Annotated in this window: 48 protein-coding genes; 25 read left to right on the top strand and 23 right to left on the bottom strand. The window is 69.2% G+C overall.

Annotated elements, in window-relative coordinates; all coding sequences use genetic code 11:
* Window positions 1–493 precede the first annotated feature (493 nt).
* Complete coding sequence (locus tag ITJ56_RS16155) at window positions 494–1,951, top strand: hypothetical protein (RefSeq protein ID WP_194631650.1); 1,458 nt, start codon at window positions 494–496, stop codon at window positions 1,949–1,951.
* 253 nt (window positions 1,952–2,204) lie between these two features.
* Here ITJ56_RS16155 and ITJ56_RS16150 read toward each other — a convergent pair whose 3' ends face one another.
* On the bottom strand, window positions 2,205–2,993 hold the full coding sequence (locus ITJ56_RS16150) for a DUF5677 domain-containing protein (RefSeq protein ID WP_194631649.1): 789 nt from the start codon (window positions 2,991–2,993) through the stop codon (window positions 2,205–2,207).
* A 482-nt stretch (window positions 2,994–3,475) separates the two neighbouring features.
* Between ITJ56_RS16150 and ITJ56_RS19050 the strand changes: the two genes are divergently transcribed.
* Window positions 3,476–4,903 carry a restriction endonuclease gene (locus ITJ56_RS19050; RefSeq protein WP_194631648.1) on the top strand — a complete coding sequence of 476 codons (1,428 nt, stop codon included), beginning with the start codon at window positions 3,476–3,478 and terminating at the stop codon, window positions 4,901–4,903.
* A 266-nt stretch (window positions 4,904–5,169) separates the two neighbouring features.
* Here ITJ56_RS19050 and ITJ56_RS16140 read toward each other — a convergent pair whose 3' ends face one another.
* Together ITJ56_RS16140 and ITJ56_RS16135 are read right to left on the bottom strand one after the other, a co-directional pair.
* Complete coding sequence (locus ITJ56_RS16140; protein ID WP_194631647.1) at window positions 5,170–5,937, bottom strand: hypothetical protein; 768 nt, start codon at window positions 5,935–5,937, stop codon at window positions 5,170–5,172.
* Complete coding sequence (locus ITJ56_RS16135; protein WP_194631646.1) at window positions 5,924–6,115, bottom strand: hypothetical protein; 192 nt, start codon at window positions 6,113–6,115, stop codon at window positions 5,924–5,926. The genes ITJ56_RS16140 and ITJ56_RS16135 overlap by 14 nt, the downstream gene beginning before the upstream one ends.
* A gap of 408 nt (window positions 6,116–6,523) precedes the next feature.
* Between ITJ56_RS16135 and ITJ56_RS16130 the strand changes: the two genes are divergently transcribed.
* Window positions 6,524–6,742, top strand: coding sequence for a hypothetical protein (locus ITJ56_RS16130; protein WP_194631645.1), 219 nt, complete (start codon window positions 6,524–6,526; stop codon window positions 6,740–6,742).
* 26 nt (window positions 6,743–6,768) lie between these two features.
* Here ITJ56_RS16130 and ITJ56_RS16125 read toward each other — a convergent pair whose 3' ends face one another.
* A complete protein-coding gene (locus tag ITJ56_RS16125; protein WP_194631644.1) occupies window positions 6,769–7,041 on the bottom strand; it encodes a hypothetical protein in 273 nt (90 codons plus the stop codon).
* 406 nt (window positions 7,042–7,447) lie between these two features.
* On the opposite strand from ITJ56_RS16125, the gene ITJ56_RS16120 reads away from it, so the two are divergent.
* Both ITJ56_RS16120 and ITJ56_RS16115 read left to right on the top strand, forming a co-directional pair.
* A complete protein-coding gene (locus ITJ56_RS16120; protein WP_194631643.1) occupies window positions 7,448–8,014 on the top strand; it encodes a hypothetical protein in 567 nt (188 codons plus the stop codon).
* Between the two features lie 215 nt (window positions 8,015–8,229).
* A complete protein-coding gene (locus ITJ56_RS16115; protein WP_228518078.1) occupies window positions 8,230–8,613 on the top strand; it encodes a hypothetical protein in 384 nt (127 codons plus the stop codon).
* Window positions 8,614–8,683: 70 nt separating this feature from the next.
* On the opposite strand, the gene ITJ56_RS16110 is transcribed toward ITJ56_RS16115, so the two are convergent.
* From ITJ56_RS16110 to ITJ56_RS16095, 4 genes are all read right to left on the bottom strand, one after another.
* The gene (locus tag ITJ56_RS16110) at window positions 8,684–9,346 is read right to left on the bottom strand and encodes an ABC transporter ATP-binding protein (protein WP_194631641.1); all 663 of its coding nucleotides are present in this window, start codon (window positions 9,344–9,346) and stop codon (window positions 8,684–8,686) included.
* Window positions 9,343–10,635, bottom strand: a complete 1,293-nt coding sequence (locus ITJ56_RS16105; RefSeq protein WP_194631640.1) for a hypothetical protein — start codon at window positions 10,633–10,635, stop codon at window positions 9,343–9,345. Before ITJ56_RS16105 ends, ITJ56_RS16110 begins: the two co-directional genes overlap by 4 nt.
* Entirely contained in the window at window positions 10,623–11,528 is a 906-nt protein-coding gene (locus ITJ56_RS16100; RefSeq protein WP_194631639.1) for a hypothetical protein, read from the bottom strand. Before ITJ56_RS16100 ends, ITJ56_RS16105 begins: the two co-directional genes overlap by 13 nt.
* Before the next feature lie 220 nt (window positions 11,529–11,748).
* Complete coding sequence (locus ITJ56_RS16095; RefSeq protein ID WP_228518076.1) at window positions 11,749–15,561, bottom strand: TIM-barrel domain-containing protein; 3,813 nt, start codon at window positions 15,559–15,561, stop codon at window positions 11,749–11,751.
* A 355-nt stretch (window positions 15,562–15,916) separates the two neighbouring features.
* On the opposite strand from ITJ56_RS16095, the gene ITJ56_RS16090 reads away from it, so the two are divergent.
* Window positions 15,917–16,129: a hypothetical protein gene (locus tag ITJ56_RS16090; protein WP_194631637.1), complete on the top strand. Its 213-nt coding sequence runs from the start codon at window positions 15,917–15,919 to the stop codon at window positions 16,127–16,129.
* Between the two features lie 81 nt (window positions 16,130–16,210).
* On the opposite strand, the gene ITJ56_RS16085 is transcribed toward ITJ56_RS16090, so the two are convergent.
* Complete coding sequence (locus tag ITJ56_RS16085) at window positions 16,211–16,630, bottom strand: winged helix-turn-helix transcriptional regulator (RefSeq protein WP_416354799.1); 420 nt, start codon at window positions 16,628–16,630, stop codon at window positions 16,211–16,213.
* Window positions 16,631–16,754: 124 nt separating this feature from the next.
* On the opposite strand from ITJ56_RS16085, the gene ITJ56_RS16080 reads away from it, so the two are divergent.
* Window positions 16,755–17,408 carry an FMN-dependent NADH-azoreductase gene (locus ITJ56_RS16080; RefSeq protein ID WP_194631636.1) on the top strand — a complete coding sequence of 218 codons (654 nt, stop codon included), beginning with the start codon at window positions 16,755–16,757 and terminating at the stop codon, window positions 17,406–17,408.
* A gap of 9 nt (window positions 17,409–17,417) precedes the next feature.
* Here ITJ56_RS16080 and ITJ56_RS16075 read toward each other — a convergent pair whose 3' ends face one another.
* Window positions 17,418–18,128 (bottom strand): SDR family oxidoreductase, encoded by a 711-nt coding sequence (locus ITJ56_RS16075; RefSeq protein WP_194631635.1) that lies wholly within the window; start codon window positions 18,126–18,128, stop codon window positions 17,418–17,420.
* A gap of 55 nt (window positions 18,129–18,183) precedes the next feature.
* Here ITJ56_RS16075 and ITJ56_RS16070 point away from each other — a divergent pair, with 55 nt between their 5' ends.
* Window positions 18,184–18,579 (top strand): MerR family transcriptional regulator, encoded by a 396-nt coding sequence (locus tag ITJ56_RS16070; RefSeq protein ID WP_194631634.1) that lies wholly within the window; start codon window positions 18,184–18,186, stop codon window positions 18,577–18,579.
* Here ITJ56_RS16070 and ITJ56_RS19155 read toward each other — a convergent pair.
* Window positions 18,470–19,045, bottom strand: coding sequence for a hypothetical protein (locus ITJ56_RS19155; protein ID WP_416354800.1), 576 nt, complete (start codon window positions 19,043–19,045; stop codon window positions 18,470–18,472). The two genes, ITJ56_RS16070 and ITJ56_RS19155, sit on opposite strands and share 110 nt — an antisense overlap.
* Before the next feature lie 348 nt (window positions 19,046–19,393).
* On the opposite strand from ITJ56_RS19155, the gene ITJ56_RS16060 reads away from it, so the two are divergent.
* A complete protein-coding gene (locus tag ITJ56_RS16060; protein WP_194631632.1) occupies window positions 19,394–19,687 on the top strand; it encodes a hypothetical protein in 294 nt (97 codons plus the stop codon).
* Between the two features lie 202 nt (window positions 19,688–19,889).
* On the top strand, window positions 19,890–20,891 hold the full coding sequence (locus tag ITJ56_RS16055) for an ANTAR domain-containing protein (protein ID WP_194631631.1): 1,002 nt from the start codon (window positions 19,890–19,892) through the stop codon (window positions 20,889–20,891).
* A gap of 70 nt (window positions 20,892–20,961) precedes the next feature.
* On the opposite strand, the gene ITJ56_RS16050 is transcribed toward ITJ56_RS16055, so the two are convergent.
* Window positions 20,962–21,339 carry a VOC family protein gene (locus ITJ56_RS16050; RefSeq protein ID WP_194631630.1) on the bottom strand — a complete coding sequence of 126 codons (378 nt, stop codon included), beginning with the start codon at window positions 21,337–21,339 and terminating at the stop codon, window positions 20,962–20,964.
* Between the two features lie 103 nt (window positions 21,340–21,442).
* The gene (locus tag ITJ56_RS16045; protein WP_194631629.1) at window positions 21,443–22,135 is read right to left on the bottom strand and encodes a helix-turn-helix transcriptional regulator; all 693 of its coding nucleotides are present in this window, start codon (window positions 22,133–22,135) and stop codon (window positions 21,443–21,445) included.
* A 142-nt stretch (window positions 22,136–22,277) separates the two neighbouring features.
* On the opposite strand from ITJ56_RS16045, the gene ITJ56_RS16040 reads away from it, so the two are divergent.
* A complete protein-coding gene (locus ITJ56_RS16040; RefSeq protein ID WP_194631628.1) occupies window positions 22,278–23,102 on the top strand; it encodes an HAD-IIB family hydrolase in 825 nt (274 codons plus the stop codon).
* Window positions 23,099–24,313, top strand: a complete 1,215-nt coding sequence (locus tag ITJ56_RS16035) for a glycosyl transferase (RefSeq protein ID WP_194631627.1) — start codon at window positions 23,099–23,101, stop codon at window positions 24,311–24,313. The genes ITJ56_RS16040 and ITJ56_RS16035 overlap by 4 nt, the downstream gene beginning before the upstream one ends.
* A gap of 208 nt (window positions 24,314–24,521) precedes the next feature.
* Here the strand turns inward: ITJ56_RS16035 and ITJ56_RS16030 are convergent, their stop codons facing one another.
* Window positions 24,522–25,553, bottom strand: a complete 1,032-nt coding sequence (locus ITJ56_RS16030; RefSeq protein ID WP_194631626.1) for an LLM class flavin-dependent oxidoreductase — start codon at window positions 25,551–25,553, stop codon at window positions 24,522–24,524.
* Window positions 25,554–25,616: 63 nt separating this feature from the next.
* Complete coding sequence (locus ITJ56_RS16025) at window positions 25,617–26,009, bottom strand: VOC family protein (protein WP_194631625.1); 393 nt, start codon at window positions 26,007–26,009, stop codon at window positions 25,617–25,619.
* 69 nt (window positions 26,010–26,078) lie between these two features.
* On the opposite strand from ITJ56_RS16025, the gene ITJ56_RS16020 reads away from it, so the two are divergent.
* The 6 genes from ITJ56_RS16020 to ITJ56_RS15995 all read left to right on the top strand — a co-directional run bounded on the left by ITJ56_RS16020 (window position 26,079) and on the right by ITJ56_RS15995 (window position 34,222).
* Window positions 26,079–26,945 carry an SMP-30/gluconolactonase/LRE family protein gene (locus tag ITJ56_RS16020; protein WP_323749846.1) on the top strand — a complete coding sequence of 289 codons (867 nt, stop codon included), beginning with the start codon at window positions 26,079–26,081 and terminating at the stop codon, window positions 26,943–26,945.
* A gap of 99 nt (window positions 26,946–27,044) precedes the next feature.
* Window positions 27,045–27,599, top strand: coding sequence for a hypothetical protein (locus ITJ56_RS16015; RefSeq protein ID WP_194631624.1), 555 nt, complete (start codon window positions 27,045–27,047; stop codon window positions 27,597–27,599).
* A gap of 175 nt (window positions 27,600–27,774) precedes the next feature.
* Window positions 27,775–28,368, top strand: coding sequence for a MarR family winged helix-turn-helix transcriptional regulator (locus ITJ56_RS16010; RefSeq protein ID WP_194631623.1), 594 nt, complete (start codon window positions 27,775–27,777; stop codon window positions 28,366–28,368).
* Window positions 28,365–29,285, top strand: coding sequence for an NmrA family NAD(P)-binding protein (locus ITJ56_RS16005; RefSeq protein ID WP_194631622.1), 921 nt, complete (start codon window positions 28,365–28,367; stop codon window positions 29,283–29,285). The genes ITJ56_RS16010 and ITJ56_RS16005 overlap by 4 nt, the downstream gene beginning before the upstream one ends.
* 143 nt (window positions 29,286–29,428) lie before the next feature.
* Window positions 29,429–32,941 carry an SdrD B-like domain-containing protein gene (locus tag ITJ56_RS18760; protein WP_194631621.1) on the top strand — a complete coding sequence of 1,171 codons (3,513 nt, stop codon included), beginning with the start codon at window positions 29,429–29,431 and terminating at the stop codon, window positions 32,939–32,941.
* Between the two features lie 126 nt (window positions 32,942–33,067).
* Window positions 33,068–34,222 (top strand): low temperature requirement protein A, encoded by a 1,155-nt coding sequence (locus ITJ56_RS15995; RefSeq protein WP_194631620.1) that lies wholly within the window; start codon window positions 33,068–33,070, stop codon window positions 34,220–34,222.
* Window positions 34,223–34,358: 136 nt separating this feature from the next.
* Here ITJ56_RS15995 and ITJ56_RS15990 read toward each other — a convergent pair whose 3' ends face one another.
* The 4 genes from ITJ56_RS15990 to ITJ56_RS15975 all read right to left on the bottom strand — a co-directional run bounded on the left by ITJ56_RS15990 (window position 34,359) and on the right by ITJ56_RS15975 (window position 38,386).
* Window positions 34,359–34,916: a DUF421 domain-containing protein gene (locus ITJ56_RS15990; RefSeq protein ID WP_228518072.1), complete on the bottom strand. Its 558-nt coding sequence runs from the start codon at window positions 34,914–34,916 to the stop codon at window positions 34,359–34,361.
* Window positions 34,917–34,942: 26 nt separating this feature from the next.
* Window positions 34,943–35,860 carry a cation:proton antiporter gene (locus ITJ56_RS15985; protein WP_267239051.1) on the bottom strand — a complete coding sequence of 306 codons (918 nt, stop codon included), beginning with the start codon at window positions 35,858–35,860 and terminating at the stop codon, window positions 34,943–34,945.
* 353 nt (window positions 35,861–36,213) lie between these two features.
* The gene (locus tag ITJ56_RS15980) at window positions 36,214–38,046 is read right to left on the bottom strand and encodes a BCCT family transporter (RefSeq protein WP_228518071.1); all 1,833 of its coding nucleotides are present in this window, start codon (window positions 38,044–38,046) and stop codon (window positions 36,214–36,216) included.
* A 55-nt stretch (window positions 38,047–38,101) separates the two neighbouring features.
* Complete coding sequence (locus ITJ56_RS15975) at window positions 38,102–38,386, bottom strand: YrhK family protein (protein ID WP_194631619.1); 285 nt, start codon at window positions 38,384–38,386, stop codon at window positions 38,102–38,104.
* A gap of 312 nt (window positions 38,387–38,698) precedes the next feature.
* On the opposite strand from ITJ56_RS15975, the gene ITJ56_RS15970 reads away from it, so the two are divergent.
* Genes ITJ56_RS15970 through ITJ56_RS15955 form a run of 4 tightly spaced genes read left to right on the top strand, consistent with a single transcriptional unit; the run spans window position 38,699 to window position 44,370 of the window.
* A complete protein-coding gene (locus ITJ56_RS15970) occupies window positions 38,699–40,006 on the top strand; it encodes an ABC transporter substrate-binding protein (protein WP_228518070.1) in 1,308 nt (435 codons plus the stop codon).
* A gap of 25 nt (window positions 40,007–40,031) precedes the next feature.
* The gene (locus tag ITJ56_RS15965; RefSeq protein ID WP_194631618.1) at window positions 40,032–41,003 is read left to right on the top strand and encodes a carbohydrate ABC transporter permease; all 972 of its coding nucleotides are present in this window, start codon (window positions 40,032–40,034) and stop codon (window positions 41,001–41,003) included.
* A complete protein-coding gene (locus ITJ56_RS15960; protein WP_194631617.1) occupies window positions 41,000–41,911 on the top strand; it encodes a carbohydrate ABC transporter permease in 912 nt (303 codons plus the stop codon). The genes ITJ56_RS15965 and ITJ56_RS15960 overlap by 4 nt, the downstream gene beginning before the upstream one ends.
* A gap of 11 nt (window positions 41,912–41,922) precedes the next feature.
* The gene (locus ITJ56_RS15955) at window positions 41,923–44,370 is read left to right on the top strand and encodes a TIM-barrel domain-containing protein (RefSeq protein WP_194631616.1); all 2,448 of its coding nucleotides are present in this window, start codon (window positions 41,923–41,925) and stop codon (window positions 44,368–44,370) included.
* A gap of 108 nt (window positions 44,371–44,478) precedes the next feature.
* On the opposite strand, the gene ITJ56_RS15950 is transcribed toward ITJ56_RS15955, so the two are convergent.
* Genes ITJ56_RS15950 through ITJ56_RS15935 form a run of 4 tightly spaced genes read right to left on the bottom strand, consistent with a single transcriptional unit; the run spans window position 44,479 to window position 47,762 of the window.
* Complete coding sequence (locus ITJ56_RS15950) at window positions 44,479–45,525, bottom strand: LacI family DNA-binding transcriptional regulator (RefSeq protein ID WP_194631615.1); 1,047 nt, start codon at window positions 45,523–45,525, stop codon at window positions 44,479–44,481.
* 53 nt (window positions 45,526–45,578) lie between these two features.
* Entirely contained in the window at window positions 45,579–46,292 is a 714-nt protein-coding gene (locus tag ITJ56_RS15945) for a GAF and ANTAR domain-containing protein (RefSeq protein WP_194631614.1), read from the bottom strand.
* Window positions 46,289–47,002, bottom strand: a complete 714-nt coding sequence (locus tag ITJ56_RS15940) for an ANTAR domain-containing protein (protein WP_228518069.1) — start codon at window positions 47,000–47,002, stop codon at window positions 46,289–46,291. The genes ITJ56_RS15945 and ITJ56_RS15940 overlap by 4 nt, the downstream gene beginning before the upstream one ends.
* Window positions 46,995–47,762 carry a helix-turn-helix domain-containing protein gene (locus ITJ56_RS15935; protein WP_194631613.1) on the bottom strand — a complete coding sequence of 256 codons (768 nt, stop codon included), beginning with the start codon at window positions 47,760–47,762 and terminating at the stop codon, window positions 46,995–46,997. Before ITJ56_RS15935 ends, ITJ56_RS15940 begins: the two co-directional genes overlap by 8 nt.
* Before the next feature lie 214 nt (window positions 47,763–47,976).
* Here ITJ56_RS15935 and ITJ56_RS15930 point away from each other — a divergent pair, with 214 nt between their 5' ends.
* The 3 genes from ITJ56_RS15930 to ITJ56_RS15920 form a co-directional block, all read left to right on the top strand.
* Entirely contained in the window at window positions 47,977–48,282 is a 306-nt protein-coding gene (locus ITJ56_RS15930) for a hypothetical protein (protein ID WP_194631612.1), read from the top strand.
* Entirely contained in the window at window positions 48,276–49,319 is a 1,044-nt protein-coding gene (locus tag ITJ56_RS15925; protein ID WP_194631611.1) for a helix-turn-helix transcriptional regulator, read from the top strand. The genes ITJ56_RS15930 and ITJ56_RS15925 overlap by 7 nt, the downstream gene beginning before the upstream one ends.
* Window positions 49,320–49,454: 135 nt before the next feature.
* On the top strand, window positions 49,455–49,984 hold a 530-nt coding region (locus tag ITJ56_RS15920; protein WP_194631610.1), incomplete at its 3' end, for a fatty acid desaturase family protein.

The following is a 49,984-nucleotide window of genomic DNA, read 5'->3' as shown; positions in this document are numbered from 1 at the left end:
CACCCCGGCAGAAGCATTCGAGCAGCTACTCTCGGACCCGAAACAACCACCCGTTGCAACGACCCCTTGAAACCGCCCTCCGTTATTGCGACGATGAGCGGACCACCTATCTGCGACACAAGTCTTCTCGCGGATCGTCCGGTTCGAATCCGAGTCCGAGTTGGACACCGTGGTCCGTGGGAGGACCGGCTACCGGACAAGGCGACCGTCGCGGGGTGATGAACGCTGATAATGCCATGCCGTGAAGTAACGGTCGCCCCCGGCGAGCCTTGAACCGACGACCCGACGGGATGCCGGTTGGAGTGGCAGTTCCACTCCTCCTGCACCGTCGAGATACTTGGGCCTTAGCTTTCGACGGGATGCTCCCAGTCCGCCTGCCCAGTGGGATTCAACGAGCTACACTCACTTCGTGTCGTCGACCCCGGACCGTGACACTGCTCAGCACGCCTTCGCGCACTACCACCATCATCAAGTCGAAAAGATCTGAGGACGCATGGACCCGGCCAAGGACATCTCGGCAGTCAAACTGCCATTCGAGACAGGCGAGTACCTCATCACTTGGGATGTGCCCGATCTTAAGGGTGGTCTCATTGCCATCCCGGGGCTCTTGACCGTCGACAAGGGGAAGTATCCAACCGGGGTTTTGTACGGCGACCTGCCCATCGAGTGGGTTTCCGAAAAGGCGACCGGAGTCGCGTCATTCCCGCAGCACCATGGTTTTGACGTCCTCACCGGCCGGCTCTCAAATGGGGGCTATGTGGCCCTGATGAACGGCGAACTCAGCTACACCTTCCCGGGACACGGCCGAGCGGTGGGGGCCTTCGCGGCCCTGTCACTTGACCCATTTGATAGCTCGGAGCACCGAAGGTATGCCGCGGTCGAGCTTCAGATCGAGGGACTGGAGTCGATCATGGGGCTTGCTCCCATACAGCATGTCAAGATGCCGATGAAAGCCGGTGATGAGCCTGTCTGGGAAGCCACCGTCAACAAGGATGCCAAGTTCACCTGGGTCGTGGGCGGGCAGTCGATGACTTTCAGCTACGACTACACAGTGCGTGCACTCGACGGCTACGAGTTCAAGATGGCCTTCGGCCCCGTCCTCCGCCTCAACTCAGACGAGCCACTAGCAGTGGCCGACTGGTGGCTTGAGTGGGTGCGACCTCTCCGCCAGCTCGTTTCGCTTCTCACAGGAGCTCCGCGTGAGATTCGGTACTTCCTTTCGGTGGTCGACGCCGCCGCCCCGCGCTCGCACCGCGATCAGGTATTCGGCTGGGACATCACTCATCTACCGGTCAACTCAACCCGCGCCGCTGTAGAGGAGATTCATTCGGCGGTCAACCTCTCGAGCGACAGCCTGAGTCTGCTCGACCTACTGCATGCCTGGCGGCGACAGGTCGCAGCAAGGCATCCTCTCTTTGAGACCTACGGGTCAATGGCAACTACTCCCGACCAGCACCCCCGCTCGAGGTTCCTCCTCCTGCTACAGGCGCTGGAGGGTTCTTACGGCTTCGAGAACCGGACCAAGCACGAGGCGGACAAAGCGAAGTATGGGGCTAAACGACGGGAAGTTCTTGCGCGTGCCATGCAGCTTCTCAAAAAGGCCGACTACGCCTTCATCAACAAGAACTTGCGCCGCGAGGCTCAGCAGGGTCTTGACTCTGCTCTTGCCGACCTGCTGAAGCGCCTGCCGAACGAAATCGCGCAGGAGCTCGCTGAGGCCAAATTGATCGAAGCCGTTCGCGCAGCAGACACCGGTAAGGGGGCAGTACCCCTGCAGACTGCGCTCACAAGAGTCCGGAATGCTCTGTCGCACGGCTCAAGCTCTTACGAGCCTCAAGACCTCGAGATTGCCGCCGATATCCTCGAACGGGCGGTGCGGTCCGAAGCTATCCGACTGCTCGGCGCCCCACTCGGAGCGCAGAACCGCGCGGCCAAGAAGACGCAGGGCTGAGGCAAGCCGCTGCCGACCCCTCACCAGCTGCTTGCCGAGCCCGCGGTTATCGCCGACGACCTCATCGAAGCCGCTCGCGGCACCGTCGCATCGGCACCACCTGACCGACACGAACCGCAGCGAAAGCAACGACACGGAACAGAACTGCTCGCAGAAGTCGCGGGTTCGCTCCGAAATCCAGCGCGTCCGCTAGGCGATCGGCCATCGAGGCATCTGCCGACAGTCGGCGTAGTGGGCCCGCTCGGCTCGTCGCTCAGTGGGGCGAACCTGGAGTGCCCTCAGTTCGCACGGCCCGCTCGAGACGGACGCCGAGCCTGCTCGCGATGGTTTCCAGGTGCTGTCGGCCTACTTGCTCGACGGTCGCTCGATCCCATACGAATAGCGCCTGCAAGAAGGCCGCGGCCCCGTATCCAACAATCGCATTGGTGTCCGTCGAGTCCAGATCGATGAGCGGTACTGAGGAACTGCGGATACCCCCGACGACGCTTTCGTCCTCGACGGTATAGAGGTCAACAATGGGCTTGCCGGCATGGGCCCACTGAGATAGGAGGCGATAGTCGGTATACATCGACTTTCCTGCACCTTGGAGCTCAACCATCTGCCGCTCGACAGTGAGCCGGCCGCGCTTCGCTTCGGCCAGCTGCTCCCGCGCGACGCCAGCCTGCGACCTGAGCGTTTCGTATCCCGGGGAGAGGGCGCCGTGCTCGGCGATCTCGTCGATGAGACGAACAAGGTCTGCTGATGCCTTATGAAGTAGCTCCTTCCAGGATCCTTTCTCCGACTCGAGCCACATCGCCAGAATCGAGTCCTCCAGCATCAGCCGGACCAGTGGGTACATCTGCAGAAACATCTTCGCGTCATACAGAACGAGTACGGCGCGTGCCAGGTCAGCGGCATGGGCCGTGAGCCCGTGGACGAGAGTGGCGTGGCGAATCGCGTCAACCTCGCGCGCAATCTGCACCTCGGCGGCGTTCTGCTGGTCCCAGATATCGAGCAACTCACGCAGGAGTTCACGGGCGTCCGGGGTGACAGCTGTATCCATGGGTCGAGCGTAGGGCCAGCTCGGTTTGGGGGGGCTATATGGGAAGTTCCGGGCTACTCGCACGACGCCGGCTGCGCCGTCCGGCGCCACTCCGGGCGCCGAAGCTATCGGTATCGAAGCCGCCCGCAGTGCCCTCGTCGTTGGAGCGCGCTGACACGCCAGCCAACGGTGCTAGAAGTGAGCCATTTAGCGGTACCGCTCACAGGTTCGATGCGCCACTGCAGGTGTCCGGCTGACGGACCGGCTGTTGAGGCGTTTCCGCTGAACTGCGCCGACCGACTGTACGACCCGGACCCAGGCGCAAAGGGAAGACCAAAAGACATTCGAGATCGACCCTTCATCCGCGACCGCGGCTAGAAACTGCGCGCGAACGCGCTCGCCAACAGAACCGGTACCGCTGTCGCCGTAAAGTTCGCGAGTTCGGCGGCAAGCCGATGTGCTCGACGGTCCCCTCGCAGCAGCCGGTGTAATACCGTGACGGTGTGGGATTCGACACCTCTGTGAACATTGGCGACCGCACGCTGGTCATGTGGCGTAAAGACACCGGGGACATCCCCCGGCTGCTGTTCGCCCCGGCCGAGCGGAGCGTCACCGTGGATGAGGAGGGCAACGTCGAGACGGTCACGCTGCGATCCACCGCCGCAGGTGTGCTCAGCACGCTCTCCGGGCACGGTCTCGGCTGGGACGCCAGCGTCGCCGCGTACTCGTCCGTCCGCGGCGGCGGTCACACCGGAGCGTTCCTCGCCGGCCAATACACCGCCACCGAATACACCGATCGCTATGGCGACGACGCCGATGACCGGTTTGATGACACCGATGATCCGCTCGAGGCCATCGACGTTCCGCCGACTCCGGAGCAGCTCGCGGAAGATCGCGCCATCGACGCAGCGGTCCGGTCCCGTATTGCGCGAGAGTCAGCCCCCGCGGCCGAGGAGGACCTGCAGCACCTCGGCGCACTCCTCGCAGCGATGTGGGCCGATCCCGACGGGAAGGTGCTCCTCCTCGACGATCTCGCTTGGGATGCCCCGGTCGAGCTGAACTTCGAACTCATCCAGCAAACGCTCGAGTCAGCCGAACAATACGGCCTGCCGGCCCTCCCCATAGCTCGGGCAGTGGAAACCCTCGTATTCCTGTTCCGCGACGCCCGTCTCATCGCCTGGCCACTCATCACCTGCGTTCTTCTCAAGCATCTGCCGACGGACACCGACGTCGTCTACGACCTGTCTGGAGGGATCTGGGAATTCGAAATGGAGACAGTGGAACACGCGACATCGTTCCTCGACAGGTGGTGGGCGAGTACCGGCGACAGCATCGCCACCTACGCGCAGTCGCTCGGGATGATGTTCGGGTCACTGTCAGCGTTCCGATCCAAGCTCGGCCCTCAGTTCTGGTTCGGTCAGGCCATCGCCGCGAACGCACATCTCAGGGAACTAAACAAGGACCGCGCAAACAGCACCAAGAAAGCGCGCGGGGACGCACTCGAGTCCCTCGCCGAGGCGCTGTTCAACGCGGAGGAGCAGGTTGTCGTCACGCGTAAGAACTTCGCGACCGAGGAGGAAGAAATTGATCTCGTCCTGAGGAACGAACTCGACCACGCCTTTTGGGCTGCGCACCACAGCCCGCTCATCATCGTCGAGTGCAAGAACTGGGCGAAACCCGTCGGTGTCGAACCGCTGCGGGTGCTGGAGTCGAAGCTGGAGGATCGTCGCGGGCTCGTTCGCATTGGAGTGTTTATCTCCGTCAGCGGGTTCACGAAGGAGTTCCTGACACGGTTGAAGGCCGTGCAGGGCCGTGATATCGGCGTCATTTACGCCCTCACCGGGGCGGACGTCGACGACCTCGTTGCACGACGCCAGCCGATCATGGAGTGGTTGCGCACCAGCGGCGCGATGCGCGCATTCGGCGCGTAATTGCGCCGCTGGTGCGGCTGATCACACGTCGCGGCCCCGCTTCGCCCCAGCATGCTTGTCCGTCATCATCGAGGCAGTCACCTGCATGTCGGCGCCCGGCTCGAAGCGCCCACTGAGTGGAGGCAACCACGCGGCGTCGCCGATGCGGGGCATGCTGTAAGCGGCGGCCGCCCGCGGGGACCGTGACCCCTCGGCCAGAGCTCCAGCGTCAAAGTGGCACCACCGATCGACCGCCACGCACTCTCCTGAGATGGCGGCAGCGGCGATCAAAGTGCCGTGAGGCGGTCGAATCGCTGCGACACTTCCGTTCCCTCACGCGCAATGACGTCGAATCCGAGCCGATCCAGTTCTGCGGCTGCGGTCATCGGGTCATCTGACACCGCTGCGGCGAGCTGCCTGACGCGCCACCGACGTCGTCCCTCGTGAAGCGCTGCGCCGGCACCGACGACGGTGTCGATGCCGAACTCGATGACCATCATCTCGAGTACGTCTTCAAGGCAGGGGCGAAACCGATGGCCGCCCGTAGGAAAATGCACATCGCCGAACCTCGGCACGTCCCCCTTCGCCACGCGCTTCTGGTAGATCTTGCCCCGACGTCGCCCACCCGTTGCAGCGAGCGCGTCCGTCATGTCTTGACGCTCGGCATGAACGTTGTAGTGCGCCGATGGAACGTCGCTGCCGCTGTCCCGAAGGTAATCGACGGTGAAGAGAGGTCGCGCTGAGCCGTGCACGTTCACTTTGAAGGTCGAGCGGTCCACTGACACCAGATGGCTGACCGGACTCAAGACGAGACGATACTGGATAACTAGCCGGAAGGTCTCGGCGCCGTCGATATCTAGGCGAAGGCCGAGCTCCTCGGTCGGCTCGACGGTCACCGCGACGCCGCCGCCGCGAGTCCGGACGACAGTGCTGTCCAGACCGACGAGCCCGTTAGGAATTACTGCGGCGAGCATTTCCATGATCTCCAACATGAAGTCGAAGACCTTTCCTTGGAGGTCCCCGTCGGCCTGGCTGCCGGAGTCAGCGCTCTGCATGCTCCTGCAAGTAGGTCAGGTCGTCGATCTTCCGCAAAATCGCTTGTCCCTCCTGGGAGAGCTCGTATCGGTCGGCCAATCGACGCAACTCATCGGCTGACGCACCTGCGCGTGCCACGAGCTCGGTAAGGCGGCTGCTGATTTCGGGGATCGTGAGCACCTCGACGGTGGGGACCATGCAGCCATGGTGACACGGACCCCCGTCATCCGTGCGCAACTTGCCACGACTGCTGGACACATGGCTTCCGAGGCTAGCGGAAACCGCCCGGTGGCCGATCGGCTGTCGAGACGGCGACGGTGGCATTCGAGCGCTGGTGATCGCCCGATGGGCTCAAGGGCCGGAGTCGGGCCTGGCGGATGCCGCCGTGACTAGACGCGATCCTTCCCAGCTGCAGGAGAAAGGCCGTCGATGAGCAGCTGCACCAGGCGGCTGGCCAAGGGGCGTTGACTCTCGTGGCCGGCGATGGCGGTAATCGGGACGAGTGGCCGGATGCCACGGTCCTGGTGCGCAGTGGAGGGAACGCTTACTACCGCCCGGCAGGGGGGGGCGGTGGGAAAGGGACCAATGTCACCTGTTGGGAGTGGGATGGAGAACCTCGGCTACGGGGCTGCAACGATCCTGGTCAGCGATGCAGCTGCATCGGCGGTTCTGCGCTACGCGGCGATCCTCGCGCACACCGGGGGAGGAGACGTCGTTGACGTCCCCAGCTCGGATGACGACTGCCTCGGCGCGCACGCCAGAAATGTCCTCGGCCCGGGCATCCCCGCGATCGCCACGAACGCCCCCGCCGACGGGGCTGTGTGAGCCTGCAGCCTCCAGACGCCGGCAGTTCACGTGTCGTACTTCGACGACTTCCCCTGCTCTCTTAAATTCGTGGAGTCGGCATGAGCCGTCACTCCGAGGGGGATGAACATGCGCTTGTACTCTAAACGGCGGGGAACCGCGGTCCTCGCGGTGTCCTGTGCCGCAGCACTCGGCCTGGTTTTCGGAAGCGCCGTGGCGGCGTCGGCCGACACGACACCGGGGAACGACGCCGCACCGTCATTCGTGCTGTCCCCGGACAGCCCGGACACGGTCGCGGCTGAGACGTGGAGCCTCACCATCCCCACTTAAAGCTCCACCGACCCCACGATCGGCCAGTCGAAAGCGGCCGTCGGAGGCTGCCAGGGCAGCTTTACGACCGTCACGGCAGTCCCTGTCGAGCACGAGTTCCAGTGGCGCTCGCAGCTCCGCTGCACGGAGAGCGTCGCGGCGCGCACTGGTATAGCGATCCAGTACTGCATACGCGACGGTGGACCTGACGACTTTGACTGCAACGACGTCGCCGCGAACGGCGGCGAATACACCGCCGGTGTTTACCACGTTGCGCACACATACGCGAAGTGCCGTGGCGCTGCGCACTTCCGTCCGATCGCTTTCAATATCAAGGTGAAGAACCGCACCTATCCGACGGTGACGGGCAACGTCAACACGATCACCTGCAAGTAGTCGTAAATCAGAAGGGGCATCATGCCGCTGGGACACAACCCGTCGCGAGTGGAACTGTCGTTCTGGCGTGACAAGGCGCTCAGCGACGCGGCGTTCTGGGATCGGATAGGTGGATCGAAGGGCATCACCTATCCAATCTCCGACGCGGACTCAAAGGGTCAACGAGTGCAACGGAGCGTGTGGACGGTCCTCATCGACGGCGGGCCAGACAAGGTCACTGCGACCAGCGTCGGCGACCGTGACGACTGGTCCACCGTCCGCTCTAACGGAGACGGATACGTCGCTGAGTACGAGGGTGAGATGCTCGAACTCGATGGGCATGAGATCAATGCCGTCTTCACCTATCTCGACATCCGACCACTCCTCGCGCGCGCTGGCGACGCGGCACGCCAACGCTTCTACGGGCCCGTAGCCGATGTCACCTACACCGACCCGGAGACGACGGCCACGCTGACTCGCGCTCTGGCGCTTGTCGAGGGCGGCGAGCAGCTAGATGTGTCTTACGATCCACAGACCGGGTTCGTGCGCTCCGTCCGCAGGTTCGCTGCGGAACAGATCTGCGAGAGCGTCGAAGTGTCCGTCGACTGAGATCCGTGTCAACTGCCCATCGCCACCGAGAGTGCTCAGTCCCCTCCGGTCCCTCCCCACAGTCCAGTGGGCTCGTGCGGACCGTGCGCTGAACGATCGTCTAACGGACGATTCGTAGACCTGCTTCAGCCATGCTGAGATGGTACCGGCGAAGGTGCATGCGTCGGCTGGTCCGCGGCCTCGAACGCCCCGGCTGACGCTGACAAGATGAGTTCGTGCAGATCGAAGAAGTGGACGAGCGGCACTACGGCGCCGAAGGCGAGCGTGACACATTCGTCGTGCACTTCTTCCATGCACCGAGTGGCGAGATGGTCGCGCCCGACTGGGACGCCATGAGTTGGGCGGTCAGTGTGATTCGCGTCACCGACGCGACGTACCGTGCGGCGTTTTCCGAGGCCCGGCGGATCGCTGCAGGAGAGAAGTTGCCGACACTGTTCTCGGTGTCCCTCGAGACCGCGGAGCCGAGTGGTCCTGGGATCCTGCGACTGTTCGGCACCGACCTCAACATGGAGGGACTCGAGCTCGAGCCCGATTCGCACGCGGCGAAACGGGAGATGTTCGCCGAGTTCTTCAGCCGCGACCGTACTTCGCACGCGTGATCGCGGATCTCGAGCGCAACCGCTGACGGACTGGAGGCACGGTGCCAGCTGGCACCGTGCCTCCAGTCCGTCAGTAGCCGCGCCCGATGAGCTGCTCGTGTTGTAGCTGCAGTCGACGTCCGCATCGCTGTGCAACGCGCTCACTGTGGGTGACGATCACGAACTTGGTTCCCGCTTGCTGCAGCCGATCGAAGAGGGCGAGCACGTCGTCTTCGGTCGTCTCGTCCAGTGCGCCGGTGGGCTCATCGGCGAGGACGACGGCAGGGCGCTTCGCGATGGCTCGAGCGATCGCGACGCGCTGGGCTTCTCCTCCTGACAGTCGTCGTGGGCGCTTGCCAGCGAGGTGACTGATGCCGACCGCCTCGAGAGCTTCATGTGCTCGGTCAATGGAGTCAGCGCGAGCAGGAACGCCGAGCCGGACGTTGTCGAGCACGCTGCGGTCGCCGAGGAGGCTGTGGTCCTGGGTGACGATGCCGATGTGTCGCAGTCGGTGCGCCGCCATCCTCCGTGCGGTGCGCTCGAGCACGTGCCCGTCGTGCTCGTAGGTCCCGCCGAAGTCGGTGTCGAGGCCGGCGAGGATCCGGAGCAGTGTGCTCTTGCCGGATCCGCTGCGCCCGGTGATCGAGACCGAGCGATCGTCTTCGCGAAGGTCGAAGTCGAGTCGGTCGAACAGCGTTCTGGTCGATCCGTCGGGCTCGGTGATCGTCTTCGAGACGTCGCGCAGCGTGATCATCGTGGGGTACCCCTTTGGCGTTGGGTGGTCAGTTCGATGCGGATGGCTCGCCGGCCGAGTGTGCCGTCCGCCACGCACCAGAGGAGCAGGGCGGTGCCGGCGCCGAGTCGAGCCATCTCGCTGTCGTTGGGGAGCAGCGCGCTGGTCGCGAGGAACAGCCCGAGCGCCACGGTGTACTCGGTGAGGCGGCTTCCGCGGAACAGCCGGTTCGTGGCATCCGGGCTCCTCCCGAGGAGATGGTGGACCCGCGCCACTGGCGCTCGACGGTGATGCAGGAGCCGGTGGAGGAACGCCGTGATGATGCCCACGCCCGCGGTGAGGACGACGAGCAGCGCGGTGACGAGCACCAGGTTGTCCTGGATGAGTTGGCGAACGAGGGAGAGCTGCACGAGGTAGGTCGGAACTCCGAGCAACGTGTACGACCGGAAGCCGGTGTCGTCTCCGATCGCGTCGAGACGCGCGACGACGTCTCCGAAATCGAGACTGTGATCGACGGCGAGGTCGGCGCTGAGTACCTGGAACACCAGGCGTCCGAACAGCTCGGGATCCACCCGGTCGAGCGCTGCTCGGTCGAGTCCGGCGAGTGTCGGCGGGTAGGGCACGATGACGGTGTCGTCGAGGTAGTGGTTGGGCTCACCGCGGAAGTACATGGCACTGTCCGGCTCGAGGAAACCGACGACCTCGAGCTCCTGCTCCCGCAGGATGACCGCTCCGGCGAATCGCGCTCCGACCTCGTACACGCCGCGGTAGTCGTTGCCGAGCAGCACCGGGATCCGGCCAGATCCCCAGTCGACAGCGTCCCAATCGATCGGTACGCCGTCCTGCACGGAGAGTCCCGCGAACTCGTAGGCGGTCTCGTTGAGCTGGATGGACTTGATGTCCTGAACGGTCCTGCCGGACTCGTCCTGGTACTTCCCCTTGAGCGTGTACTCGGTGCCGTAACCGATGTCGAAGCGGTCGTCGCCGCGGAAGTCCTGGACGGTCACGGGTTGGTCGTACGAGGAGATGAAGTCAAATCCGGGCTCATCGTCGATACGGTCGACGAACGAGGCGACTCCGTCGACCGCGTGCTGGTCTCGCCGGATCGCTTCGAAAGCCTCCGGGCCGAGATCGTCGATCACGGTGTAGAGGTCGACGTCGGCATCAGCGGACAGGCCCTGGGCCACTGCCTGCGAGGTGGACTGGGTGAACGACGCCACGTTGTACCAACAGAGTGCGAGCAGCACGAGCAGGACGATCTTGGCGACGATGATCGTCCAGTTGGATCGAAGATCGTTCAGCAGTTCCATCGTCGGGTTCCCTGCCAGAGCGAAGTGACGGACACGGCAAGCACGACGGTTCCGACCGCGACGACTGCGGTGGTGACGTCGAGGTCGAGGATGGTGGTCTGCCTCACGACTGCCGCGCCCGCGAGCGCTGTCGTACAGGCGGCGGTGCCGATCACAGCGACTCTGGCGGCCGCGCTGCGGAGGGTGGTCAACGGTCGGATCCCCGTGGTGAAGCGGACGGCGGCAGCGCGGAGTTCCCATCGTCCAGCTTGCAGCCCGGCGACCACGGCGATGAGCACGACGACGAGGGAACCGAGCGCGACCAGGATGGGCGACACGGCGTCGACGTTCGTCCTGCGGTTCGTGCCGTCGTCGATGATCTCGACGCTTCGGCCGGGTAACTGTGCGCTGTAGTGGTGGGCGCTGCTCGGGCCGTCGAGGAGCAGTCGTTGTGGTGACGCCGAGAACCGCGACGGATCGGCGATGATCACGTCATCGGACAGCAGACTGGCGGCCCTGACGCCGAGACGTCCAACCACGTTGTAGGTCTTGCCATCGACCGCGATGTCGTCGCCGCGGACGGCAACGTCAGCGCCGGCGAGGGCTTCGCCGGGGCGCCCGGTCAGTGCGTGCCCGTCGTGCAGTGGGACGTCTGTCCACTGTCCGGACAGGACCACGACGGCGCGGACGTCACCGTCCAGACCCACGAACACCTTCGTCCCCGGTTCGAACGCGCTCCGAGCACGCATGAGTTCGTCGATCGTCGCGATCACCCACGCGCTCTGGCCCGTGCGGAGGTCATTGCCTTCCGCGGCGATGACACGTCGGCGAGCGTCGAACACCCCGACCAGCACCGCCAGGAGCATGGCCAGCAGGAGCAGGCCCGCGGTGGCCGTGATCTGTTGCTTGGTCACGTCCACTCCTCACGCCGCAGCGGGTGCGAATCCTGACACCAGTCGTTAACATGTCAGACGCAGAACGTTTTGTCTAGCAGTTCCGTCTTTGGACGGGACCAGCCTGCGGACGCGTGATCGGGACCCGCAGCGCGACACGGACGGACGGGAGGCCCGGTGCCAGCTGGCACCGGGCCTCCAGTCCGTTATCCGCCCGTGACGGGTGACCGCTCAGGCGGGCTCAGGCACGCGCGCGGCGTCGCCGGCTCCGCAGTGTCCACACGAGCCCACCGGCGGCGAGCAGTGCCGCCGCAAACAGCCCGAGGGGAAGCAGGTTCGCGCCCGTCCACGCCAGCGCACCGCCCGGGTCGCTGCCCGCATCCGCGCCACCGTCGCCCGGCGCTGCCGCGCCCGGTGCACCGGATCCGCTGTCACCCGGCGTCGGAGCGCCGCTGCCCGGCGTGCCCGCACCCGGCGACGTGGTCGGCGACGGAGCAGCCGCAGCCACCACGGTGAAGGCGGCCCGCGCCAGGGCCACATCGTCGACCGACGCGGTGACGGTCACCCGACCGGACGCCGTGGCCGGCACCCGCAGGTCGGCCGAGAACGCACCACTCGCATCGGTGTGCGCGGTGGCACCACCGATGCGTGGTGCGGTCGCCAGAGCCACGTCGGTGTCCGCCGGGAACCCGGCGCCGGTCACGGTCTGCGTGTCGCCCGCGTCCACCCGAGGCGACTCGACCCGCAGGGCCGGGGTCGCCGCCGCCTTGCTGCTGAAGGCGACGACCGTGCGCTTCGTCACGGACCGTTCGGCGACCGGCACGCTGATCGTGCGTGTGACGGCGTCGTAGGTCCAGGCGGTGTCCGCGATCACCCTGCCGTCGATGGTGACGGTGCGGGGGCGGTCGGCGTTCGTGAACGTCGCCGTCCACGATCGGTCCTGCACCTGGCCGGCGAAGGAGCCGTCGGCGGGGGCGATGGCGAGCGAGCCGCCGCCGGCTTGCTGTGTGTAGCGGACGGCGGTGGAAGCGTTGCCTGCGGCCGCCGCCTTCGCGGAGACGGAAGCAGCCGTGTCCTCGCCGGCGTCCTCGTGCAGGTCGAACGAGCCGTTCGCTCCCGTCGCCACCGTCAGGGTGACGGCATCGAGCGGTGCGGCGTCGTTCCCGACCTGCTCCGAGCGGGTGGGGACGATGCCGCCGCTCTTCACGAACACCGGCATGCTGTTCAGGTCGGTCGTCACGTCGGCGGTGGTGCCTCCGGCGTACGTCTTACCGGTGAACCAGTCGGTCCACGAGCTGCCGGCCGGGAACCAGACCGAGCGGGTCGCCTTGCCGGAGTCGTCGTTCGCGGTGGTGACCGGGGCGACGAGGACGTCCGGGCCGTACAGGTACTCCGAGCCGGCCTGGGCGTAGGACTCCTGCGCCTCGGGGTACTGCAGGTAGAGCGGCTGCAGGATCGGGGTGCCCGTCTCGGTCGCCTGGGCGGCGAGCGTGTAGGTCAGGGGGACCAGGGCCTCGCGGAGGTTCAGGAACCGCTTCGCCGAGGCCTCGGCAGCGGCCGGGTACTGCCACGGCAGCCGGTCGCTGTGGTTGCTGTGCAGGCGGTCGATCGGCTGGAAGGTGCCGAGCTGCACCCAGCGGGCGTAGAGGTCCTCGGGCAGCTGGGTCGTGCCCTCCTCGGCGCCCTCGATGCCGTACTGCGCACCGTTGTGGCCACCGATGTCGTGGCTGACCGAGGCCAGGCCGGTCGCGGCGGACTCACCGGGGGTGTAGCCGACCTCGGCGAGCAGCATGTCCCACGACGACGTGGTGTCGCCGGTGAAGTGGACGGTCGTGCGCTTGTCCGCCCACGGGCCGGTCGGGACCGCCTGCGGGTTGCCGTAGCCGCCGGCCGTCAGCGAGCCGTACGCCCGCGAGAACGCGAGGCCGCGGCCGCCGAGCGCCTGGTCCGTGTACTTCGCGTACTGCTGGTTGATGAACGCGTCGGGGGTGACGCCGTTCGCGGAGTACTTCGAGTTCTCGCTGCAGCACCAGTCGAGCCACCACATGTCGACGCCCTTCGGCTGCAGCGAGGTGTGCAGGTCGAAGTAGGCCTTGAGCTGGTCGGGGTCGGACCAGTCGAACAGGTACCGGTCGCCGTCGCCCTTGGTGAGCTTGCCCTTCGCGGTGGCCTGGGCCTTCGCGAACTGCGGGTCCTGGCTCGAGATCGACGGGTGGATGTTGAGGGTGTTGTGGATGCCCTCGGCGTGCCAGTCGGCGAGCAGGCCGGTCATGTCCGGGATCCGGGACGGGTCGACCGACCAGCCGTTCCACTTGCTGTCGCCCTGGTCGGTGGGGCTGCCGATCTTGTAGTCGGTGTCGATCGCCATGACGTCGACGGGGACGTCCTCGTCGTCGAACTGCTTCGCGATCGCCATGTAGTCGGCCTGCGAGCGGTCGTAGTACTCGGAGTACCAGACGCCGTACGCCCAGCGGGGGAGCAGCTTCGTCGGACCGGTCAGGACGGCGAGCTCCTGCAGGGCGTGGCGGTAGTCCGATCCGTACCCGAAGACGTAGCCGTCCTGGTAGCGCTCGCCGCCGTGGCCGCCGGCGGGGGTGACGGTGTCGGTCGCCTGGTCGTACAGCGCCGAGGCACTGTCGTCGAGGAGTGACCAGCCGTCCTGGTAGAGCAGACCCGGGTTCGTCTTCACCGATCCGTTGGCGGTGTCGAGGTCGCGTCGGTACCCGCCGAGCGGTGCGTGTGCGGCGAGGACCGGCGACGCGGTGTCGACCACGGCGACGGTGTCGAAGTTCACGTTGCAGTTGTTCGCCACGGTCGGGCACCCGATCACGACGTCGTTCGTGCCGGCGGCCAGGTGCACCGGCACGGTGGCGGTGTTCCAGTAGTCCCAGCCGCTCGTCTTCGGGAGCGGTGCAGTGGTCGACTGCTGACCGGTCGGGGCCGCGGTGAGCGTCGGCGCCCCGGCGGAGCCGTTGGCGTAGCGGACCTGCAGGGCGTAGTCGCCCGCGGCCGGCACCCCGGTGACGTGGGTCGTCAGCTGCGCCCCGGCACGCTCGAACCCGGCGACGAAGCCGTCCCCGGCGAAGCCGTTGTGGTTCGTGGCGGTCGTCGCCGGAGCGGTGCGTGCCGAGTCCTCGGCCTGGCACACGGTGCCGAACGCGCAGTCCTCGCCGGTGACGGTGGTCGACGGCGCCGGGTAGGCGGCACCCGTGGTGACCAGGGCCAGGCTGTCGACGTTCACCCGGCCCGAGTCGTCCGCGGTGCGTTCGATGCGCACACGGTGCTCGCCCGCGGGCACGTCGAGCGTCGTGGCGGCGGTGGTCTTCCAGTCGTCCCAGTTCGCGCCCGGTGCCAGCCGGATCGTCTTCGCGGCACCACCGTCGACGGTCACGCTGAGGGTGCGGGTGGCGACCTGGTCGTCGCCGCCCTGCGAGTTCGCGTAGCGCAGGGCGAGGTCGTACGAGCCAGCACGTTCCGCCGTGGTCGTGAAGGTCATCGCGTTGCCGACGGACTCGAAGCCCGCGGCGAACCCGGCTCCGGTGAAGCCCGTGTGGTCGGTGGCGAGCGACAGGCCGGTGAGCCCGAGCGTCTCGGCTTCGCAGAGCGACCCGATCGTGCACGAGGGGGTGGGCGTCGACACCCACGGCGTGCCGGTGACCCGCTGGCCGGAGCCCGTGGTCAGGGTCGTCTGCAGGGTGTCCTGCGTGAAGGCCCCCGAGCCCTCCTTGTACCGGACGGTCATCGCGCCCGTGTCCAGGGTCAGCCAGCCGTTCCGCTCGGTCTTCGTGAACGTCGTCGGTGCGAAGTCGTCGCGGCCGATGACGTTGAAGGTGCTGCCGTCGGTGAACTGCGAGTCACCCGCGTACTCGGTGCGGATCAGGGTGGGGGAGAGCACTTCGAACCGGGCCTGGCCCGAGACGACGGTGCGGTCGGCTGCCGGGCCCGCGGCGGCCGGGATCGCGGCGATCCCGAGCGTGCCGAGGGCGGTCGCAGCGACGATGCCCGACGACAGCGCACGGCGCAGCCCTCGGGATCGGAAGGAGATGGGGCGCAAGTGGGTGCTCCTCGTGGACGTCTTCGTCCATCGGGCCGTGCGACGGCCGTGACCTGCGGGTCGTCCCTGCGGCGGCCCGTTTACAACGCTGTAAACCATACGACCCGGAGGGCTCCGGAGGAAGGGGGAGCCAGGCGGCGGCTCGTTTCGCGGCTCCCGCCGCGCCGGTGAGCGGCGTGGTCGCGTCGTGCGCGGCCGTGGACGTGCGGCGCTGACGGACTGGAAGCGCGGTGCCAGCTGGCCCCGTCCCTCCAGGATCGTCCGGCGCCCCGCTGGCGCGGTGCGCCGGTATGCGCCTCTATGCACGGCCGCCACGCCAGCGCCGCGCGCCGCTCGTGGAGAGTTGACTGCAAGAATGTTCTCCCGTGTTCCGCCTCGTGTACTCGGCCTTGCGTTCGGCCTCGGGGCGATGGCTGCGGGGCTCGTGATGGCGGTCCTCGGCGCCGGCGTCGAGTACGTCGGACTCGTGGCCGGAGGGCTGGTCGTCGCGGCGATGGGATTGCTGGCTGCGATCGTCGGCGCGATCGGCTTCGCACTCCACGGGTCCGCCCGACCCGAGCGTGACTGAATGAAGCGAACCTGCGCCGCTGACAGGCGTGTCCGGTGGCCGATCCGCTGTCGGGCGCAAGGGTCGCCATCGTCACCGATCTCAGGCGTCGCCGTCGAACTCCTGCCGGTTGCCGGCGATCACCTGCTGGTGTTCCCGTACCCAGTCGGCGAGGGCGAGGGCCACGTACTGCAGCGACCGCCCGAGGTCGGTGAGCTCGTACTCGACGCGGGGCGGCACCTCGGCGTGGACCGTCCGCGAGACGAGCCCGTCGCGCTCGAGTGCGCGCAGCGTCACGGTCAGCATCCGGCGTGAGATGCCGGGGATGACCTCGGAGAGCTCGGTGAACCGCCGCCGTTCGTCGCCGAGGACCCCGATCACCAACAGGGTCCACTTGTCGCCCATCCGGGACAGCAATGACCGGAAGAGTTCCGGGTCCTCGCTCGTGCACAGCTCGGCCATCGTGGGCATGGACTGGTGGAGCCTGGCCTGCAACAGGTCCAGTGCCGTCTGGTCCGTCATGTGGTCTCCCGTGGTTACTGCCGGGTAACAGGGGATCGTTTGCGGTAACGGGAACCCGGCGGGCAGGGTTACTCATCGTAACCGTAGCCCGGGTCGCCGACCCGGGAACGATCGAAGGAGTGTCATGACCCTGTTCCGCCTGGACGCCAGCATCCGCACCGATGGCTCCACCAGCCGAGCACTCGGCGACATCGTCGAAGCCGAGTGGAGCGCCGTGCACGCGGGCTCTGCGGTGGTCCGCCGTCACGTCGGCACCGCCCCCCTGCCTGCCGACACCTGGGCCAACGCCATCGCCGCGTCCGCGACGCCCGAGTCCGAGCGCACGCCCGCCCAGGTCGCCGCGGTCGCCCTGGCGAGTGAGCTGACCGACGAGCTCGCCGATGCCGACGCGCTGCTGTTCGCTGTGCCGCTCTACAACTTCGGCGTCTCGCAGCACTTCAAGTCGTACGTCGATCTCGTGCTGACCGATCCGCGCATGTCGCCCGGCGCCGTGCCTGCCACCGTGGGCAAGCCGGCGGTCCTGGTCACGGTGCAGGGTGGCAACTACTCCGCCGGGACGCCCAGGGAAGGCTGGGACCATGCCACGGCCTGGATGCGGCGCATCCTCGAGGACGTCTGGCAGCTCGACCTCGAGGTGGTGACGCGCGAGTTCACGCTCGTCGGGGTGAACCCCGCACTCGACCAGTTCACGGAGCTGGCCGACGAGTTGCGGGTTCGCGCCGAAGAGCAGGCGGCCCGGCACGGCCGCACGTTGGCGGCCATGCCGAAGGCTGCGTGAAGCCGGCTCCTACGACGCGAGCATCTGCGCCACCACCGCGTACAGCTCCCTGGGGTCGCCGGCGAGCATCTGCTTGATCGACGCAGCCTGCTCGTCCACCACGACCTCGTAGTCGTCGCGCTCGACCCCGTCCAGGGTCGCGCGCGCCACGTCCGCCGGGTCGGTCTTGGCCATCGAGATCCCCGCGGTCATGTCGGTGTCGGCCACTCCGAGGTGCACGGACATCACCGCGGTCCCTTGGCCGGTCAGCTCGTGACGCAACGCGTTGCCCATGTTCCACAGGGCGGCCTTCGACACCGCGTAGGCGGAGGCCCCCGGCATGGCGAGCCACGAGGCACCCGACGCGATGTTCACGATGCTCCCACCGCCGTTCGCGGACAGGACGGGGGCGAAGGCTCGGATCACGGACAGGGTGCCCCAGACGTTCGTGTCCATGTCGGCGTGCGCCGCGTCCAGATCGCCCAGCAGGGTCGCCGTGGTCGCGATCCCGGCGTTGTTGATCAAGAGATCGACGTCGGTCGCGACCGCGGCTGCCGCTGCGACGGACGCGGGGGAGGTGATGTCGAGGGCGAGACGGTCGACGCCCTCGAGGTCGATCAGTTCAGGGCGTCGGGCGGTCGCGTACACCTTCGCCCCGCGTGCGGTCAGCTGCGCGGCGAGATGGCGTCCGATGCCGCGGTTCGCGCCGGTGACGAGGGCAGTGGCTCCAGAGATGTCCATGCCGCTACGCTAGAACCTGACGTCGACGTGAGAATCAAGCCCGAGGGACAGAACGATGCGGATTGGTGCACTCGCGGAACGGGCCGGCGTCAGCGTGCGGTCGCTGCGGTACTACGAGGAACAAGGTCTCCTGGAGTCCGAGCGGACCACGGGCGGACACCGAGAGTACCGCGAGTCCGACGTGACGCGCGTGCGCTTCATGCAGATGCTGTACGCAGCGGGCATGCCCAGTCGACGGATCATCGAACTCCTGCCCTTCCTCGACACCGGGGTCGCGACACCGACGATGCTCGACCACTTCGACGAGGAGAGCGATCGCATCCAGAGCCAGCTCGACGCCCTCACCGCCACCCACGATCGCCTCGCGCGGCTCCGTGACATCGCAGCGGAGTCCGTCGCGGGACGGCCACCGGACGAGTGTCGCTCCTCAGCCAACGCAGCCGCCGCCTGATGCCAGGATCCTTCCCTTCCCCTTGACCGACACGCTGAGCAGGTTGACGATGCCCTGGACGAGCGCCACTGCCGGACGGGAGGCACGGTGCCAGCTGGTACCGCGCCTCCCGTCCGGTGGGCGCACGCCTGTCAGGGCGACGAGGGCGACGAGGGCGACGCGGGTGCCTGTCGCGCAGCACGGGAGCGGATCCGGGTGTCGAGGAAGGCGATCGCCGCGGCGGTGCTCGTGTTCGACGGGAACATCGGTGTGAAGGTGAGTCCGCGGCCGAACCGGGGAGCTCGAGCAGCTCCCAGTCGAACTGCAGCCGGCCGAACGGGCTGACGTCCTGGACGAAGTGTCCGTGTGTGGGCGTCGACACGTCGTAGCGGCTCCACACCTCCGCGAAGTCGGTGTACCGCGACGAGAGGCTGCCCAGGATCTCGTGCATGCGCCCGTCCGTGGGGTCCGCGCTCATCCGGAACACCCGGACGATGCGCAACGCTCGGATCTGCCCGGGCGCGCGACGGCGAGCTCGACGCCGCAGATCCGCGCTCGGAGCGGTGCCAGCTGTCGCCGCGCCTCCAGGCAGGTCGCCTTGTCGATTCCGCCGCGGTCCAGATGACGCAGTCACGCCGCGGAATGCCCGGATCACGACATACCGTGGTATTCGCACGGGTCTCGTTGACGACGTGCTCCTCTTCTCGCACACGGTCGCTTCCTTCTTGAGCTGGTCGCGGGTGCCTCACCCTGAATGACCAGGAGCGCCGTCACCAGGCGCTCCGACCGATCGGTTTCCTCGCCGCATCGGGAGCAGGTCGGAACCGGATCACTCATGAAGTACCTCGTCTACGGACTGTCCTCCATCCTCACCAGCAGCGCCGCCGCGACGGCCGTGCTGCAGTACACGGCCGCGCTGGGGCAGAGCGCGTTGACCGACGTCGTCACGATGCCGGCGGTCGACCTCACCGGCGCCGAAACGTTCGTGAGCCTCGTGCTCGGACCGGGGATCCCGGTGCTCGCCGAGGAAGCCGCGGACGACCTGCTCGAGCCAGCCGATCTGGACTTCGTCGACGAGATCGCCGCACGCACCCGTGCCGTGCTCGCCGGCACGCCGCACCACGCGTGATCCCTGCCGACCGGTCAGGTGGTTGCCCACACCAGCTCGGTGCGGCCTTCCGGATCTGCCGAGGAGCTCGCCGAACTCGTCCCGGTGGGCGCCGGCGAACCGACCGAGGTGCGCGGACCCCTGCCACCGACCGCTCCGAGGCCTGTCTCGCAAGGTGGACATCGTGCGTCGGGGGTCAGCACGATGGGCGTTCCCTGGCCGGATGAAGAACGTGGTCTACGGAAACTCCCGCGTCATGACCAGCGACGCGACCGCCGACGCGGTGCTCGCCTACTCCGTCGTCCTCGCGCAGAACAGCACCACTGACGTCGTCGAGGTCCCCACCGCCGATGCGCACGGCGTCGCCACCACGGTCGGGCTCCTCCTCGGCCCCGCGACGACCGTCATGACCGAGCCGGCACCGGACGACGAACTCGAGCCGGAGGACGATGCGTTCGTCGCCGAGCTCATCCGCCGCACCAACCGGTTCGACCGCCACGCGAACTCGACCCAGCACCCTGACCGCTTCGACGGACTCGCTGCCGCGCTCGAGGAGGTCCTCGACCCCGGGCTCGACGTCCTCGACGCGATGGACCGCGCGATCGAGATCTGCATCCGGTGCACCTCGGCCACCGAAGCCGGCATCGTCCTCGCCGACCGCGACGGCGTGCTGCACGTCATCGCGTCGACCAGTGAACGCAGCAGCGACGCGGAAGAGGCGCAACTCGGAACGAACGAGGGGTCGTGCCTGGACTGCTACCGGACCGGCGCGACCGTGGACGTCCCGGACATCGCCACCCACGAAGCCGGCTGGCCGGTCTTCACCGAGACGATGCGTTCCCGCGGTCTCGTCGGTACCTTCGCAGAGCCGATCCGGCTGCGCCGCGCGACGATCGGATCAGTGTGCGTGTTCGCCACACACGACCAGGGCCACGACGACACGGACGTCGTCCTCATCCAGATGCTCGCCGACGCCGCGTCCGCTGCCCTGGTCCGGCAGCGTGATCACGGACGGTTGCAGACGCTGGACGAGCAGGTGCGGGACGCGATCGACGCCCGCGCCACCGTGGAGCAGGCCAAAGGAGCGCTCGCGCACCGACAGAGCATCGCGGTCGACGAAGCATTCCAGCTGCTCCGCACGGGGGCACGCGGCACCGGTCGGGGACTCCGGGAACTCGCCGACGCCGTGATCCGCGGTGGGGAGCGCCTCGACGGGGTCCTCTGACGGGTGGTGCATGCGCGCCCGACTGAGCTGACGAACCCCTCGCGGCTGACGAAACTCTCGCGCGAGCAGGTCACGCCGGGAGTGCCGGCTTGCTGAACAGGTTCACGAGGTTCCCGTCGGGATCGTGGACGAGGGCCGACCTGTTCCCCCACGGCATCGTCGTCGGTGCGAGAACGACGTCCTCCGGATCGAGGCGCAACCGAGCGAACTCCGCGTCGACGTCCGTGACCTCGAACTCGACGATCACCGAGCGGTTGTTCCTCGGGGCGACAGCGTCACCGAGGGCCGCGACGGTGGCGGCGTGCGCGATCGCCAGGGTCGCACCCGGCCCGGTGAACTGCGCGAAGACGGGTGCTGGGCGTTCAGCCGGGTGCCCGGTGACGCGCTCGTAGAAGGCAGCGAGCTGGTCGACGTCGTCGGTGACGACGCGGATGGACGAGAACGACATGGTGTGTCTCCTTGGTGCGGGATGAACTGGTCGGCCCAGTCTGGTCGCCCTCCGCGACACCGTCCTGTCGGTGTTTGCCGCATCCGCTCCGCTCAGCCGTCAGTCAGTCCACGACCGACCGCAGTCGCCCGTACTCGATGGTGAGCGCTTCCGGGGGGAGGATGCGCCGCGGTGGTCGCTCGTCCGTCAGTTCGAGCGAGAGCATCCGATCCCCCCGGAACGCGCGGACACCGTCGCGGAGCCGACACCAGGCCACCAGGTACCACTGGCCGTCCTTGCCGATCGAGCCCAACGGTTCGACGTCGCGGACCGACTCCTCGCCGGTGCGATCCCGGTAGCGCAGCCGGACCACTCGGTCCGCGCGGAGCGCCGCGGCGAACTCCGCCGGAGCCGGGGCGTCGTCACCTTCCTCGAGCAGGTGGATCCGTGACGCGAGCGCGGTCGCCCGTGCCGCGTCGCGAGCCGGCATCACCGCGAGTGTCTTCCGTGCGGCCGTGCGGGCAGCGTGGCGGAACGGACTGCTGTCCAGCGTTCCGAGACCGATCAGCACGGCGAGTGCTTCGTCCAGGGTGAAGCCGGCGGGGCCGAGGGTGGCGGCGGCGTCGATGGCGTACCCGCCGGTACGGCCGGGTTCCGCCCAGATGGGCAGGCCCGACTGCTGCAACGCTGCGAGGTCGCGCTCGATCGTCCGCACGGACACCTCGAACCGCTGCGCGAGCCAGGTGCCGCTCCGCGGTCGCGGCGAAACCGCACGGAGTTCCTCGACGAGGGCGTACAGGCGATCGGTCCGGTTCACCCCTCCATCATCCTTCCCCGCCGGCCCGTCCGCTGGTCGCGTCGCGCGACCCGGGGCCGTGTTCACCCAACCGACGCACACGCGTGGCAGTGTGGTCGGGGGCATCGCCGCCCGCAGCCCAGCCAGCCGCCAGCGGAGCACGATGCCACCACTCGACCTGATGATCGTCACGGACCTCGACGGGACGTTCCTCGACCACCACGACTACTCGTTCGACGCGGCCCGGCCGATGCTGGACCGCCTGCGCGCGGACGGCGTCCCCGTGGTGTTCTGCAGCAGCAAGACGCGGGTCGAGATCACCGAGTTGCAGGCGCGCACCGGGCTCGACGGACACGCGTTCGTGGCCGAGAACGGCGCGGTGGTCGTGGCTCCCCATGGGTTCGCGCTCGCGGGAGCGTCCGACGGCGACCTCGAGCGTCTGCACGACGACCTCGACCACATCCGGACATCGCTCGACCTGGGCTTCTCGACCTTCTCGGCCGTGACGGACCAGGTCGTCGCCGACTGGACCGGACTCGACCTGGGAGCTGCGGGCGCGGCCCGCGCGCGCGAGGCATCCGAGGTGCTGCTCTGGCACGCCGAGGACGACGACCGGGCGCAGGAGTTCCGCGCGGCGCTCGCCGTCGCCGGCCTCGACCTGGTGCGCGGCGGCCGGTTCTGGCACGTGCTGCCCGCGGGGCGCGACAAGGGCGCCGCGATCCGGATGCTCGTCGCCGACCACGAGCGCCGGACGGGTACCGTTCCGCTCACGATCGGGCTCGGCGACGGCCCGAACGACACCGCGTTGCTCGACGCCGTCGACCTCGCCGTCGTGGTCCGCGGGCACGGCCCGGCGCCCGGACCGCTCGCCGACGACCGACCCGAACGCGTCCACCGCACGACCGACCCCGGCCCGCAGGGGTGGACCGAGGGCCTCACCCACCACCTCAGCCACTTCCGCACCCCGTCCGTCAGGAGCCACCGATGAGCGACTTCCACCAGAACGGCGTCATCACGACGTTCCACGACCTGGGCCGCCGCAGCACCGCGAGCATCGAGGAGGACCTGCGGGGCTTCGCCGAGAAGCGCCCGATGAGCCTGATCCTGCCGGCGCTGTACTCGGAACTCGAGCGTCCCGCGCTCTCGCGGATCGTCGACGAGCTGGCCGAGGCCGACTGGCTCAGCGAGATCGTGATCGGGCTCGACCGCGCCGACCGCTCCCAGTTCGAGCACGCCCGCGAGTTCTTCGACCGGCTGCCGCAGCGGCACCGGATCCTGTGGAACGACGGGCCGCGGCTGCGCGAGCTCGACGCCGAACTGGAGCGCGCGGGACTGGCACCGGGCGAACCGGGCAAGGGCCGGAACGTCTGGTACTGCACCGGCTACGCCCTGGCGTCGGAGCGGGCGGACTGCATCGCGCTGCACGACTGCGACATCACCACGTACGACCGTGGCATGCTCGCCCGGCTGTTCTACCCGGTCGCCAATCCGGCGTTCGACTACGAGTTCTCGAAGGGGTACTACGCCCGGGTCGCCGACGGCCGGATCAACGGTCGCGCGGCACGACTGCTCGTCGGACCGCTGCTCCGGTCGCTCCGACAGGTCTACGGGGAGTCGGAGTACCTCGAGTACCTCAGCAGCTTCCGGTACCCGCTGTCCGGCGAGTTCGCGATGCGCGCGCACGTGCTGAACGGCCTGAAGATCCCGGGGGACTGGGGGCTCGAGATCGGCATGCTGTCCGAGGTCTACCGGGACTACGCGACACGCCAGGTGTGCCAGGTGGAGATCGCCGACGCGTACGACCACAAGCACCAGCCCCTCGCCGAGGCCGACGGCACCGGCGGACTCGCACGCATGGGCAACGACATCGTGCAGTCACTGCTCCGGAAGCTCGCGACGATGGGCGTCCCGCTCACCTCGGACTCGTTCCGGGTGCTCAAGGCGACGTACTACCGGAACGCGCTCGACATCGTCGAGGTCTACCGGCACGAGGCCGAGATGAGCGGGCTCGCGTTCGACCAGCACGCCGAGGAGGCTGCGGTGGAACTCTTCACCAAGGCGATCCTCGACGCCGGCGGCGCCTTCACGGCGCGCCCGAACGACAAGCCGTTCATCCCGAGCTGGAGCCGGGTGCGCTCGGCGGTGCCGGACGTGCTCGACCGGTTGCGTGATGCTGTGGAGGCGGACCAGCGGGACTGATCGCGCGTCCTGGGCGCGCGTCGACGGCGGACGGGAGGCACGGTGCCAGCTGGCGCCGTCCCTCCCGGCACGGCCGTCACCCCGCTGGCGCGGTGCGCCGGTACCGGCTGGTGGGGCCCACCTCCCGGCACGGCCGTCACCCCGCTGGCGCGGTGCGCCGGTACCGGCTGGTGGGGCCCACCTCCGGTCAGTTGGTCTGGCGCGGTTCTCAGACCGCGCGCTTCGGCGCCCAGCCGAGTTCCGGGCCGAGCCGTTCGGCGATGTCCGTGACGATCTGCGCGTAGTCGTCGGGCTCGAACGAGAACGGGAGCGCGAAGGCGACCTCGGTGACGGCCTGGTACCCGGCGTCGGCGCGCAGCCGGTCCGCGATCTCGGCCGACGTGCCCACCAGGTCGGCGGCGAAGAGCATCCCCGCGGGTCCCATCGGCACGCCGACGCGACCCGAGCGGCTGTCGACGTAGGCGCGGTAGCGGGCCTCCTGCTCCCGCGTCGCGGTGTCGGTCGGAATGACCACCAGGCCCTGCGAGACCCGTGCGGTGCCGGGGTCGGGGTGGACGTCGAGGTAGGCGTCGATCTGCGCGCGCTGGTTGGTCGCGAAGTCCGTGCCGTCCTCACCGCGCGTCACGCTCGACGTGAGCAGGTGGAAGCCGTTCTCGCCCGCCCAGACGGCGGACTTCGTGCTGCCCGTGCCGTACCAGATCCGGTCAGCCAGGCCGGCGCTGTGCGGCTGGACGGTGCTCGCGAACTCCTCGATGCCACGACGTCCGACGGTGTCGGTTCCGGTCACGTGGTCGCCGCGGACGAGGTCGCGGAAGCGGAGGAGCCGGTCGTTGCCCAGGTCCTCGTGCTCGGCGGTGTCGGGGTAGATCGCGGCGCGGTACAGGTCGAAGTGCATCGGTGTGCCGACCGAGAACCCGGGGTTCAGGCGACCGCCGAGCAGCACGTCGACCGTGCCGAGGTCCTCCGCCAGACGGAACGGGTTCTCGGCGCCGATCGGCGTGACCGCGGTGCCGAGGTCGATGCGCGAGGTGCGCTGCGACGCGGCGGCCATGACCGCGACGGGCGACGAGATGCCGTGCTGCAGGTGTCGGTGACGCAACCACGCGCTGTCGAAGCCGAGGGCCTCGGCGCGCTCGATCACCCGCAGCGTGTCCTCGTGCCCGGCCGACGGTCGTGCGGGGTCGAACGACCCGATCGTCAGGAAGCCGAGACGCTGCAGGGGAGTTCCGTCGAGGGGCATGCGTTGATCGTGCCAGATGCGTCGTGCCGTTCGCCGGTCGGGAACCGCTGTCCAGCCGACGGCTCAGTCACCGGTCTCCTTGATCAGTGCCTCGACGTTGTTGCCGTCGGGGTCGGACACGAAGGCGGTGTACGCGCCGTACTCCGGCCAGTGCCGCGGCTCGTGTCGTGACACCCCTCCGGCGGCGACGGCCTCGCGGTGGAAAGCGTCGACCTCGCTCCGCGAGCCCGCGTCGAACGCCAGGTGGAGTCCACGGGTCGTCGCCTCGGGGGTTCGAGCGGTCTCGAGCGAAACGCTCGGGGTGTCGTCCCCGTGCTGCCAGAACTCGGCGACGGAGTCCGTGCGGTAGCCCGCCTCGATGCCGAGGGGCGCGAGCGCGGCGGTGTAGAAAGCGGCGCTCGCGGGGAAGTCGCTGGCGAAGACGCCCAGGTGGTGGATGAGTCGTTGGCCCGGCATGGGACGACCCTAGGCGACGTCACGGCATCCGTCCGGGCAGCGTCCCGGTCCCGCTGGCAGGGTGGATCCGTGCACATCACCCTCGACTCCGCGAACGACGTCATCACCTCCGGCATCCGGTTCCCCGAGGGCAACCGCTGGCACGACGGACGCCTCTGGTACTCGGACATGCACACGGGCGAGGTGTTCTCCGTCGACCCCGCCTCGACCGCCGGACCCCGGCTCGAGGCCACGGTCGCGGGGCAGTCGTCGGGGCTCGGGTGGCTCGCCGACGGGCGATTGATCATCAGCTCGATGGAGTCCCGCACGGTCGTCGGCGTCGAGCCGGACGGCAGCACCTCGGTGTTCGCCGACCTGTCGACCGTCGAGTCGTCGCTCGTGAACGACCTGGTCGTCGACGCCGAGACCAGCCGGACCTACATCGGCGCGTTCGGGTACGACCTCTACGCGGGCGAGGAACTGCGCCCGGGCCCGCTGTACGTCATCGACCCGGACGGCTCGGTCCGCCTCGCTGCCGAGGGTCTGGTGTTCCCCAACAGCGCGAACGTCCTGCCGGGCACCCGGACCCTGGTCGTCAGCGAGACGTGGGGTGGCCGGCTCACCGCGTTCGACATCGAGGACGACGGTTCGCTGACGGGACGGCGCGAGTGGGCAGCCCTGCCCGGGGGCGTGACGCCGGACGGCAGCACGGTCGACCGCGACGGCGCGATCTGGGTCTGCTCGGTCGACACGGGGGAGTTCCTCCGGGTTGTCGAGGGGGGCGATGTCACTGACCGCATCGATGCTCCCGGGCTGTGTGCGATCGACTGCGCGCTCGGTGGCGAGGACGGGCGCACCCTCTACCTGGCGACTGCGGACAGCTACGACCCCGACGTCACGGCGCGGACGCGGGCCGGGCGGATCAGTTCGGTGCGGGTCGCGGTACCGGGGTGGTGAACATCCCCTGATTCGCGGCCGGGCGAACGGCTCGGCGACGCGCGCGCTCGTTCGGTGCGAGGTCGTCCACATGGTGCGAGGCACCCAGGGCCGCACCATGTGTACAACCTCGCACCAGGCGGCACGGTCCCCGCGCACCGCTCGCGCCCCCGCGTCATGTTCGTCGCCGCCATTGTCTTCCTCGTCATCGCGCTCGTCGCGCTCTTCTTCCGGACACGGACGTACACCATCCCGGGGCGGCCAGCCACGCCGGGCCGAGAGGCACGCCCCGTCGTCCCCACCCGCCGCCCGAACCTGATCGCCGCTTGGACCGCTGCCACGGCGGGGGTCCTGTTCGTCGGGCTCACCCTCGGCAGCGCTCTGTACGCGCAGGACACCGGTGAGTCGAAGGTGCAGGTCGACATCTCCGGAAACATCGTCGGGCAGACCACGGACTCCGGGTTCCACTTCAAGGCGCCGTGGGCGACGCTGCACACGTTCAACATCCGCAACCAGACCGTCACCTACATCAACGCGGTGAACGGCTCGGACTCGGACAACAACGGCAACGTCCGCTCCAAGAGCGCCGGCGACAACGGCTCGCTGATCGTCGTGCCGCAGGGCACCGACAACGTCCTCAGCCTGCCCGGCACCTCGGGTTCGAAGAGCAAGTAGGACGCGGCCGACCGCGTGCGGGAGCGGCCCTGGCGGCCGCTCGTGACGGACGGGAGGCTCGGTGCCAGCTGGCACCGAGCCTCCCGTCCCTCATGGACGTGGTGCAGTGCCCGACTCCGTCGTGATTACAGATGATCTCTGCGCAAGACGATCTTGTTCCGGTACGATCTCCGCCATGGACAGTCCGACGCCGACCGAAGCGCTCCCCGAGATCGACTGGGGTGCCGAGGGGATCGAATCCGAACTCGGGTGGGCGCTGCCGCTGGCATTCCAGGGCTTCACGCGACTGGGCAGCGAGGCGGTCGCCGACGTGCCGGGTGGTCCTCGTGGCTACCAGGTGCTCGTCGCGACCACCACCGAGGAACCGTCGTCGCAACTCGGACTCGCGCAGCGCCTCGGGATCGACAAGACCCAGATGACCTACATCGTCGACGCGCTCGAGACGGGCGGGTTCGTCGAGCGCCGCCCCGCCCCGACGGACAGGCGGGTGCGGCAGATCCACCCCACCGATGCCGGGCGGGCACTGCTCGACCGGACACGATCGGCCCTGCGCGACGCCGAGGGCGTGCTCATGCGGCACCTCGACGACGACGAACAGACGACGCTGCGCCGGCTGCTGTCCCGCGTCGCGCTCACCGCCGGGCTCGGCCCCGCCGGACCGGACCAGGCGGACCCCACGTTCCAACACCCTCTCGCCGTCCCGGAGCGATCCCGACGGCGCACCTCGACGACCCCGTCGACCACCACTGCAGTGAGGCCCCGCCCATGACCACCACCATCCTCGTCGCCGGTGCCACGGGCGACCTCGGGCACCGGATCGTCCGCGAGCTCACCCAGCACGATGTCCGGGTCCGGGTGCTGACGCGCCCGGGCAGCGGGACAGCTGCTTCCCGCTTCGGCACCGAAGCCGGTGTCGACGTCGTCGCCGCACAGTACGGCGACCACGATGCTCTGACCCGGGCCGTCGCCGGTGCCGACGTCGTCGTGTCCGCCGTCAGCGGGACCCGTCCGGTCATCATCGACGCGCAACGTGCGCTGCTGGCGGCGACCGTCGCAGCGGGTGTCCGGCGGTTCATCCCCTCGGACTACTCCGCGGACTACCGCCGGATCGTGCCCGGCACCAACCGCAACTTCGAGCTGCGCCGCGAGTTCGCCGCGGACCTCGACGCCGCGCCGGTGCGGGCGACGTCGATCCTCACGGGCATGTTCACCGACCTGCTCACCGGTGAAGCGCCGATGATCCTGTTCGGCCGCCGGCTCGTGCTGTTCTGGTCCTCCGCCGACCAGGTGCTCGACTTCACCACGAAGGACGACGTCGCCCGCGTCACCGCGCTCGCCGCCCTCGACGACGACGCGCCGCGGGTGATCGAGATGGCGGGCGACCAGGTCTCCGCGCGTGACGTCGCGCGCACGATGAGCGAGCTGACAGGGGAGCGCTTCCGGCTGCAGTGGGCCGGCACGACCGGGACCCTCTCGGTCATGAGTGCAGTGGGCAAGCGCCTGTCGAAGGGCCAGGACGAGACGTTCCCGGCGTGGCAGGGGATGCAGTACTTCGTCAGCATGTTCAGCGGGCAGGCGCAGTTGCACCACGTCGACAACGACCGCTACGGCGTGCACACGTGGACGAGTGTCCGCGATGTGCTCCGCACGCACCTCGGCACAGAGGGCCGCCCGGCGCACCAGTAGCGCGACGCTCCATCGACGTCCCCGGCCCAGCCCGGGCTGGCGCCTGTCGAGAAGCCGACCTTGTGTTCGTACCGATCGTTTGTAAGATCACATCTTGCACTGATGTACCACACCGTCTGTCTTTCCTTCTCGTCAGGAGTCCCATGCGAACCCGCCCCCCGATCCTCGGAGCAGCTGCGACTGCAGTCACGCTCAGCGTTCTGCTCGCTGCGGTTGCCCCCGCGGCTGCGGTGACGACGCCGGCGTCACCCGACGAAGAGGCCCCGGCCCCGGCCTTGGCCCCGACGCCGGCACCGGAAGCACCGACGCCCACGGGGCGGCCCGCACCGGATGCCGAGGGCGCTGTCGGCGCCGCTCCTGCCGCGACGATCGGCCTGGCCGTCAAGGTCGCGAAGGACGGCAACGGCCCCTTCACGACGAAGGACCAGCCCGGCGGTGATGCGAGCGCCTCCAACGGGATCGTGCGCACCCTCGACGCGATCACCTACAGCGTCGAGATGAGTTCCAACGACGGCGGCAGCATCAATCAGCGCTTCAGCATCACCGCTCCCACCGGCACGAGCTGGGCAGGGCTTCCCGAGCCGTGCTCCGGCGGGAATTCCCGGATCGACGGTCAGACGCTCGACTGCGGCGTGGGGGACCGCCGCGAAGGCGAGCTGTTCACCGTCCCCGTCGTCCTCAACGTCTCCGGTGACATGAAGAACGGTGACACCATCGCCGTTCAGGCCGAGGGCACCGCAGACAACACCGACAACGGCGTGGTGACCGTCGACGCGCCCCCGCTCGAGGTGTCCGCCGCAGCCCGCTACAACCTGTCGAAGAACGTCGTCGGTCCCGCCGTGACGCCGGACTTCGTCGGCCCGAACGGCGACGAGGGCATCCGGCTCCGGTACCCGGTGATGGTCGATTGGGCCCCGATCATCGCGGGCCAGGGATTCCTCGGTTTCGAGAAGAGCACCGGCCCGATGACCTTCACGGACGACGTGTCGGAGATGCTCGGCGACCTGCCCTCGACCGCGCAGCTCTGGAACGGCTCCGACCCCGCGTGCGGCCCCAACGAGATCAACGAATGGCGAATCGGGAACCTCCCCGGCGGGTCCGGCGGGGGCACGCGCAACGTCGTCGACTCGGGGACGTTCACCTGCACGCAGGACGCGCCGGGCGCGGACACCGAGGTGACGATCAGCGGGACCGTCACGGACCCCGCTCGCGTGCCCTCGCAGAACATCGGCGGCGGCCCCATCGCCGGCGGGAACAAGGCCTACTTCGTCTCCGGTTACATCACCTTCTGGATGCCCTACCCGCCGACCGGTACCTCGGTGATCTCGAAGAACACCTACTCCGCCCTGCAGACCACCTCGACCAGCGGCGCCCCCAACTACCCCGGCGGCCAGGAACCCCTGACGGACAACACGGCCAGCCGGAACATCGTCGAGCTCGGACCGGGCACGGCCGACAAGCGCATCCACCGCCCGGCAGCGGACGGTGGCTCGGTCACCGACGGCTCGGCAAAGCGAGGTGACCCCTGGGCCACCCCGGGGACAGCGCTGCGGAGCGACGTCTCCTTGAACAACAACGGGATCAGCACCTACCGGGGCACGATCCTCTGCGACACGTTCGACCGGTCGACCCAGAAGCTGGCGAAGCTCGACGCGGCCTCCGCGTGGACGGGAGGACTCAGCGGCACCGACAAGGTGCAGTACGCCGCCTACGACATGGGCTCGCCGGCGTCGGGTCAGAAGCAGACCTGCGGCGACGATGACCTCGAGTGGTACGACGAACCCCGAGACGTGCCCGGCGGCACTGACTCGATCGGCGCCGTCCGCGCCGTCGGGGACCTCCTCGGCGGCCGGACCGCGACGCTGTTCACGAACATCACGGTCAAGGACGCCGAGAACGGCACCCGCGCCTACGACTTCGGACACGTCCGCACCGGTACGCACACGAGCAGCTGGCACCACAACGCCACGACACCTGAGAACGGCGCGGGCGGCCTCGCCGACAGCGTCCTGATCACCGAGAACCTCGCTCGCATCCAGAAGAAGATCGTCGACCCCGGTACCACTCCCGGCACGACCCCGGACAAGACGAGCTTCACCGTCTCCGGAAGCACTCTGGAGTACGCGGTCTACCCGACCCTCACCAACGGCCACACCACCGGCAAGGCGACCACCGTGACGGTGCGCGACGTCCTGCCGCTGCACACGACGTACGTGGCCGACAGCGCCTCCGTCAGCCCGATGGTCGACACCGTGACCGACAGTGCGGGGAAGGAGCGGCAGCGACTCACCTGGGTCCTCGAGGACGTCGAGCCGAACGAGGCGATCGCACCGATCAGCTACAGGGTCCAGGTGTCGAACCTCGCCCCGGCAGGTCCCGTGCAGAACCACGCCTCCATCGCCTCGCCCAGCGACCGATCCGAGACGTTCCGCCGTGAGGCAGACCGTGCCCTCCAGATCGTCACCACCGGAGGTGTCGGCATCGAGAAGGACGTCGCCGAGCCCGTCGTCGCCACCGGCGACGATCTCCAGTGGGACCTCGGCTACACGAACCGTGACGCCACGGACATCAGCGGCCTCGACGTCATCGATGTACTGCCCTACTCCGGTGACGCGCAGCGATCCGACTTCCACGGGAAGGCCTGGCTCGCCGCTGGCATCAAGGTCGACGCGGACGCTGGTGAGACGGTGCGCTACACCACCGCCGACCCGGCGACCGTCTCGCTCGACGGCAAGGACGCGTCCAACCTGCCCGGTGGCTCCACGGTCTGGAAGGCGGAGTCAGAGCTCGACTCCGAGGACTTCAAGGACGTCACCGCGGTCCGCATCGAGCGCACCAGCGCCGTCGAGTCCGGCGAGACCGTCCGCCACACCGTCACCATGACGACCGACGGACAGCGCGACGGAGACACCTACACGAACCGGTTCGGGCTCCGGGCGTCCAACCTCGAGCTCCCGGCGCAGTCGAACCGCGCCACCATCCGAATCGTCGCCGGCGCCATCGGCGACCACGTCTGGGCCGACAGCAACAGCGACGGTCTGCAGGACGACGGCGAGCAGGGCCTCGGAGGCATCCCGGTCCACCTCGCCGGCACCGATGACCGCGACGACGACGTCTCCCGCGACACCACGACCGACGCCCGCGGAACGTACCGCTTCGACGACCTGCGTCCCGGTGGCTACGTGGTGACCTTCACCGCCCCGGACGGCCGCCGGTTCACGACGGAGCAGGTCGACACGGATCCCGGAATCGACTCCGACGCCGACGAGGACGGCGAGACCGACACGGTGTCGATCGATTGGAAGGACACGGGCGAAGGGCTGAGGGACTCCATCAGCCGGGACCTGACCATCGACGCCGGTGTACTCACGTCCATCGACCCGGTGGACCCGGTGGACCCGGTGGACCCGACCGATCCGGTGGACCCGACCGACCCGGCCACGCCGATCGACACGGATCCCGAAACGCCGACCAGCCCGGCGGACCCGGATTCCCCGGCGTCGTCCGAGCAGCCGGACCCGCATCGCACGTCGGCGTCCGAGCTCGCCTTCACCGGCGCCGCCGGGCTGCCGTTGGCGCTCGGCAGTGCGGTCCTGCTGCTGATCGCCGGGATGGTGCTCTTCGGCACGAACCGCAACCAGCGGCGAGGACGCTGACCACCACTGCCGCTGACCGACAACACCCTCGACGAGATCGTCGAGGGTGTTGTCGGTCTGGTCGACGAAGACCGACCACGACCTGTGCGCTGGCGCCGCGACGGGCAGGGTCCTACCGTTGCACCCATGCCGACGATCGGACTCCGCCGGATGGCGCCGCGGGACCCGGACCAACGGCACCGGGCCGCGAGCCCCCTCGAGCTGCTGTTCGACCTGGTGTTCGTCGTCGCGGTGGGCTTCGCGGCGACGAACCTGCACGCGATCGAGGTCGAGGGGCACGTCACCTCGGCGGCCCTGTCCTACGGCCTGGTGTTCTTCTCGATCTGGTGGGCGTGGATGAACTTCACGTGGTTCGCCACGTCGTTCGACACCGACGACTGGCTGTACCGCGTGATGACGTTCGTGCAGATGGCGGGGGTGCTCGTCCTCGCCGCCGGGGTGCACTCGGCCATGGTCGACGACGACTTCACGATCGGGATCATCGGCTACGTCGTGATGCGACTGGCGCTCGTCGCCCAGTGGGTCCGCGCCGCGGCGTCGTCCAGCCGCTACCGGGGGACCGCGATGCGGCGCGCGATCGGGATCACCGTCGTCCAGGTGCTCTGGGTGGTCTCGCTCGCCCTGCCCGACGCCCTCTGGCCGTCCGCGGCGCCGTTCCTCGTGCTCGCCGAACTGCTCGTGCCGATCTGGGCGCAGACGTCGACCGGCACGGCCCCGTGGCACACGCGGCACCTCGCCGAGCGGTTCTCCCTGTTCACCCTGATCGTCCTGGGCGAGGGCCTGGTCGCCTCGGCCGGTGCCGTCATCGACGCCCTGGACCACACCGAGCACCTCGGGTCCCTGCTCGCACTCGCGGGCTGCGGCCTCGTGATCACCGTCGGCATGTGGTGGATCTACTTCTCGCGCGAGCAGCACGCGCACATCCGGTCGCTGCCGACGGCGCTCGTGTTCGGCTACGGCCACTACTTCGTCTTCGCCGCCGCCGGGGCGCTGCCGGCCGGCATCGAGGTCGCCGTCAGCGCCGATGCCGGCCGCGTCGACCTGTCGTCGGCGTCGGTCGCCGCGACGGTGGCCGTGCCGGTCGCGGTCTTCGTGCTGTCGATCTGGGCGCTCGCGATCCGCCCGTCGCTGTCGGTCCGCGCGAACCTGGTGGTCGTGGGGCTGACGCTCGTGGTCCTCGCGTCCATCGCGCTGCCGGCCGTGTCGCTGCCGGTGACGGCGCTCGCCGTCGCGGCGGTCGTCGTGACGCTCGAGGTCGCGTCCGCGCGGTCCGACACCTGACCGGGCGGCGGACGGGAGGCGCGGTGCGGGCCCGCACCGCGCCTCCCGTCCGCCGTCGGCCACGTCGACGGACCGCGGCCTGTTCCGGAGACGCCTGCGCCGCTGCTCCTCGCGATGCGCCGATCGGCGCTCGAGGTCACGGCACCTCGTCGAGGGCGGAGCCGTCACCGAACTGCTGCTCGGTGATCACGCTCAGGGTCCCGTTCGTCTCGAGGAGCACCGCGGCGACGTCCGTGACGTCTCCGATCCCGCTGCTCCGGATCGCCTGGAACACCTCGGACCGGGCGAGGCGGTTCTTCCGGAGCGCCTCGGTGTCGATCCGTCCGTGTGACAGGACCAGGGCTGGTCGGGCGGTGACGACGCTGCGGAAAGCCGGGACCCGCGAGGAGAGCAGCGCGAGGACGAGCTGGAGGCCGGCGAGGAGCGCGAGCGCCAGCGCGCCTTCCGCCCACGAGACGTCCTTGCTGAGCAGGATCGTCGCCAGCGTCGAACCGAGTGCCACCGTCACGATGAAGTCGAAGGCGTTCAACTGACTGAGTGTGCGCTTGCCGGAGATCCTGATCACACAGACCACCAGGGCGTACGCCGCGACCCCGATCAGGAGGATCCGCCCGAGGGCACTCCAGGTGTCGAACCACATGATCTGCTCTCCCTCGTCCGTGGGCCCGGTGCGGCGGCGTCCGGCGCGGGCCATGGTAGCGACGCGTCGGGATCACGGACTCAAGCGGTGTCGACAACCGCCCGCTGCTCGCGGTCCTCCCGGGCGCTGCGGCGACCGAAGGCATCGGCGATGGGGACGTCCGTGGAGGAGTGCGCCACGATCGACAGGACGACCGCGACCACGATGACGTGGAACAGCATGCCCGCTTCGGGTACCGCGCTGTCCAGGACCAGCAGGCCGTAGAGGACACTGGCGAATCCCTTCGGGCCGAACCATGCGACCGTCAGGCGTTCCCACCGGTCCAACCCACTCCGCAGGAGCGCCACCCCGACGGCGACGGGCCGCGCGAGGACGAGCAAGAGGATCGCGAACAGGTACCCGGGCAGCCCTACGTCGCCGAGGATCGCGGGGCTGATCAGGGCACCGAAGACGAGGATGGCGAGCAGCTTCACCAGCTCGCTGACAAGCTCGCCGAACTCGTGGAACGCGTCTCTCGTCTGCGGCGCGATGCTCGCGATCGTGATCCCCGACGCGAAGGCGGCGAGGTAGAGGTTGCCGTCGAGTTGGTGCGCCAGACCGAAGGTCAGCAGCCCCACGGCGACCGGTGTGAGCGTCGCGTACAGCGGCGTCGCGGTGATGAACGGCAACGCGAACAACAGCCGCACGAGCACCGGGATCCCCACTCCCAGGGCGATGCCGAGCAGGAGCTCACCGGCGAGCGCCCACGGGTCGGTCCGCTGCCCGGAAGCGACGGCGAGGAACACCAGGACGAGCGGGAGTGCCAGGCCGTCGTTCAGGCCGGATTCGACGTTGAGCAGGCTCCTGGTGCGGGCGGGGATCTCCTTGCGGCCGACGATCGCGGAGGCGAACACCGGATCCGTCGGCGCGAGCACCGCTGCGACCAGGAGCGCCTGCGGCCAGGACAGCCCGAGGAGCCACACACCGAGCACGGCACTGACCGCCAGGGTCAGCGGCAACCCGAACAGCAGCGCACGTCCGGGGGAGCCGCCATGCGCGCCGGAGGTCGCGGACCCCGATCTGCTGCCCGTCCGTGAAGAGCACCGTGAAGAGGGCGATCTCGGAGATCGTGTTCACGATCGGATCGTCCGGTGCCAACTCGATGACGTCCGTCACCCCGGAACCCAGCACGAACCCCGCCACCAGGAACAGGACGGTGGTCGAGACGATCGTTCGTCCGGCCACGGCGGAGATGGCGACGGCGACGACCAGCACGACGGCGAACGACACGAGCAGATCCACCCCTGCAACCCTGGTCCTGCTCCGAGTCGTTGTCCGCAGGACCGCGCCGAGTGGATCGCGCCTCGCGGCGTCAGGCGGGTCCGTCCTCCGTGCGGCGAGGGCCGCTCTCGTTCGCCGGGGTGGAGTCGAGGGTCGGGTCGACCGCGGGGTCCGGCGAGATCGTCTCCGTCCGGACGGCGGAGTCTTCGAGCGATCCGGGGTCGACCGGCGGCGCCCCCGCTGCCCGCCCTCCGCGCACGCGGTTCCGCACCGCGGCCCACGGACGGCCGAGACCGGACCGCGGCGTTCGCTCCGCCGGCGCTTCGACCTCGAGCCCGTAGTAGGCGCCGACGTGCTCGAGCAGGACCTCGCGCTCGGCCTTGTCGTAGGCCCGTCGTTCCCGGGTGAAGGCGATGATCGTCGACCAGCACGTCAGCAGCAGGACGACGCTGAAGGGCAGCGCGGTGGTGATCGCCGCCGTCTTGAGCGCGTTCAGTCCGCCGCTCAGGAGCAGCGCCACCGCGAGCAGGGCGGAGACGCCGGCGAAGAAGACCCGCAGCCAGTTCTTCGGCTCGATGTCCCCACCCGACGCGATCATGGCCATCACGAGGGAGCCGGAGTCCGAGGACGTCACGAAGAAGACACCGATGAGGAGGATGGCGCCGAAGGTGAGCACCATGCCGGCGGGCAGGCCACCGAGCAGCGTGAACAGGGAGCCCTCGAGGTCGACCGAACCGTCGGCACCGACCAGCCCGCCGGTGCCGTCGGTCTCGCGGTGGATGGCGGCACCGCCGAGGACGGCGAACCACAGGAACGTGAGCGCGGTCGGGACCAGGAGGACGCCGAACACGAACTGGCGGACCGTGCGCCCCTTCGAGATGCGGGCGATGAAGACGCCGACGAACGGCGCCCACGACATCCACCAACCCCAGTAGAAGGTGGTCCAGGCACCCTGCCAGGCCACGCCCTCTGCACCCTGCTGCGCGGTGACGTTGAACGACAGACCGACGAGGTTCTGCAGGTAGGAGCCGATCGACTGCACGAAGTCACGGAGCAGGAACTGCGTCGGACCGACGATGAGCACGAACAGCAGCAGTGCTGCGGCGAGCAGCAGGTTGAAGTTCGACAGGATCTTCATGCCCTTGGTGACGCCGGTGACGAGCGAGACGATCGTGACGGCGGTGATGACCGCGATGATCGCGATCTGGCTGACGATGCTGCTGTCGGCGATGCCGGCGCTCTCGAGCCCGGCGCCGATCTGGATGACGCCGAGGCCGAGCGAGGTCGCGACACCGAACAGCGTGCCGACGAGGGCGATCACGTCGATGAGGTTGCCCCAGCCGCCGCGCACGCGGTTGCCGAGCAGCGGTTCGAGGGCCCAGCGGATCGACACCGGGCGGCCCCGGCGGTGGATCGCGTAGGCCAGGGCGAGGCCGAGCACGACGTAGATCGCCCACGCGTGCAGGCCCCAGTGCAGGAACGTCTGGGTCAGGGCCTGCTGCGCGAGCTCGTTCTCGGTGCCGGTGACGCCGGGGCGGGGGGAGGCGAAGTGGCTGAGGGGCTCGGAGACGCCGTAGAACACGAGCCCGATGCCCATGCCGGCGGCGAAGAGCAGTGCGAACCACGACCCGGTCGAGAACTCGGGCTCGTCCTGGTCCTTGCCGAGCTTGATGTCACCGAAGCGGCTGAACCCGACGAACAGTGAGAAGCCGACGAAGAACGCGGCGATCAGCACGTAGTACCAGCTGAAGTTCCTGACGATGCCGTCCTGCAGACCGAGGAACATCGCCTCCGCCGTGGACGGGGAGATCAGGGTGAACGCCACGAACCCGAGCACGATCACGGCGGCGGGCCAGAACACCCACCGCCGCAACTGCGGAGTCGTGGTGACGGGGTCGGGCAGGGGTGGAGTGGTGCGTTCCATGCAGTCCATGGTGCCTGCTCGCGATCCTGTGTGTTCCACCAGACGCGCCTTGCGGTCAGAAGTCGCGGGCCGTCTCGTTCGGGCTGCCCCCACCGGCCCGGCCGAGGTGCACGCGACGGGACAGCCGGATGAGCGGGCGGACGAGGAGCTGGATGCTGCCGATCAGGAACAACCAGGTCCCGGTGGTGGTGGTGCTCTCCGAGAAGAAGAGGATGCTGCCGACGACGAACCAGAGTGCCACCATCACGTCGTTGATGATGCTGATGGTCTCGTACACCCCGCGGATGCGGAGTTCGTCGTGTCCGACGCGCAGCGCGACGTCCTGCTCGTCCTGTGCCATGCCCCGATCCTGTCAGGACCGGACCGTGTCCCGGTTGATGTGCCGCTGCTGTGCGTCCTGTCTGCTGCGTGCTGCGTGCTGCGTGCTGCGTGCTGTTCGTGCACGGTTGCCGGCCACACATCCGGCCCGCGACCGCGCACCGGGTGCGGGTCGGAGCACGGTGCGCGGACGGGAGGCGCGGTGCCGGCTGGCGACGCGCCTCCCGTCTGACGGGCCTGCGATCACCGCCACGCGCGATTACAACGTTGACGTACGCTTTACAGCGCTGTAAACAGGAGCCTGCGCGACGATGCGCGACGAGGGAGAGACCCGATGGTGGGAAGCAGGACCGCAACACTCCAGGCAGCGGTGAGTCGGCGGGGGTTCCTCGCCGGTGCGGCCGGTGGCATCGCACTCGGCACGATGGCGCTCGCCGGGTGTGCGACGCCCGGTGGTGCCGCGAGCGGTGCCACGACGCTCCGCTTCTACGAGCAGAAGCAGGAGGTCATCGCGTACTTCGACAAGCTGCTCCGGACGTTCGAGCAGGGACACCCGCGCCTGTCCGTCGTGCACGACACGACGGGCGCGATCGCGCCGCAGTTCGTGCGGGGGGAGCCGGCCGACGTCGGCTGCTTCAACGACAACCTCGAGCTGGCGCGCTACATCTCGCGTGGCGTCCTCAGTGACCTCAGCGACCTTCCGTCGGCAGCACGCGTCCGTCCCGACATCGACACCCTGACGAACCAGTACGCCAAGTTCGAGGACCGCACGAGCGTCCTGCCGTACTCGCTCGCGGCTGCCGGCGTCATCTACAACAAGCGGATCTTCGCCGATCACGACCTGCCCGTCCCGACGACCTGGGACGAGTTCGTCGAGGTCTGCCGGACCCTGCAGAAGGCCGGCATCACCCCGATCTACGCCACCGACCGCGACACGTGGACGCTCTGGCAGGGCCTGTTCGACTACTCGGTCGGCAGCCTCGTCGACACCGGCGCGTTCTTCCGGAAGATGAAGGCCCTCGGCACCGACGTCGGCCCCGACTCCGAGGTGTCCTTCGAGAAGGACTTCGCAGTGCCGATGGAGCGCGCGAAGACGATCTCGTCGTTCTTCAACCGCGACCACGCCACTCGCGCCTACGCCGACGGCAACCTCGCGTTCGGCAGGGGCCAGGCTGCGATGTACCTGCAGGGCCCGTGGGCGCTCGGGCAGATCGCCCTCATCGACGAGAAGCTGCCCGTCGGCACGTTCGCGCTGCCGGTGTCGAACGACCCGGCGGACCGGAAGGCGCGCGTCAACATCGACCTCGGTCTCTGGATCCCGACCGCATCGGAGCACCCGGACGAGGCGAAGGAGCTCGTCGAGTTCCTCATGCAGCCCGACGTCATCGACGCGTACAACCGCGACAACCTGGCGTACTCACCCACGAAGGACGCGCCGCCGCAGCAGGACGAGCGCCTCGCCGGGCTGCAGCAGTACGTCGACGACGCCGCGTTCTACCAGGGCGCCGGCACCTTCATCCCCACGTCGATCCCGCTCGGGAACTACCTGCAGTCGGCGATCCGGAGTGGAGACTTCACCTCGATGCTGCAGCGGCTCGACTCGGACTGGCGGCGTCTCGCCGGCCGTTCGGCGACGGTCTGAGCCGGACCAGGACACAGGAGCTCCCATGACCATGCAGACCCCGCTCTCCCGCGACACCGACCCGGCGACGTCCGGGCCCGTGACCGCGGCCTCCCGCACCCACCGCCGTCCGGGCTCTCGCGCTGTCGGCTCGCTCAGCCGCACCGAGGGCATGTACTACCTGTTCCTCGTGCCGGCCCTCGTGCTGTTCACGGCGTTCGTCGTCGCCCCGGCCTGCGTCGGTGTCTTCTACAGCTTCACCGACTACCTCGGCTTCGGGCAGTGGGACTTCCTGGGCCTCGAGAACTACCGGGCGCTCGTCTCCGACCCGGCGATCCTGGCCTCGTACGGGTTCACGCTCGGCTTCGCGGTGGTGACGGTGATCGTGACGCAGGTCATCGCCCTGACACTCGCGATCGCGCTGGCGAAGCGGATCCGGTTCGCCGCAGGTCTGCGCTCGATCTTCGTGATCCCGATGGTGATCTCGGGGATCGTCGTCGCCTACGTGTTCAACTTCCTGTTCGCGAACACGGTGCCGGCCATGGCCACGAGCATCGGGTTCGGGCCGCTCGAGCAGAGCATCCTCGGCGACCCGAACCTGGCGTGGCTCGCGATCGTCATCGTGTCCGCCTGGCAGACGGTGCCCGGCGCGCTGCTCATCTACACGGCCGGCCTCACCTCGATCCCCGAGGAGCTCTACGAAGCCAGCTCCCTCGACGGCGCGACCGGCTGGAAGCAGCTGCGAGCGATCACGCTCCCGCTGCTCGGAGGCTTCATCGTCATCAACACGGTGCTCGGCGTGAAGGGCTACCTCGGCGCGTACGACGTCATCGTCGGGCTGACCAACGGCGGCCCGGGGAGTGCGACGAGCAGCGTCGCGATGACCATCTTCGGCGGCTTCACCGGCGGCGACTACGCCTACCAGATGGCGAACGCGACCGTCTTCTTCATCATCACCGTCCTCATCTCCGTGCTGCAGCTCGCGGCGACCCGCGGAAGGAACCTGCGACTCGCATGACCGCCATCGACACACGACCCCCGACCGACACCCGCGCCCTGACCACCGGCGGCCCCGGCCGATCCGGACGCAGCCGCCGCCGTCGCCTCGGCGGCACGAACTGGCCCCTCACCGTCGTCCTCGGCCTCGCGTCGCTGACCGTGCTGATCCCGCTGTACGTGACCCTCTCGATGGCGTTCAAGACGACCGAGCAGTCCGTCGACGGCAACGCGCTCTCGCTGCCGTTCCCGCTCAACCCGGGTTCGTTCGCCGAGGCCTGGCAGCTCACCCGGTTCCCGGTCTCGTTCTCGGTGTCGCTCGGCGTCGCGGCGCTCACCGTCGTCGCGACGTTGCTGCTCAGCTCGTTCGCCTCGTACGCGATCGTCCGGAACTGGCACAAGCGGTTCTTCCGGTACTCGTTCGTGTACCTGCTCGCGGCGATGTTCCTGCCGTTCCCCGTGGTGGCGCTGCCGCAGATCAAACTGACCGCCGAGATGGGGCTCGACAACCCGATCGGCGTCGGGATCCTCCACGCCATGTTCCAACTGTCGTTCAGCGTGCTGCTGTACTCGGCGTACCTGCGGTCCATCCCGGTGGAGCTCGAGGAGAGCGCCCGCATCGACGGGGCGTCGACGTGGCAGATCTTCTGGCGGATCATCCTGCCCCTGCTCGGCCCGATGAACGCGACCGTCGGCATCTTCGCGTTCCTGGCGTCGTGGAACGACTTCATGATGCCCTCGCTCATCACTGCGGACCCGGGACTGCAGACCCTGCCCGTGGTGCAGAACATCTTCCAGAGTCAGTTCGGCACCAACTACAACGTCGCCTTCGCCTCGTACCTCATGGCGATGGCACCGACGATCATCGTCTACCTGTTCGCGCAGCGCTGGGTCATCAGCGGTGTGACGCAGGGCGCGGTCAAGAGCTGAGAGGCAACCACGTGAGCACGACCAGCACCACTGCCCTTCCCACCATCCGCCCGTTCCCGGGGGCGGACCCGGTCGCAGACCCCGCGGCCGTCGTCTCGGGCGACCACTGGCGCGTCACGGTCCTCGACGCGGGCGCGTTCCGCGTCGAGTGGAGCGACGACGGCGCGTTCGAGGACCGCGCCTCGACCTTCGCGATCCGTCGCCGGCTGCCCGTGCCGACGTTCACCGCAGAACGGACCGGCGGACCCACCGGCAGCGACGGTACCGGCACCGGCGTCGTCATCACCACCGAGCGTGCCCGCCTGCGCTACGACGGCCGCCCGTTCAGCCCGAGCGGCCTCGTCGTCGAGACCACCGGCCCGGACGCCAACCGGTGGCGCTGGGGCCAGGAACCGCGCGACCTCGGCGGGACCGGCCGGACACTCGACGACGTCGACGGCCGGATGCCGCTCGAACCGGGCATCCTGGCGCGGGACGGCATCACGGCGCTCGACGACAGCGAGTCGTTCCTGTTCGCGGACGACGGCTGGATCGGCACCAGGGCCCCCGGTCGGCGCGACGTCACGGTGTTCGCGTACGGCCGCGACTACGCCGCCGCACTCCGGACCTACCACGCCGTCGCCGGAGCCCCGTCGCGGATGCCGCGCTGGGCGCTCGGCAACTGGTGGAGCCGCTACCACCCGTACAGCGACACGTCGTACCTCGAGCTGCTGGACCGCTTCGCCGACGAACGGCTGCCGTTCTCGGTGGCGGTCATCGACATGGACTGGCACCGGGTGGACTCCGTGCCGCCGCGCTTCGGCAACGGCTGGACCGGCTACTCCTGGGAGCCGTCGCTGTTCCCGGACCCGTCGGCGTTCCTCGCCGAGCTGCACCGACGCGGGATGCGCACGACGCTGAACCTGCACCCTGCCGATGGTGTCCGTGCCTTCGAGGACGCCTACCCCGCCGTGGCGCGGGCGATGGGCATCGACCCGGAGAGCGAGCGGCCGATCCCGTTCGACCCCACGGACCGCCGGTTCCTGCAGGCGTACTTCGAGCAGCTGCACCGGCCGCTCGAGGAACAGGGCGTCGACTTCTGGTGGATCGACTGGCAGCAGGGCCGCGAGACCGGGCTGCCCGGCGTCGACCCGCTCTGGCTGCTCAACCACTTCCACCTGCTCGAGTCGGCGCGACACACATCATCGAAGGCCGCCGATGCGGACGTCGGCACTGGTACCGGTACCGCCGCCGACGGGCCCGTCGACGGCATGACGTTCTCGCGCTACGCCGGACCGGGCAGTCACCGGTACGCCGTCGGCTTCTCCGGCGACGCCGTCGTCTCGTGGGCGTCCCTGGCGTTCCAGCCCGAGTTCACCGCCACCGCCGCGAACATCGGCTACCCGTGGTGGAGCCACGACATCGGCGGGCACACGCGCGGCATCCGCGACGACGAGCTCGCCACCCGCTGGGTGCAGTTCGGGGTGTTCTCGCCGATCATGCGTCTGCACTCGGCGAACAACCCGTTCATCCGCAAGGAGCCGTGGGTGTTCCCGGCCGAGGCCCGCGCGGCGATGGGCGACGCCCTCCGCTTCCGGCACCGCCTGGTGCCGTACCTGCACACCATGAACCACCGCACCGCCGAGGGGACCGCGCTCGTCCGCCCGCTGTACCACCTCGAACCGCGCCGGGACGAGGCGTACCGGGTGCCGAACACCTACGCCTTCGGGTCGGAGCTGCTCGTCGCACCGATCGTCACACCGCGCGACCCGGTGAGCCTGCACGGGGTGGCAAGGGCGTGGCTGCCGCCGGGCACGTGGACCGACGTGTTCACCGGCACGGTCTACGCCGGTGACCGCTTCGTCGACCTGTACCGCACCCTCGACACCGTACCCGTCCTGCTCCGCGCGGGCGGACTGCTCCCGTTGGCTGCCGAGGACCAGCTCGACGCCACCGCGAACCCGACGGCCTTCGAGGTCCTGGTGGCACCCGGCGCAGCGGGGGAGTTCACCCTGGTCGAGGACCGCGAGGGCGAGGGCGGCCGGACCGCCGACACGCGGCTCACGTGGGACCCCGAGCGCGCCGAGTTCCGCGTGCACGCCACCACCGGCGCCACGGACGTCGTCCCCGCCCACCGGGACTGGCGGATCACGTTCCTCGCCGCCCCGGCCGACGGGCAGCCGACATCAGCCGGCACGGAGGACCGGTTCTCCGTCGACCTGTCGGTCGACACCGCGTCGGGCGGCGTGCTGACGCTGACGGGTCCACCGGTCGTCGGCATCGACGCGCGGGACGCCGTCCGGCGTGCCCTCGAGGGCGCCCAGGCCGGCAACCCGGAGAAGCTCGAGGCGTGGGAGGTCATCGCGAAGGACCTGCCCCGCGCGGACCGCATCGTCGAGCTCGGCACGGTCGGCCTGCCCGACGCCCTGCGGGACGTCGTCGTCGAACTGCTCGGCAGCGTGCACCCGGGGGAGCGCTGACCGGGCCGCACTGCTGGTGCCACCACGCGCCCTGCGGCTGACGACGGGGCGGACGGGAGGCCCGTGGCGGCGCCGCCACGGGCCTCCCGTCCGTCCCGTCCCCAGCCGTCAGGCGTCCTGGTGCGCCACCCGGTCGGCGCTGCCGTCCGCGAACGGCGCGCTCTCGCCGACCAGCAGGCGGTGCCCGACGGTGACCAGGCGGCCGGGCACGTCCGCTCCGTCCATGCGCTCCACGAGCAGGTCGAGTGCGGTGTCGGCGAGGGCGACGGTGTCGGGGGCGACCGACGTCAGGCTCGGCACCAGGCTCGAGCCGAGCCCGACGGCGTCCCAGCCGACGACCGCGACGTCGCGGGGTGCATCGAGGCCACGCAGCCGCATGGCACGGAGGACTCCGACAGCGGCGAGGTCGTCACGGCAGAGCAGGGCATCGAGCCGCAGCCCGGCGTCGAGCGCAGCACCGAAGGCGACCTCGGCTCCGGCGGCGTCCCCGACGGCGCGGGGGACGAGGAGCGTGTCGTCGACGGGCAGGCCGGCGGCGGCGAGCCCCGTGCGGTACCCCTCGATCCGCAGGTCCGACGTGCGCGACCACCGGCCGGTCTCGTGGCCGAAGAACCCGATCCGCCGGCGTCCGAGCGCGACGAGGTGGGCGACGGCCTCCGCCGCGGCGCCGGCGTTGTCGATGACCACCTGATCGGCGTGTGGCGGCCGGACGTCCTCGCCGAGGAACACCACGGCGGTGTCGCCGCGGATCCGGTCGATCGCCTCGGGCGTGAGCACCTGCGGGTGGATGACGACGCCGTCGACCACACCGGCTTCACGGCCCCGCACCGCCGAGCGCTCGCCGTCCGGATCGCCGCCGGTCTCCTCGAGCAGCAGCTGGTAGCCGCGGTCGGCGCAGACCCGTGAGAACACGTGCGCGAGCTCGGCGAAGTACGGCCGTCGCAGGTCCGGGAACGCGAACGCGAGCATGTTCGACCGGCCGGTGGCGAGCGACCGGCCCGAGACGTTCGGCCGGTAGCCGAGTTCGTCGATCGCGGCCTGCACCCGGATCCGCATCGGGGCACTGACGTGCCGGTACCCGCGGACGACGTTGGACACGGTCTTCATCGACACGCCGGCGTGCGCGGCGACGTCCTGCAGCGTGACCTTGGCCATCCGCTCACCGTAGTGGGCGGGATGGGCGCCCGGGCGACTCGTCGGGCCGCTCGTCAGGGGACGAGTCGGCGCTGCACGATCGCGCGGGCCACCTCGGAGAGCGGCTCGTGGTGCTCGAGCGCGTACCCGCGCATCACAGCGAAGGCGTCCTCGATGGAGACACCGCGGAGGTACGACACGACGCCCTTCGCCTGCTCGATGACCTCACGCGAGCCGATCGCGCGCTTGAGCTGGGCGCGGACCACGTCCTGCTCGCGCAGCGTGCGCTCGTGCAGGATGCCGATCGTCGCCACGTCGGCGAGGGCCCGGGCGATGCGGAGGTCGTCGTCGGCGAGGGCTCCCGCCGAGGCGCCGAACAGGTTGAGCGCCCCGATGACGTCCGACCGCAACCGCAGCGGCACGGCGTGCACGGCGCGGAATCCGAGGCCCAGCGCCCCGGCCCGGAACACCGCCCACTCGGTCGGCGCGTCGGTGATGTCCGGGCAGGAGACGGAACGTCCGGTGGAGAACGAGGTCATGCACGGCCCGGCGTCGGCGTCGAGCTGCAGGACCTCGACGAGCCGGCTGGCCTCGGAGGTCGAAGCCACGACCTCGAGCTCGCCGTCGTCGTTCGCGAGCAGGATGCCGGCGGCGTCGATGCCGAGCACGTCGGCGCACGTCTCGACGAGCGTCTGGAGGAGTTCGACGACGTCGTAGCCCTCGACCAGGGTGTCCGTGAGGGTCGTGAACGTCTCGACGATCCTCGTCTCCCTGCCTGCTCTGCTCACTGGACCTTCTCGATCAGGTCGCCCCGTTTCTCGAACCGGACCGTGCCGTCGAGGATCTCTTCGGCCACCTGCCGCATCGAGGACCTCCGCGCGAAGGCGTGGCCCTGCAGGATCAGGTAGGCGTCGTCCGGGCTGATGTCGAGCTGGGCGAGCACGACCCCGGTCGCCTGGTGCACCACCCGCCGCGACAGCGGGCTGCGGTCGAGGAGCGCGTCGTCGTCGTCCGCGATGGTGCGGATGACGCGGCGCAGGACGCGGCGACTCGCGGCGGACGCGAGCGTCATGGCCTGCTGCACCGACTCGTCGTCGAGGGCCGCCGGCTGCGGGACGTACAGATCGACGGCCCCGAGCGGAAAGGGGCCGAACGCCACGGGGAACGCGAACACCGCGCCGACGGGCTGGTCACGGACGGCGTCGTTGAACGCGGGCCAGGCAGCGTTGGGACGTCCGATGATGTCCGGCTCGAGGACGGGGGCGTCGGCGGACAGGGCCGCCCAGCACGGCCCCTCGGACAGGTCGAACTGGATCTCGTCCACGCGGTACGCGACGTCGTCCGTCGCGGAGACCGTCTCGCTGGGGCAGAGCGGGCCGAAGGTCGAGAGCGAGACACCGCCCAACGGGAGCGCGAGCGCGAAGGGGCGACTGAGCTCGTCATCGGCCATCTCGGCCGACCGGAGCGCGCGGAGTGCACGCTCGTATGCGTCATCCATGGGCGCCTTCCCTGCCGGTGTTCGATCCTACGCCGTCGGTCCCGCTCGAGCGTCCGGGAGGCCCGGCCCGCCAGGCCGGCAGCTCCGCCGCCGGGTACGACCCCTGGTGGTCCTGCACCCGGAGCAAGGTGTCCATCGCGACGAGGCTGACTCCCGTGGTCTCGCGGACGATGGTGCGCACGGCGTTGCCCAGGAGGAAGGCGATGAGGTCCTCGCTGCCGCCGTCCGGTCGGTAGTCGCGCCATGGGCCGGCACCAGCGCGCTGGAGTGCTCCCGCGAGCACCGACTTCGGGTCGTCGACGTCGACCTCGCAGTCCAGCACCAGGCGGAACCGCCGCTGGTCCGCGTCCGACAGGGTCGCCGCCCGGTCCTCGTCGTCCTCGGGGACGAAGGAGCGCAGGGCCGACGACGGTGCGATCCCGTAGGCCGCGCGGAACGCCGCTGCCATCCGGCCGGCATTGCTGAACTGCCAGCGCTCCGCGATCTCGGCCACGGTGCTGCGGTCCCGTCCGTCCGACGACGCCTGCAGGTCCCGGCGAACGCCCTCGAGCCGGACCGCACGCAGGTACATCCCGGGGGGCTGCCCGAGCTCGGACTGGAAACGCTTCTGCAGACTCCGCGGGGACAGGTGGACCGCAGCAGCCACATCCGCGACGGTGATGTGCGTCGCCGCACGCTCGTGCAGGAACCGGAGCGCATCACGGACCGAGCGTGAGAGCCGCTGTGGTCCGTGGTCGATCGCGGGGCTCTCGACGCTCATGCACCGACCGTACGACACCTGCGGCGCACACGCTCCCATCCACCGGGGATCGACCGGATCGGATGATCCACCCAGCGCATCCCGAAGTCAACCCCTGCCTCGACGCAAACTGTCCTGCGCATACTGAAAGTGTCTCGTGCACTGCTGGTTCAGGCAGTGCGCCACATCGGACCAACAGGGAGGCGCGATGGGACACGTACGGGGAACCGCGACCATGACGAACGACACGACCGCGTGGCGGCAGATCGTCCACAGCGACCGGATCCGGGCCCTCGGGGCGACGGACCCGACCGACGTCCGGGTCCAGCCCGTCGACGCAGGGTGCTGGCGCGTCGTCGACGCCGCTGCCGCGTGGGACGACCCGGACATGCTGCTCGGCTTCATCGAGCGCACGGCCGACGGCTTCGAGTGCACGCTCATGGCATCGCTCCACCAGCACGAGCGCACCGCGACGCTGCAGGACGCCCACGCCTACTTCGAGGACTGCTGCGGCCAGTACCCGGAGGAGGCGCCGTGCTGACCGCGGTCCACGGAACCGAGGACGCACGGACCGTCACCGCCCGGATCGACGGTCGGCGCCGTCGGACCGAGCGCTCCGGCACCGACCCGGTCTTCGCCGCAGGGGTCCTGGCGCGGGCCGGTCACGGCCGCGACGTGGTCTTCGACACCGAGGACGACCGCTTCCGGCTCCCGTTCCGGTTCCGCTACCGGACGCGGCGGGACGGGCACGTCAGCCTGGTCACGGTGGCCGTGACGTCAGGCTTCTCCGGCGTGTTCGAATCCGCCGACCGGGTCATCGTCGGCTGGTCGAGCACCGGTGGCGTGCGGATCGCGCTCGACGGCGCGGTCGTGCTCGAGAGCCGCCCCGCGGCACCGGTCCTCATGCCGACCGTGGGGACGTTCTCCGTGCACGCGCCGAAGGGCACCCTGCAGCTGGTCAGCATCGACCGCGTGCTCGTCGACCGGGTGTCCGAGCGACTGCGCGGCACCGCACCGGTGCTGCCGGTGCGCGGCGCCGAGCCCGACCGCGAAGCCCTCGAGGTCCTGCGCAGGAGCGTCGAGGCGGTCGCGGTGACGGTGACCCGGGACGGCGCGACCCGTGAGGCCAGGGCCGGTGCCCAGGTGGCGCTCGTGGAGGCCGTCCTCGGTGCCTTCGGTGCCAGGGACGCCGACGTCGCCCTGCGGTCCGTCGCACCGTCCACGGTCGAGCTCGCCGAGGCGTACCTCGACGGCCACTGCGGTCAGGTCCTGTGCCTCGCCGACATCTGCGACGCCGTCGGCGTGAGCCCGCGGACGCTGCAGACGTCGTTCATGCGCGAACACGGTGTCTCGCCGATGACGTTCCTGCAGCGGATGCGGCTGGACCGCGTGCACGCCGCGCTGCAGTCCGGAAACCGTCACGAGACGAGTGTCAGCGAGGTCGCGGTGGAGTGGGGGTTCCGTCACCTCGGCCGGTTCTCCGGCACGTACTTCCGGCGTTTCGGAGAGTACCCGGGGCAGACGTTGCGCGCCTCGTCCGGCCGGTGCGCAGACGGTCCCGAGCGTCGCGCGGTGTGACGCTGAGGGGCAGCTGTCGTGTTCCGGACACCTCGGTCAACACGCAACTTCGGCACTTAGGGTCGGTGCCAAGCGCACTCGCGTGAACTCCCTCGAACCGGTTGAAGGACCGATCCGTACCGGAAGGCGGTCTTCGTGACCACCACTCCGCTCGCAGCGGGATACACCCGCACTCGTCCCGGCACGGGGGCCCGCAAGGGCACCTCGACCTACTCCGCGCTCCTCGCGCAGGTGAAGGACAACGGCCTCCTGCGCCGTCGTACCGGTTTCTACTGGGCACTGTTCGGCAGCCTCGTCGGCACGCTCGCCCTCGCCTGGGTCGTGTTCGCGTTCCTCGGTGACTCGTGGTTCCAGCTCATCGTCGCCGGTGCGCTCGGGGTGCTGTTCACCCAGTTCGCGTTCCTGTCGCACGAGGCTGCGCACCGCCAGGTCTTCGCGTCGCAGAAGTGGAACGACCACGCCGGCCGCTGGCTCGGCACGTTCCTCGTCGGGCTCAGCTACTCGTGGTGGATGAACAAGCACACCCGGCACCACGGCAACCCGAACACCGTCGGTAAGGACCCGGACATCGCCCCCGACACCCTCCGATTCATCCCGGAGGACGCCGCCGCCGTGAAGAGCGGCGCGATGAAGACGTTCCTGCGGTTCCAGGGGTGGCTGTTCTT

Source organism: Curtobacterium sp. VKM Ac-1376 (assembly GCF_015351025.1).
GTDB lineage: Bacteria > Actinomycetota > Actinomycetes > Actinomycetales > Microbacteriaceae > Curtobacterium.
This window is presented reverse-complemented; position numbering and strand designations above follow the sequence as displayed.

Bases quoted from the DNA above. Each gene is read 5' to 3' on its own strand.
- ITJ56_RS15930 (WP_194631612.1), top strand. From the start codon at position 47,977: ATGACGAACGACACGACCGCGTGGCGGCAGATCGTCCACAGCGACCGG.
- ITJ56_RS16130 (WP_194631645.1), top strand. From the start codon at position 6,524: ATGGAGAACCTCGGCTACGGGGCTGCAACGATCCTGGTCAGCGATGCA.
- ITJ56_RS16105 (WP_194631640.1), bottom strand. From the start codon at position 10,635: ATGGAACTGCTGAACGATCTTCGATCCAACTGGACGATCATCGTCGCC.
- ITJ56_RS16060 (WP_194631632.1), top strand. From the start codon at position 19,394: ATGAAGTACCTCGTCTACGGACTGTCCTCCATCCTCACCAGCAGCGCC.
- ITJ56_RS18760 (WP_194631621.1), top strand. From the start codon at position 29,429: ATGCGAACCCGCCCCCCGATCCTCGGAGCAGCTGCGACTGCAGTCACG.
- ITJ56_RS15975 (WP_194631619.1), bottom strand. From the start codon at position 38,386: ATGGCACAGGACGAGCAGGACGTCGCGCTGCGCGTCGGACACGACGAA.
- ITJ56_RS16090 (WP_194631637.1), top strand. From the start codon at position 15,917: ATGTTCTCCCGTGTTCCGCCTCGTGTACTCGGCCTTGCGTTCGGCCTC.
- ITJ56_RS16055 (WP_194631631.1), top strand. From the start codon at position 19,890: ATGAAGAACGTGGTCTACGGAAACTCCCGCGTCATGACCAGCGACGCG.
- ITJ56_RS16120 (WP_194631643.1), top strand. From the start codon at position 7,448: ATGCCGCTGGGACACAACCCGTCGCGAGTGGAACTGTCGTTCTGGCGT.
- ITJ56_RS16155 (WP_194631650.1), top strand. From the start codon at position 494: ATGGACCCGGCCAAGGACATCTCGGCAGTCAAACTGCCATTCGAGACA.
- ITJ56_RS15995 (WP_194631620.1), top strand. From the start codon at position 33,068: ATGCCGACGATCGGACTCCGCCGGATGGCGCCGCGGGACCCGGACCAA.
- ITJ56_RS16005 (WP_194631622.1), top strand. From the start codon at position 28,365: ATGACCACCACCATCCTCGTCGCCGGTGCCACGGGCGACCTCGGGCAC.
- ITJ56_RS16135 (WP_194631646.1), bottom strand. From the start codon at position 6,115: ATGGTCCCCACCGTCGAGGTGCTCACGATCCCCGAAATCAGCAGCCGC.
- ITJ56_RS16040 (WP_194631628.1), top strand. From the start codon at position 22,278: ATGCCACCACTCGACCTGATGATCGTCACGGACCTCGACGGGACGTTC.
- ITJ56_RS16010 (WP_194631623.1), top strand. From the start codon at position 27,775: ATGGACAGTCCGACGCCGACCGAAGCGCTCCCCGAGATCGACTGGGGT.
- ITJ56_RS15940 (WP_228518069.1), bottom strand. From the start codon at position 47,002: ATGGATGACGCATACGAGCGTGCACTCCGCGCGCTCCGGTCGGCCGAG.
- ITJ56_RS16070 (WP_194631634.1), top strand. From the start codon at position 18,184: ATGCGGATTGGTGCACTCGCGGAACGGGCCGGCGTCAGCGTGCGGTCG.
- ITJ56_RS15960 (WP_194631617.1), top strand. From the start codon at position 41,000: ATGACCGCCATCGACACACGACCCCCGACCGACACCCGCGCCCTGACC.
- ITJ56_RS16080 (WP_194631636.1), top strand. From the start codon at position 16,755: ATGACCCTGTTCCGCCTGGACGCCAGCATCCGCACCGATGGCTCCACC.
- ITJ56_RS15970 (WP_228518070.1), top strand. From the start codon at position 38,699: ATGGTGGGAAGCAGGACCGCAACACTCCAGGCAGCGGTGAGTCGGCGG.
- ITJ56_RS16085 (WP_416354799.1), bottom strand. From the start codon at position 16,630: ATGACGGACCAGACGGCACTGGACCTGTTGCAGGCCAGGCTCCACCAG.
- ITJ56_RS15950 (WP_194631615.1), bottom strand. From the start codon at position 45,525: ATGGCCAAGGTCACGCTGCAGGACGTCGCCGCGCACGCCGGCGTGTCG.
- ITJ56_RS16125 (WP_194631644.1), bottom strand. From the start codon at position 7,041: ATGGTGAGGCTCCACGTCTCAGCCGCGACCGTGTCCGGGCTGTCCGGG.
- ITJ56_RS15965 (WP_194631618.1), top strand. From the start codon at position 40,032: ATGACCATGCAGACCCCGCTCTCCCGCGACACCGACCCGGCGACGTCC.
- ITJ56_RS16050 (WP_194631630.1), bottom strand. From the start codon at position 21,339: ATGTCGTTCTCGTCCATCCGCGTCGTCACCGACGACGTCGACCAGCTC.
- ITJ56_RS16030 (WP_194631626.1), bottom strand. From the start codon at position 25,553: ATGCCCCTCGACGGAACTCCCCTGCAGCGTCTCGGCTTCCTGACGATC.
- ITJ56_RS16110 (WP_194631641.1), bottom strand. From the start codon at position 9,346: ATGATCACGCTGCGCGACGTCTCGAAGACGATCACCGAGCCCGACGGA.
- ITJ56_RS16025 (WP_194631625.1), bottom strand. From the start codon at position 26,009: ATGCCGGGCCAACGACTCATCCACCACCTGGGCGTCTTCGCCAGCGAC.
- ITJ56_RS15935 (WP_194631613.1), bottom strand. From the start codon at position 47,762: ATGAGCGTCGAGAGCCCCGCGATCGACCACGGACCACAGCGGCTCTCA.
- ITJ56_RS16075 (WP_194631635.1), bottom strand. From the start codon at position 18,128: ATGGACATCTCTGGAGCCACTGCCCTCGTCACCGGCGCGAACCGCGGC.
- ITJ56_RS16150 (WP_194631649.1), bottom strand. From the start codon at position 2,993: ATGGATACAGCTGTCACCCCGGACGCCCGTGAACTCCTGCGTGAGTTG.
- ITJ56_RS15990 (WP_228518072.1), bottom strand. From the start codon at position 34,916: ATGGCCCGCGCCGGACGCCGCCGCACCGGGCCCACGGACGAGGGAGAG.
- ITJ56_RS16140 (WP_194631647.1), bottom strand. From the start codon at position 5,937: ATGCAGAGCGCTGACTCCGGCAGCCAGGCCGACGGGGACCTCCAAGGA.
- ITJ56_RS16035 (WP_194631627.1), top strand. From the start codon at position 23,099: ATGAGCGACTTCCACCAGAACGGCGTCATCACGACGTTCCACGACCTG.
- ITJ56_RS15980 (WP_228518071.1), bottom strand. From the start codon at position 38,046: ATGGAACGCACCACTCCACCCCTGCCCGACCCCGTCACCACGACTCCG.